At 48.8% G+C, this 48535-nt stretch carries 47 protein-coding genes, 3 tRNA genes, 1 riboswitch and 1 other annotated feature (1 of these 52 running past the window's edge); of the genes, 7 read left to right on the forward strand and 43 right to left on the reverse strand.

Annotated elements, in window-relative coordinates; all coding sequences use genetic code 11:
- The 17 genes from H8Z76_RS12115 to H8Z76_RS12195 all read right to left on the reverse strand — a co-directional run.
- On the reverse strand, window positions 1-889 hold the 5' portion of the coding sequence (locus tag H8Z76_RS12115; protein WP_186982609.1) for a ketopantoate reductase family protein. It extends 71 nt beyond the left edge of the window; the window shows 889 of its 960 coding nt (coding positions 1-889); the start codon lies at window positions 887-889; its stop codon lies beyond the left edge, outside the window.
- A gap of 101 nt (window positions 890-990) precedes the next feature.
- Window positions 991-1064: transfer RNA gene (locus H8Z76_RS12120), tRNA-Met, on the reverse strand.
- Between the two features lie 101 nt (window positions 1065-1165).
- Window positions 1166-1690 carry a spore maturation protein gene (locus H8Z76_RS12125; protein ID WP_022516664.1) on the reverse strand — a complete coding sequence of 175 codons (525 nt, stop codon included), beginning with the start codon at window positions 1688-1690 and terminating at the stop codon, window positions 1166-1168.
- A 105-nt stretch (window positions 1691-1795) separates the two neighbouring features.
- Window positions 1796-2566 carry an inositol monophosphatase family protein gene (locus H8Z76_RS12130; protein ID WP_186982610.1) on the reverse strand — a complete coding sequence of 257 codons (771 nt, stop codon included), beginning with the start codon at window positions 2564-2566 and terminating at the stop codon, window positions 1796-1798.
- A gap of 72 nt (window positions 2567-2638) precedes the next feature.
- Entirely contained in the window at window positions 2639-2938 is a 300-nt protein-coding gene (locus H8Z76_RS12135) for a ComEC/Rec2 family competence protein (RefSeq protein WP_022516662.1), read from the reverse strand.
- A gap of 144 nt (window positions 2939-3082) precedes the next feature.
- Window positions 3083-3277, reverse strand: a complete 195-nt coding sequence (locus H8Z76_RS12140) for a hypothetical protein (protein ID WP_186982612.1) — start codon at window positions 3275-3277, stop codon at window positions 3083-3085.
- 63 nt (window positions 3278-3340) lie between these two features.
- Window positions 3341-4420 carry a cobalt-precorrin 5A hydrolase gene (locus H8Z76_RS12145; RefSeq protein WP_186982613.1) on the reverse strand — a complete coding sequence of 360 codons (1080 nt, stop codon included), beginning with the start codon at window positions 4418-4420 and terminating at the stop codon, window positions 3341-3343.
- Complete coding sequence (gene cobM / locus H8Z76_RS12150) at window positions 4417-5175, reverse strand: precorrin-4 C(11)-methyltransferase (RefSeq protein ID WP_186982614.1); 759 nt, start codon at window positions 5173-5175, stop codon at window positions 4417-4419. Before cobM ends, H8Z76_RS12145 begins: the two co-directional genes overlap by 4 nt.
- 1 nt (window position 5176) lies before the next feature.
- Entirely contained in the window at window positions 5177-6343 is a 1167-nt protein-coding gene (gene cbiD / locus H8Z76_RS12155) for a cobalt-precorrin-5B (C(1))-methyltransferase CbiD (RefSeq protein WP_186982616.1), read from the reverse strand.
- A gap of 27 nt (window positions 6344-6370) precedes the next feature.
- Window positions 6371-7342, reverse strand: a complete 972-nt coding sequence (locus tag H8Z76_RS12160) for a U32 family peptidase (RefSeq protein ID WP_186982618.1) — start codon at window positions 7340-7342, stop codon at window positions 6371-6373.
- Between the two features lie 36 nt (window positions 7343-7378).
- Window positions 7379-8758, reverse strand: coding sequence for a hypothetical protein (locus tag H8Z76_RS12165; protein ID WP_186982620.1), 1380 nt, complete (start codon window positions 8756-8758; stop codon window positions 7379-7381).
- 18 nt (window positions 8759-8776) lie between these two features.
- On the reverse strand, window positions 8777-9748 hold the full coding sequence (locus H8Z76_RS12170; RefSeq protein WP_147619180.1) for an alpha/beta hydrolase: 972 nt from the start codon (window positions 9746-9748) through the stop codon (window positions 8777-8779).
- 83 nt (window positions 9749-9831) lie between these two features.
- Window positions 9832-11244 carry a sensor histidine kinase gene (locus H8Z76_RS12175; protein WP_186982621.1) on the reverse strand — a complete coding sequence of 471 codons (1413 nt, stop codon included), beginning with the start codon at window positions 11242-11244 and terminating at the stop codon, window positions 9832-9834.
- Window positions 11217-11876, reverse strand: a complete 660-nt coding sequence (locus tag H8Z76_RS12180; protein WP_186982624.1) for a response regulator transcription factor — start codon at window positions 11874-11876, stop codon at window positions 11217-11219. Before H8Z76_RS12180 ends, H8Z76_RS12175 begins: the two co-directional genes overlap by 28 nt.
- On the reverse strand, window positions 11869-12627 hold the full coding sequence (locus H8Z76_RS12185; protein ID WP_186982625.1) for a lantibiotic immunity ABC transporter MutG family permease subunit: 759 nt from the start codon (window positions 12625-12627) through the stop codon (window positions 11869-11871). Before H8Z76_RS12185 ends, H8Z76_RS12180 begins: the two co-directional genes overlap by 8 nt.
- Window positions 12624-13391 (reverse strand): lantibiotic immunity ABC transporter MutE/EpiE family permease subunit, encoded by a 768-nt coding sequence (locus tag H8Z76_RS12190; RefSeq protein ID WP_186982626.1) that lies wholly within the window; start codon window positions 13389-13391, stop codon window positions 12624-12626. The genes H8Z76_RS12185 and H8Z76_RS12190 overlap by 4 nt, the downstream gene beginning before the upstream one ends.
- Window positions 13388-14089 (reverse strand): lantibiotic protection ABC transporter ATP-binding protein, encoded by a 702-nt coding sequence (locus tag H8Z76_RS12195; RefSeq protein ID WP_022516652.1) that lies wholly within the window; start codon window positions 14087-14089, stop codon window positions 13388-13390. The genes H8Z76_RS12190 and H8Z76_RS12195 overlap by 4 nt, the downstream gene beginning before the upstream one ends.
- Before the next feature lie 176 nt (window positions 14090-14265).
- Here H8Z76_RS12195 and H8Z76_RS12200 point away from each other — a divergent pair, with 176 nt between their 5' ends.
- The 3 genes from H8Z76_RS12200 to H8Z76_RS12210 all read left to right on the forward strand — a co-directional run bounded on the left by H8Z76_RS12200 (window position 14266) and on the right by H8Z76_RS12210 (window position 18433).
- Window positions 14266-15603 (forward strand): carbohydrate ABC transporter substrate-binding protein, encoded by a 1338-nt coding sequence (locus tag H8Z76_RS12200; protein WP_147619186.1) that lies wholly within the window; start codon window positions 14266-14268, stop codon window positions 15601-15603.
- Window positions 15604-15626: 23 nt separating this feature from the next.
- Entirely contained in the window at window positions 15627-17357 is a 1731-nt protein-coding gene (locus H8Z76_RS12205) for a methyl-accepting chemotaxis protein (protein ID WP_022516650.1), read from the forward strand.
- 92 nt (window positions 17358-17449) lie between these two features.
- Window positions 17450-18433, forward strand: a complete 984-nt coding sequence (locus H8Z76_RS12210; protein ID WP_186982628.1) for a Gfo/Idh/MocA family protein — start codon at window positions 17450-17452, stop codon at window positions 18431-18433.
- Between the two features lie 2 nt (window positions 18434-18435).
- On the opposite strand, the gene H8Z76_RS12215 is transcribed toward H8Z76_RS12210, so the two are convergent.
- The 14 genes from H8Z76_RS12215 to H8Z76_RS12280 all read right to left on the reverse strand — a co-directional run bounded on the left by H8Z76_RS12215 (window position 18436) and on the right by H8Z76_RS12280 (window position 31342).
- Window positions 18436-19071, reverse strand: a complete 636-nt coding sequence (locus H8Z76_RS12215) for a precorrin-8X methylmutase (protein ID WP_186982629.1) — start codon at window positions 19069-19071, stop codon at window positions 18436-18438.
- A gap of 1 nt (window position 19072) precedes the next feature.
- Window positions 19073-20128 (reverse strand): pyridoxal phosphate-dependent aminotransferase, encoded by a 1056-nt coding sequence (locus H8Z76_RS12220; RefSeq protein ID WP_186982631.1) that lies wholly within the window; start codon window positions 20126-20128, stop codon window positions 19073-19075.
- A 78-nt stretch (window positions 20129-20206) separates the two neighbouring features.
- Complete coding sequence (gene cbiB / locus H8Z76_RS12225; protein ID WP_207723139.1) at window positions 20207-21184, reverse strand: adenosylcobinamide-phosphate synthase CbiB; 978 nt, start codon at window positions 21182-21184, stop codon at window positions 20207-20209.
- Window positions 21181-21822: a histidine phosphatase family protein gene (locus H8Z76_RS12230; protein WP_147619189.1), complete on the reverse strand. Its 642-nt coding sequence runs from the start codon at window positions 21820-21822 to the stop codon at window positions 21181-21183. The genes cbiB and H8Z76_RS12230 overlap by 4 nt, the downstream gene beginning before the upstream one ends.
- Window positions 21795-22196 carry a bifunctional adenosylcobinamide kinase/adenosylcobinamide-phosphate guanylyltransferase gene (locus H8Z76_RS12235; protein WP_186982632.1) on the reverse strand — a complete coding sequence of 134 codons (402 nt, stop codon included), beginning with the start codon at window positions 22194-22196 and terminating at the stop codon, window positions 21795-21797. Before H8Z76_RS12235 ends, H8Z76_RS12230 begins: the two co-directional genes overlap by 28 nt.
- Before the next feature lies 1 nt (window position 22197).
- Entirely contained in the window at window positions 22198-22959 is a 762-nt protein-coding gene (locus H8Z76_RS12240) for an adenosylcobinamide-GDP ribazoletransferase (protein ID WP_186982633.1), read from the reverse strand.
- On the reverse strand, window positions 22947-23501 hold the full coding sequence (locus H8Z76_RS12245) for a bifunctional adenosylcobinamide kinase/adenosylcobinamide-phosphate guanylyltransferase (RefSeq protein ID WP_186982634.1): 555 nt from the start codon (window positions 23499-23501) through the stop codon (window positions 22947-22949). The genes H8Z76_RS12240 and H8Z76_RS12245 overlap by 13 nt, the downstream gene beginning before the upstream one ends.
- An 11-nt stretch (window positions 23502-23512) precedes the next feature.
- Window positions 23513-24571, reverse strand: coding sequence for a nicotinate-nucleotide--dimethylbenzimidazole phosphoribosyltransferase (gene cobT / locus H8Z76_RS12250; RefSeq protein WP_186982635.1), 1059 nt, complete (start codon window positions 24569-24571; stop codon window positions 23513-23515).
- Window positions 24568-26055, reverse strand: a complete 1488-nt coding sequence (locus tag H8Z76_RS12255; RefSeq protein ID WP_186982636.1) for a cobyric acid synthase — start codon at window positions 26053-26055, stop codon at window positions 24568-24570. Before H8Z76_RS12255 ends, cobT begins: the two co-directional genes overlap by 4 nt.
- Window positions 26043-27161: an ABC transporter ATP-binding protein gene (locus H8Z76_RS12260; RefSeq protein WP_186982637.1), complete on the reverse strand. Its 1119-nt coding sequence runs from the start codon at window positions 27159-27161 to the stop codon at window positions 26043-26045. The genes H8Z76_RS12255 and H8Z76_RS12260 overlap by 13 nt, the downstream gene beginning before the upstream one ends.
- Before the next feature lie 5 nt (window positions 27162-27166).
- Window positions 27167-28207 carry a FecCD family ABC transporter permease gene (locus H8Z76_RS12265; protein ID WP_186982639.1) on the reverse strand — a complete coding sequence of 347 codons (1041 nt, stop codon included), beginning with the start codon at window positions 28205-28207 and terminating at the stop codon, window positions 27167-27169.
- Window positions 28173-29330: an ABC transporter substrate-binding protein gene (locus H8Z76_RS12270; RefSeq protein WP_456300149.1), complete on the reverse strand. Its 1158-nt coding sequence runs from the start codon at window positions 29328-29330 to the stop codon at window positions 28173-28175. The genes H8Z76_RS12265 and H8Z76_RS12270 overlap by 35 nt, the downstream gene beginning before the upstream one ends.
- Before the next feature lies 1 nt (window position 29331).
- Window positions 29332-30342 carry a hypothetical protein gene (locus H8Z76_RS12275; RefSeq protein ID WP_147619197.1) on the reverse strand — a complete coding sequence of 337 codons (1011 nt, stop codon included), beginning with the start codon at window positions 30340-30342 and terminating at the stop codon, window positions 29332-29334.
- 13 nt (window positions 30343-30355) lie between these two features.
- A complete protein-coding gene (locus H8Z76_RS12280) occupies window positions 30356-31342 on the reverse strand; it encodes a sirohydrochlorin cobaltochelatase (RefSeq protein WP_022514324.1) in 987 nt (328 codons plus the stop codon).
- A gap of 183 nt (window positions 31343-31525) precedes the next feature.
- Window positions 31526-31719: riboswitch (cobalamin riboswitch) on the reverse strand.
- 201 nt (window positions 31720-31920) lie between these two features.
- On the opposite strand from H8Z76_RS12280, the gene H8Z76_RS12285 reads away from it, so the two are divergent.
- Together H8Z76_RS12285 and H8Z76_RS12290 are read left to right on the forward strand one after the other, a co-directional pair.
- Window positions 31921-33318 (forward strand): putative DNA modification/repair radical SAM protein, encoded by a 1398-nt coding sequence (locus tag H8Z76_RS12285; protein WP_186982640.1) that lies wholly within the window; start codon window positions 31921-31923, stop codon window positions 33316-33318.
- 11 nt (window positions 33319-33329) lie between these two features.
- Complete coding sequence (locus tag H8Z76_RS12290; RefSeq protein ID WP_186982642.1) at window positions 33330-34145, forward strand: TIGR03915 family putative DNA repair protein; 816 nt, start codon at window positions 33330-33332, stop codon at window positions 34143-34145.
- 27 nt (window positions 34146-34172) lie between these two features.
- On the opposite strand, the gene H8Z76_RS12295 is transcribed toward H8Z76_RS12290, so the two are convergent.
- From H8Z76_RS12295 to H8Z76_RS12315, 5 genes are all read right to left on the reverse strand, one after another.
- Window positions 34173-34958 (reverse strand): TatD family hydrolase, encoded by a 786-nt coding sequence (locus H8Z76_RS12295; RefSeq protein ID WP_207723140.1) that lies wholly within the window; start codon window positions 34956-34958, stop codon window positions 34173-34175.
- A complete protein-coding gene (metG, locus tag H8Z76_RS12300; protein WP_022514329.1) occupies window positions 34951-36912 on the reverse strand; it encodes a methionine--tRNA ligase in 1962 nt (653 codons plus the stop codon). Before metG ends, H8Z76_RS12295 begins: the two co-directional genes overlap by 8 nt.
- Window positions 36913-36979: 67 nt before the next feature.
- Window positions 36980-37235 (reverse strand) — a binding site (T-box leader).
- Between the two features lie 50 nt (window positions 37236-37285).
- Window positions 37286-37651 (reverse strand): zinc ribbon domain-containing protein, encoded by a 366-nt coding sequence (locus H8Z76_RS12305; protein WP_022514330.1) that lies wholly within the window; start codon window positions 37649-37651, stop codon window positions 37286-37288.
- 71 nt (window positions 37652-37722) lie between these two features.
- Entirely contained in the window at window positions 37723-38697 is a 975-nt protein-coding gene (locus H8Z76_RS12310) for a calcium/sodium antiporter (RefSeq protein ID WP_022514331.1), read from the reverse strand.
- Between the two features lie 62 nt (window positions 38698-38759).
- Window positions 38760-39341, reverse strand: a complete 582-nt coding sequence (locus tag H8Z76_RS12315; RefSeq protein WP_022514332.1) for a manganese efflux pump MntP — start codon at window positions 39339-39341, stop codon at window positions 38760-38762.
- A 697-nt stretch (window positions 39342-40038) separates the two neighbouring features.
- Between H8Z76_RS12315 and tyrS the strand changes: the two genes are divergently transcribed.
- Entirely contained in the window at window positions 40039-41262 is a 1224-nt protein-coding gene (gene tyrS, locus H8Z76_RS12320) for a tyrosine--tRNA ligase (protein WP_186982644.1), read from the forward strand.
- 91 nt (window positions 41263-41353) lie between these two features.
- Here the strand turns inward: tyrS and H8Z76_RS12325 are convergent, their stop codons facing one another.
- Both H8Z76_RS12325 and H8Z76_RS12330 read right to left on the reverse strand, forming a co-directional pair.
- Window positions 41354-43723, reverse strand: a complete 2370-nt coding sequence (locus H8Z76_RS12325; protein WP_186982645.1) for an ABC transporter permease — start codon at window positions 43721-43723, stop codon at window positions 41354-41356.
- Window positions 43724-43736: 13 nt separating this feature from the next.
- The gene (locus tag H8Z76_RS12330; RefSeq protein ID WP_186982646.1) at window positions 43737-44498 is read right to left on the reverse strand and encodes an ABC transporter ATP-binding protein; all 762 of its coding nucleotides are present in this window, start codon (window positions 44496-44498) and stop codon (window positions 43737-43739) included.
- A gap of 112 nt (window positions 44499-44610) precedes the next feature.
- Here H8Z76_RS12330 and H8Z76_RS12335 point away from each other — a divergent pair, with 112 nt between their 5' ends.
- Complete coding sequence (locus tag H8Z76_RS12335; RefSeq protein WP_243240548.1) at window positions 44611-45132, forward strand: DUF6512 family protein; 522 nt, start codon at window positions 44611-44613, stop codon at window positions 45130-45132.
- Window positions 45133-45143: 11 nt separating this feature from the next.
- On the opposite strand, the gene H8Z76_RS12340 is transcribed toward H8Z76_RS12335, so the two are convergent.
- The 5 genes from H8Z76_RS12340 to H8Z76_RS12360 form a co-directional block, all read right to left on the reverse strand.
- Window positions 45144-46310, reverse strand: coding sequence for a HAMP domain-containing sensor histidine kinase (locus H8Z76_RS12340; protein WP_022514336.1), 1167 nt, complete (start codon window positions 46308-46310; stop codon window positions 45144-45146).
- Window positions 46311-46342: 32 nt separating this feature from the next.
- Window positions 46343-47032: a response regulator transcription factor gene (locus H8Z76_RS12345; protein ID WP_022514337.1), complete on the reverse strand. Its 690-nt coding sequence runs from the start codon at window positions 47030-47032 to the stop codon at window positions 46343-46345.
- A 42-nt stretch (window positions 47033-47074) separates the two neighbouring features.
- Window positions 47075-48172, reverse strand: a complete 1098-nt coding sequence (locus H8Z76_RS12350) for a hypothetical protein (protein WP_186982647.1) — start codon at window positions 48170-48172, stop codon at window positions 47075-47077.
- Between the two features lie 121 nt (window positions 48173-48293).
- Window positions 48294-48364 (reverse strand) — tRNA-Cys (locus H8Z76_RS12355).
- 53 nt (window positions 48365-48417) lie between these two features.
- Window positions 48418-48489: transfer RNA gene (locus H8Z76_RS12360), tRNA-Glu, on the reverse strand.
- Window positions 48490-48535: the final 46 nt, after the last annotated feature.

Genomic DNA, 48535 nt, shown 5'->3' on the forward strand with positions numbered 1-48535 from the left:
CTTTTATCATATGGTAGGTGTACTCGTTATACGGCGTCGGTATCCCCAGTTCTTTTCCCATTTTTATCAATGCGCCTGAAAACATGTCGATTTCCGTATGCCGCCCCGCATCAATATCCTGAAGTGTCGAGTAGCGTGCCGATGGCGGAACCGCGCTTCCGTGTACGGATGACCCGGCTGCCTTATTCATATCAATTCCCTTTGCCACCGCAACCGCTTCTAACTCCTGTCTTAAGCCGTCACTGATTGCCTTCATATGTACGCTGTCCTGATAACAGCCTACGCCCGCGCCTAAGATCGCCTGTGGCAGATTGTTGCAGACATTGAGCCGGAATTTGCTCCATATCTCTTCCCTTATGTGCTCCGTGTGACGGAAATGAATCCCGGTATCCGCAAAAAGCTCTTCCACCGCACGCACGCGGTCACTGTCATAGGGCGCACTTAGTTCGCCGAAAACGATCCCTATCGTAGTATCCGGGTCAAAGCAGTAACCCTCACCCTCTTTGTGGGACGCCACTTTGATCAGCGAATACAGCATATGGGAGCTGCCTGCCTTTTCCGCGATCAGTTCCTCGCTGTCCACTCCGTTCATAAGACTCATGATGACCGTATTCTCCCCTGTGACTTCCCGTATGCTCTCCAATGCCCCCGGCAGCGCTCCGTATTTTAACGCGACAACAAGCAGATCCACGCCATGCGCTTCCTTTGGTGTCCAAACTTGCGGACGATAAGTAACACCGTTGATCCTGCATCCGTTCTGTTTCAGGCGTCCGGCGCGCTCTCCTTCCGCGACAACGCCTAACTTTAGATCGTTTTTCTCGGAAAGTCCCCAGATCACATAGGAACCAACCGCACCGGCTCCCAAAACCGCAACTGATCTTATCTTCATTTCTTTTCCTCCTGCTATGTTTTCATTCAATTTCTTTTCCCGTCACCATTACAAAAAAAACACCGCCGCAGACTCCAATGGTTCTGTAACGATGCTTTTAGTTGCGGGGACAGGATTTGAACCTGTGACCTTCGGGTTATGAGCCCGACGAGCTTCCAGACTGCTCCACCCCGCGTCAACATTGCTTATTATAGCCCTTATGAAAGAGAATGTCAAATTTCTTTCGCTTTCTATATAGGATATGCAGTAAAAAACCGCTTTATGACAACTTTTTTTCTAAAATTTTCCCGCAAGCCACACGGATGCCGCGATGCCGACTCCTGTTGCGAGCAGTGCTCCCGCAAGCGTATACCGGGTCTTCTTTATTTTTGCTGTCATAAAATATAATGACATCGTATAAAAAACATTTTCCGTTGCGCTCATCATTAAAGACGCCGCCCTGCCCAGATAAGAATCCGCTCCATACTCCTTGTAAATGTCGATCGTGAGTCCGTTTGCCGCCGAGGAGGAAAACATTTTTACCAGTGCAAGCGGCAGTAACTCGGACGGGAAATGGATCAGGTCTGTAAAAACAGAAAGCTGCTCTGCCAGAAAGTCCAAAAAACCGGATGCGCGCAGGATACCGACCGCAACCATGAGCCCGATCAGTGTCGGCAGGATACCGATCACCGTCTTAAATCCCTCCGCCGCCCCCTTGATGAACTGGTCATAAATGTTCTGATGATTCAAAAGCCCCATTCCCACGATATAAAAAGTAAGCAGTGGGATGATCGCGTCCGACAAAAAAAGCAGCAGCTTCATAGAAATTCACTCCTGATCCCTGTCATTTGTTACATTCTATTCCACTGCCGCCGCTTCTTATGCATGACTTATGCCGAAATCCTCCACTGACATGCGTGCAGCCATCTATTCGTTTATGATCGCGCGGATTTCTTCTCCGAGGTGTCCGTTATCCGCGACAATGTTATTGATCGTGCTGGTTAGCCGGATCGGATTTCCCTCGTAATCGGTCACATCCCCGCCCGCTTCTCTGATGAGGAGCAGCCCTGCCGCGTAATCCCATATTTTTAAATTCCGCTCAAAATACGCCTCTGTGCTGCCTTCTGCCACATGCGCGAGGTCAAACGCCGCCGAACCGCTTCTTCTGATATCCTCACACTGTAAAAAGATCTTTTGAAACACGGCAAAATTGTCTGCGGCATATTCATGATAATACGGACTGGTTCCGACAGCGATCAGGCTGTGGGAAAGCTCCTTCACGGGGCTTACATGGATCGGCACGCCGTTCTTATACGCGCCTTTTCCCGCCTCAGCACAGTAAAGCTCCTCCGTGTACGGATGATAGATGATCCCGAGTACGATCTCACCTTCGCTTGCAAGCGCCACCGACACCACGCTCTGGCGGTAGTGATGGATCAGATTGGTCGTTCCGTCAACCGGATCTACGATCCACATCCTGCCTGATACCTGCTCGCCCGCATAGCTCTCTTCCCCGAGAAATCCGATATCCGGATACATTTTTTTTAATTCCTCCGCCAGAAATTTCTGCACACCGTCATCGACCTGTGTCGCGTAATCCGCCAGTCCCTTGACACGGATATTTCCCACCGCCTCCCTGTCCCGGAAAAACGGTTTTGTCCGCTTTACGACTTCTATAATCTTTTCTGTTTCAACCATATCCCTTTCCTTCTCACTTTTCTTTTTTACGACAGAGACGCGATGCATTCCGCTTAAGATCCGCAGTCATCTCTACAGATAGCGCACCGACATGCTCCCATCCGGCGCGACCGCAAAAGCCACCCCCGCATGCGGCATGAGCCCGTCTGTGTACGGCGGCACATCCGGGACATCGGTAAAATACGTTTTTGTCCCGTACGCATGAAGCATCGAAAGGACTCCCGGTGCCGCACTCTCATAGCGTCTGTCGCTGGATGCACTGATTATAGCATACTTCGGCGCAACTGCGCCAAGAAGTTCCTCATCCAGTGCGTTTGCCTGCCCGTGATGCCCCACCTTGAACGTCTCTGCACGGAGCGCTTCCCTGCGCATCTGATATCCCGTAACCTGCGTATCGGCCGGCGCATCCCAAAACGGAAGCGCTTTCTCGCCAGGATATATGCCGTTGCAAGTCCAAACGATAGCGACAGCACAAGCGCCGCGACCGCGTTGATCAGACTGTTTTTTAACGCCGTGTCAAATCCCTTTTCCACGAAAAGCTGTCTGTAATGTGAAAATGTCACGTTTTTTATCGGAAATACCATTCCGCTCTGGATATCCTCCGTCGGGCTGATGGATGTTTTTACCAGCCAGCAGATGGGAAACAGCGTGATAAAAAGCACTGCCGCAAGAATGATTCCCTTTAAGAGAAAGAAACCTCTCTTTTTCCATTTTACCAGATTCTTTCTTTTTCCCGACATGAAGGTAAAAAAAAGCCGGTCAGAAGTTCTTCTTCTAACCGACTGCTGCCCGTATTTTTGCAACCGCAAGCGTGATCCCGTCCCGCGCCTGCTTTTTCAATATCAGTTCTCCTCCGCCGTAGGATTCACAGCCCGCGAGTGCCGACCGCTCACAGACATTATCCACACCGACTGTCTTTTTTACAAAATCCGAGGACGCAAACGCACCGGATATCTGTTTCAAAACCTCTGCGGAAAACGTGTGATAGGGAACTGCCTGATGCGCTGCCCATCCCACGATACCCGCTTCCTCCTTTTTCCGGTCAATGGAAAAAATCCCGGCAACATCTTCTTCCGTAATGCCAAGCGCATCCAGTTTTTCCCGGATAAATGCCGCAATCTCGTTCTCCGTCTTTCCCCTTTTGCAGCCGATCCCAAGTACATATTCCTTTGGCTTTAGCGGAAGTACCGCGTAGGCAAGCGCCTCTTTTTCTGTGGATATCACAAGGTCTGTCTGTCCATCCGGTGGATAAGTCTCCTGCGCGAACTCCTCCGGCAGTTCTTTAAGCAGCCCCCGAAACTTTGGTGCCACAGAGACTGTGACCGTCTCCTCCTCTAAGACTTTTTCCGAGATTTTCGCGATCCCCCGGCGGTCCAAAATTACAAGCGCATGATCCCGCGCAAATACATCCACCGCAAATTTTCCATTCACATCCGTTGCCGTTGTGATCACCGCAGTCGCAGAAAGCCGTGACGCGAGACGCTCCGCGATCTCATTTGCGCCTCCGACATGCCCGGATAAGATCGGGATCACATACTGTCCGCACTCATCCACGACAAGCACCGGACTGTCCTTTAATTTGTCGCGCACTGCGCCCGCGATCGCGCGCACCGCGATTCCACACGCCCCGACAAAGATCAGCACGTTTTTTTGTTCAAACTGCTCACCTGCCCACTCCGCCAGCGGTTTTTTTAGGGAACAGATCCCATGTGCATCCAGATATTCTCTTTCGGTCTCTCCCGCTTTTTTCTGACCGGTATAAAGCCGGATCTCGTCATCCGCACTTAGCACATCCCGGATTTTTTCCGACAGCGCACGCCCTTTTTTTGTAAAGCTGATGACCGCCGTCCTCATGATCTCTTCCTCCGAAATTCCGTCTCAAAATCCGGGTCATACAGCTTTGAGCGCTCATAGCTCCGATGCGCGACCGCCTCTCCGACGAGGACGAGCGCAGTCTTTGTGATATTGTGTACACGCGCGGTCTCTTCCAGTTCTGCCAGCGTACAAAGGTATGCTTCCTCCTCCGGCCAGGTCGCCTTGTATACAAGAGCCGCAGGCGTATCCGCCGGATAGCCGCCGGTGACAAGCCGCTCTGTGAGCTCCCCGAGTCTTCCGGTGCTCAGATAGATCGCCATGGATGCTCCATGTGCAGCAAAGCTCTCGATGCTCTCTCTCTCCGGAACCGGCGTTTTTCCCGCCATCCGCGTGATGATAAGCGACTGCGAGATCCCCGGAAGCGTGTATTCCAGATTTAAGGACGCCGCCGCGCCAAAGCACGCGCTGACGCCCGGACAGCTCTCATAGGAAATCCCCTTTTCATCGAGGATGTCCATCTGCTCCCGCACCGCTCCGTAAATACTCGGTTCCCCTGTGTGCAGACGCACGGTCATCTTCTGTTCCTGTTCCGCCCGCTCCATCACGGCAATGACTTCCTCCAACGTCATGGTCGCGCTGTTAAAAATTTCACAATCCTTCTTCGCATAAGAAAGAAGTTCTGGATTGACCAGCGAACCTGCATAAATGATGACGTCCGCCTGTTCCAGATAGCGCCTGCCGCGCACCGTGATGAGATCCGGCGCACCGGTTCCCGCTCCCACAAAATAAACCATATCAGCCTTCTCCTTTCATGATCGCCAATCCCTGCTGTTTGATCGAAACAAGCAGTTCATGCGCATGCTCACTCGCCGCAAGCTCTCCAAATTCATTGGAATATAAAATACATTCGATCTCCATTTTCCCGGCGGCGCGCTTATTTAAGTAAAAACAGATCTTTTCCATGACACGGCGCATGACTGCTTCCAGTTTTTCCGCATCTTTCAGAAAAGCGAGTGCTTCCTCCGTCGTCACACAGCCCAGGATCTTCCTTGCCAGATCTGCCTGCACATCTTCCATAAGCGCCGCAGCCGCGAGCAGCTCCATCCGGCAGTCCGCCTCCCTCGAATGGGTATTCATGATCCCGCCCGAGACTTTGATGAGTTTGCCGATATGACCGGTCATGAGCATGTGCGTAAATCCGTACTCCACCGCCATGTCGATCGTCTGTCCGATGAAATTGCTGCACTTGACACTGCGGTCAAGATCGTAATCATACGTCCGTTTCATAAAATCCAACCCGTAGTTTCCCGGCGAAACCGCGACTAACTGCTCTCCAAGCGCCCGGTGCTGCCTTAGTTCCACGCGGATCGTATCAAGCAGTGCCTGTGCGCTCATCGGTTCCACAATGCCGCTTGTTCCAAGGATGGAAATGCCTCCAACGATCCCCAGTCTCGGATTGAACGTGCTTTTTGCAAGCTCCTCGCCACCCGGCACTGAGATCTCCACCGCAAGCGCTCCATGGAAATCCAATGCCACACAAACCTCACACACCTCTTTTTCGATCATCTCTCTCGGCACATGGTTGATCGCCGCGTTTCCTATCGGCTGATCCAGCCCGGGACGGGTCACACGGCCAACGCCGCTTCCTCCGTCGATCGTGATCACAGGCTCTTTTTCCCGCACGTGCTCACTTTGATCCTCCGCGTTTATACCGTCCTGAAACGAGACTGCCGCATAGATGAGTGCCCCGGTCGTGACATCCGGGTCATCCCCGCCATCCTTTTGCACGGCGCACGAGACTTTCGTCTCCCCACGCACCGGATCACAGATCTTCGCGTGATAGAGGATGCCTTTCGGCGTTTCGATCGTGATCTCTTTTTTCTCTTTTCCCGTTAAAAGCATATATGCTGCTGCCTTTGCCGCCGCAGCCGCACAGCTTCCCGTTGTGAATCCGTAACGCATCGGTTCCCCGCTTCCTTCCATCCGTATCTATAAATAATAACAGTTTTTCATACATCCGCCCCGGAAAAGTTCGGTCCGTACCCGCTTTTGATACTGCGCTGCCTGCCCGGTTTCCATGCTTTCGACTTCCGCAAGGATCCGAAGCGCCCGCCTCGCCTGCATAATGTCCCGCTTTGCATACTCCGCATAATTGCCGCGTCCCACGATCTTTAAATGCGTGACCCCCGCTTTTTTTAAGTCATATAACGCGCACAAGCCGCAGCCGGTCGCCCCGGTCACATAGCCGTCCGGTTCCGTTTCCACGCACAACCCGGGCATTTCTTCCGCTGCCGCCAGACTGCTTTTCTTTCGCCCATCCACGTTTCCAAGTTCATACGGCACATGGCACAGATGCGCAAACTCATCACAGTGAAAGGAATTGCAGTACGCGCCGGTAAAATGGCACATCTCGTTTAAGAAAAACGCCTCATATTCCGGGATCTCTCCCCTGCATTTTACAATGCACGCCCGCATCTGCGCAATACTGTTCTTCCGGTGAAAGATCACGCGGCGAATATCAAATTCTGCGATCTGTGCTAAAAACAGGGAATTGATCTCGGCGCATTCCCCGCTCAGATGGATGTTGCAGGAGATTTTCTGTTCCCGCAGGTATAGGATCAACGCCGGATCCGCAATGATAAACGTGTCAAATCCGATCTGCATACACGCGTCGATAAGTTCTGCGATCTCCTTATACTGCTCGCCTGTGTAATACAGGGAATTCAGGGCAAGTTTCACCGGCACACCGTAACAGTCCACCATCTTTTTTAATATTTTCAGTTCCTCGAACGCGCCGATCTGAACGTTGTAATTCATGACTTCGCGCCGGTTTAACGGCTGCATGGTTCCGTATTTTTTACTCCAGGTAAATGGAACATAGCCGCAGAAAAATTCATCTGCGCCCGCCTCGGCAAACGGAATATATTCATCTAAAGAGCCAAGCCCGGATACGATCTTCACAACCTTCCATCTCCTTCGTTTTTACGTCTGATATTCTTACATCAAATTTAGCACAATGCGGTCCGCTCCGTGCGCAATATAAGAAAAAAGCAGCGTATTTTCCGTCAGTATCTGTGTGTCATACGAAAACAGCGAATTATATCTTCCGACCATATGCAGATGATCGGGATAGGAAAACACATAGTCCCCGCAATAACGCGGACAGACCTCCGTCTCCCGCTGTCTGCCCCGGCTCCCTTCTCTGCACCTCGCGTAAAGCGGACAGTACTGGGACGTATTGGTCTGATAAAACGGAAAGTGGATACTGTTTTTCCCTTCCGGTAATTGTATACAGTATCCACAAGATTCCTGTTCAAAGCGCGTGATCCCATATGTTTTCCTCAGATATGCCCGGTAAAATGAACTGTTTAGCGCATTGTCCGCCGGCGGCTCATTCACACCGGAAACCCCGATCTTGTAACGCACGCGCGGATCTTTTCTCCGTTTGTTTAAAAGGACTCCAAACACCGGCTCAAACCAGGTTCCCCCCTCGCAGATCAGCGAGAGCATTCCCCAGTCGCCCGCCACGATCTCGATCCGGGTCTGCGCCCGGTCACACCATGCCGCGATCTGATCCAAAAGCTTTCTTGTATCCGCGATCCGTTCTTCCCGCAGATAGGAAAACACCAGCGTGATCTTTAAATGTTCCCGCTTCGCCTTATCGAAAAGCTCTTTTAATTTCTCCCAGTCCGGAAGCAGATGCGGACAGAACTGATTGCCAATGTAAAGGCGCCCCGGCAGATACTGCGCAAGCGGATGACGGGAAAGTCCATGCTCTTTCCAGTAATTTTCGTAGAATACCTCTGCCGCTTCCTTTCGATATCGCTCATACAGCTCCGGACGATCCAGCTCTACCGCCAGTTCTGCCTGATGCTCCCGCAGTGCAAAAAGAAGCCCGGACGCCTTAACCGCCTCCGTGTCGATGTCACCAAACCACGCCGCGCGCTGTTTCTCGAAATCCGTCGTGATCACATCATCCAGCTTCGCCGGGTATCCGGTATAATCCTCCGAAAGCGCCGCATCATCGCCCGCAAGTTTCTTTTGGATATAATGGTCGTATGCCACATAGAGCTTTTGCACCGCTTTTTTGTAGCTTTCCTCCGCGATCTGTACTTCATACTCGAAATAGAACTGCCGCGCCGGATCCGCCCCCCGCTTGGACAAAATTTCTGTCACCGCCGGATGTTCCAGCACGATCCCGTCATACTGCCCCGCTCTGTCATCATAAAAATAAACTTCCAGCCGGGAAACGGTTCCGATCCGGTCCGCCGTCCGAAACACCGCCCTGTCTTCTTCCAGTTCCAGGATCCGCACTTCCAGACGCTGTCCGAAATCCTCTGTTATATAACCTGAAATCAGCGCAAACGGAAACATCATTGTTATCGGATTTCCTCCTTACATGTACTGCCCGAGAAATGAAAAAACACTTTCCCAGTAAGCGTCTCCCAACACATACATCGCCTCGCCGTGTCCAGCCCCTTCCGCCGTCAGGCTCGTTTTGTTATCCCCCGGCTTTGCCTGATACAGGGTATCCATCATCTCATAGGGAATGAAATCATCCGCCGTTCCGTGGATGAACATCATCGGTTTTTCACAGGATGCAACCTGTTTTAACGCAGATGCCTCCTTGAACGAATACCTGGCTTTCACGGAAGAAAGCGCGCTTGCGCTATAAAGAACCGGAAATTCCGGAAGCCCGAACCGGAGCTTTAACTCATTGGAAAAGATATCCCATACACTCGTGTAACCGCAGTCCTCAACAAATGCGCACACCTGATCCGGTGTATCTTCCCCGGAAGTCATCATCGTGGTCGCCGCCCCCATGGAAACTCCGTAGAGTACGATCTTTGCCGATGTATCCTGTCCGGTGACCCAGTCCACCCAGTCAAGTACATCCTTTCTGTCAAGCCAGCCCATACCGACATAATCGCCCTCGCTGTCCCCACAGGCGCGCAGATCCGGCGAAAGCACCTGATACCCCGCATCATAAAAATGCTGCGCCGCCGCAACACCCGCGCGGTGATCACTGCGATAACCATGCAGTGTGATCACCCACAGATGGCTGTCCGTATTCTCATAATATACTCCGTTTAATGCCAGTCCGTCATCCGATGTGATCCCCACCGTTTCTCCCGGATGCTCCGCTAAAAATTCCTCGTTTTTTGTCTGCTGTAATGCCCGGTTGTCCGCGATCGTCTTTTCAACGCCTTCTCCCGGTGTCTCCACATCCAGTGACACTTCCCTGTCGCCGCCGTCTCCACTCCGTCCGATCGCGTAGTTGACTAAGTAATTGCTGATAAATAAATCTGCCGCCAGTAAAATAACGACCACCGCGATCAGCAGTTTCGGTAAAATCTTTTTTCTCATAACGTTCCTCCCATTTGTAGTTTTATTTCAATAACTACCATCATACCATTTTTGCTGCCGGGAAATCAACTTTTTCGGGGCGCTTATTTTTCCCTCAAATACACTTCCACGACCGCTCCGCCCGCTTCATTCCGGTATTCCAGATACCCGCCCTGCGCCGCCGCAAATTTCCTTACGATGGCAAGTCCAAGCCCCTGATGCGTGCTGTCGTGGCGGCTTTCATCTCCACTGTAAAATTCCTGATCCGCGTAAATCAGATCCCGCTTTGAAAAACCTCTTCCGAAATTATGGACCGAAATTTTTAAAAATTGTTCCCCCTCTCTGCAATTTTCCGCAACCGAAAGGCGGATCCCTTTTTCCGTATCGCCATACGCAAACGCATTGCTCAGTATATTTTCAAACGCACGGATCAAAAGCTGCCGGTCACAGATCACCCCGCCTTTTGTTTTTTCACCGGAAAACAAGACAAAACTGCCCTGCGCCGCCGCCGTCTGCCTTGCAATATCAAAAAGCAGTTCCTTTACTTCCTCCCCCGAAAACCGTTCCTGCTGCTCGGGGAGACTGCCGCCGTCCAGTACCTGCCGCATGGCTGCAAGATAGTCCTCGATCTGCTGCACATTGGAAAGAATGTATGCCGTGCTCTCCCCTGCCTCATCCGGCAGTGTTTCCTCCGCCAGAAGCTCCGCATGCCCGCGGATCACGGTGAGCGGTGTTTTGATGTCGTGCGCCAGTGCCGCCATCTGCTCTTTTTTCTGCTGCTCCAGCTTCCACTGCTGCTCCAGCGACTCTTTTAACGCCCGCTTCATTTTTTCAAACGAGTCCATAACGGTATTGATCTCTCTGATATCCGATGCCTCGATCTCGAAATCCAGTTCCTGATCTGCGATTTTTTTCGTGACACGCTCCAGCTTCTTCAATCTTTTTTTCAGTACTTTCGCAAATGTCCGCGACACAAGCACTGCATTGGCAAGAAGCAGCAGCACAAACAAAAAAAGGACAACAACGATCAAAATTCCCTCCGCATTCGGCAGATGATCGTTTAACTTTTCATTGGCGAACTGCAAATGGAGCGCGTATTTTACAATGCAGACCTCCCCGCTCTCCCGCCGGATATACTGATAATAGAAAGTTCCGCCCGCCGATGACCGCTCCTCCTCGTAATGCTTCCACGCCGGCTCTTTTTCCTCATCCGCAAAATTTCCATACAGATACCATCCATCCGCATCATACACGCCGTAGCTGCACCGGTTCGGGATAAGATCGGAGGTTACCACGTCTGCCTCCGCGATTGCGTCCCGTCTCTCATCGATCTGCTCCTCCGCATAATTTGCCGGAAGGAACAGACTGCTCAAGGGAAACAGGCAGATGACACCGATCAGAATCACAAAAATGAGCAGGATATTCACACAGAAGATCACCGTATATCTGGTAAAAAGCCCCGCAAGCGTGACCTCTCTCTTTTTTCGTTTTATTTCCATCTGTACCCGATCCCCCATACCGTCTCCACCGGAGAAACCTCAGATTTCTGAAATTTTGCCCGGATATTTTTAATGTGCTCGGTGATCGCGGAACTGTCCGCCTCCCCGTCATATCCGAACACATGCTCATAGATCTGCTCTTTGGAAAACACCTGTCCCCGGTTTAACGCCAGATACTCACAGATTGCGTACTCGCTCTTCGTAAGAAAGATCCGCTGTCCTTTGCAGAAAATCTGCTTTGCCTGCAAAGAAATCTCCACCTCACCGATCGTGACAAGATGCTTTTTTTCCCGCAGTTCCCGCCGAAGATGCGCCGCCACGCGCGCCCGCAGCTCCCCGATGCCAAACGGTTTTATGATATAGTCATCCCCGCCGACGCCAAGTCCGATCATCAGATCCTTTTCCTCGGATTTCGCCGTCACAAACAGGATCGGACAGTCCACCTTATCCCGGATCTTCTCACAGAGCGTAAAGCCGTCGATCCCCGGCATCATCACATCCAACAGGATAAGCTGGTACCAATTTAAGTGATCCATCTCTAACTTTTCCGGATCTTCGACGGTCGTCACATCGTATCCTTCTTTTTGCAGCGTCCGCTCGATCAGACGCAAAATTCCTCTGTCGTCATCGATTACAAGTATTCTAGTCATCACAGTGCCTTCCCTCATAAAAATGAAACCATACCATGATTATGACACAAACGGCAGCCCCAATCAATCCACCCGTGACTGCGCTCTGCCACAGCTGCGCCTTTGTATAAACATCCGCTTCCGGGTAAAGTGCCACTGTAACATACGTCATGCTTCCCCTTGCGCTGAAAGCCGCCGGGACAAACTGCCAGATGCCATCCCCCAGTCCGGTTAAAAACAACGCCGAGACCAGACTTTCCGTCACTGCCGCTCCCATGGAGACTGCCCTTGAAAATCTTAAGTTCAAAAAAAGATGCTCCGCATACAGCGGAATGCTGCCTGCCCAGAGAAGGAGCGCCGAGACCGCATAGACCACCGGAGGAATCTCCGTATTTTTTAAGAAAGACCATTCCCCCGCCGCCAAAATGCCGACAGCACCAAACACTGCGAAAAAAGCGAGTATCAAAAGCGCCATCCACTTTGCCAGAAACGCATACGCGCGCCGCGTCGTCGTTCCAAGAAACGTCTGAAAGTGTCCGACTTCCTCCACCGCGACACTTTTGGCGCACAAAATACTGATGACCACCGGAAACGCGATGCCGACTGCTTCAAAAAATCCCGAAACCTGCAATATCACACTCCAGTTTGATGACGCGTAATAGCATAAAAAGGCCACCGCCGGCAAAACCGCCCCTGCGATATGCATGGAATAACATCCACTATGCCGCATCTTTAAAAGTTCCGCTTTCCACGCTCTTCCTGTCTCTCTCATGCCTTTTCCACCTGCCTTTTGAACCACCTGCGGCTCCCCGCCCGGAGAAGAAATAACCAGAGCACCGATGCCGCCATCCCCAAAAGCACGGCGCGCGGCTCCATAAGTTCCGGCTTCCACGTCATCTGCCCCTCTTTTGCGATCAGTCCGTTTGGCAGGATCTCTAACAGTACGCACATCAGACGCGCCGTGATCCCCTGCGGCAAAAGAAAAAAAGCAGCGTCAAGCGACAGGCTGCCCGCAAGCACCATATACACTGCAAGGTGAAGCAAAAACATCAGAAATCCCCCGAACTTCTGGGACATCCATAAGCAAAACGGGATCTGCCAGAGCGAGGTAAGCCAGATCACGCCTGCCGCCACAATCTGCATCCGGACTGCCGGCATCCCCACCATGGTATAGGAAAACATCTCCGTCAGACAAAAGTTTCCTGCCACAGCCCCGGCAAGCAAAATTCCATTTGCGATCGCAGTCATGCCTGCCGCTGTAAGGATTTTGGCATCCCACACCTTTTCAATATCCACCGGAAGCGCAAAGATCGTGCGGTTTTGCTGTTTTTTATCCTTGCCCCCGACCACCGCGCAGATAATTGCGGTCATGCCGGGAAACATCATCATATACCACCAGTTAAAGCTGTCTACGGCAAAATAATTTCCGGTAAGAAACGCTGCCAGAAGACAGGTCATAAGCGGCATTGCCACGACAAGAAAAGGCAGAAACGTATGCCGGTATTTGAGCTTTTCCGCTAAAAAATATTGTTTCATCGCACACGCCCCCTCTCTGCAATGTCCAAAAACAGCTTTTCCAGATCCGCGCCCTGATCCACTCTGCCCTCATATTCCAGTCTGCCATGCGATAAGATCCCGATATGATCCGCCATCTGCCGGATCTCACTTAAAATATGGCTCGAAACAAGAACCGTCATTCCCTGCCCCGGGAAACTTTTTATGAGTTCCCTTAAGTCCCGGATCCCGACCGGATCAAGCCCGTTGGTCGGTTCATCCAGGATCAGAAGCTTCGGATTTCCCAGCAGTGCGGTGGCGATCCCAAGCCGCTGTTTCATGCCAAGCGAAAATGCTCCCGCCTTCTTTTTCCCGGTCTGCGTAAGATCCACGGTTTGTAACACTTTTTCGATACGGCTTTCCGGCACGCCAAGCATCAGCGCGCGCACTTTGAGATTCTCCCGGGCTGTCAGATTTTCATAGATCGGCGGTGTCTCAATCAGCGAGCCGATCTTTCCCAGATCTTTTCTGCTCCACACATGTCCGTCAAAATACAGGCTGCCCGCAGTCGGTGTCAAAATCCCCGTCATGGTTTTTAACAACGTGGATTTTCCCGCGCCGTTTGCTCCGAGCAGGCCATATACCGAGTTTTCCGGAATCGCTAACGTCACCCGGTCCAGGGCTTTCTGCTTCCCGAACTGTTTGGAAAGCTGCTTTGTTCTTAAAATCGCTTTACTCATAAATTCCTCCCTGTTTCTTTTTGTGCTTACAGGATACCGGATATTTCTAAGGAATTTATAAGGAAAATATCATTAATCTGATATTAAAAAAGAAAATCTGATATATATTTTTTTACCAGTATGATAAAAAGAGAGCAGATATTGACACAGATGTTTATTTTAAGGGAGGAATTTCTATGAATCGAAGAAAAATCAGCAAATCTGTCTGGCTCCTTTTATGTACAACTTCTCTGTACGGATGTGGCAGTTCTACTGTAGAAACAAACTACACATCCAATGAAGGACAGGTTGTAAACATATATTGCTGGAATGATGAATTTAAAAGCATATACGAAAGCTACGCAGCAGATATTGCTGAATCACATGGCGTAGAAGTTAATTTTTTCATAATATCAGATGACGACAATGCTTATCAGATCAACTTGGATGAAGCGCTTGCAAACCAGGAGAAGGTCATTGATGATGATCGTGTGGATCTTTTTCTCATCGAGGCGGATTATGCTGGGAAATATGTAAAATCTTCTTATACACTTGATGTAAAAAAAGACATCGGTCTGACAGATGACGATCTGAAAAACCAGTACTCTTATACCAAAGCAATTGTAAATGATGATGGTGTGCAAAAAGGAGTTACCTGGCAGGCAACTCCCGGTCTCTTTGCTTACCGCCGCTCCGTCGCAAAACAGGTTCTTGGCACTGATGATCCCGATCAGGTACAGCAAAAACTTTCAACCTGGGATGGTTTTGATGCCGTTGCTGACCAGATGCACAATGCTGGTTATTATATGTTATCCGGCTATGACGATTCCTATCGTCCTTTTTCCAACAATATGCAGACTCCATGGGTTGTCAATAATCAGATTCAGATCGACCCAAGCATTCAAAACTGGATCACACAGACAAAAAAATATTCCGAAAATAATTACTGCAATCACACTACTCTGTGGAGTCCTCAATGGAATCAGGATCAGGGGCCTGATGGAAATGTATTCGGTTTCTTTTATTCTACATGGGGCATCAATTTCACCCTGATGAGTAACTCTCTTGCCAACTCAAACGATCCTGCTCAGGTCGGAAACGGAATCTATGGTGATTATGCAGTCTGTGAAGGACCCGAGCCCTATTACTGGGGCGGAACCTGGATGTGCGCCGCAGATGGAACCGATAACCTTCCATTTATCAAAGACTTGATGTATCGTCTAACCTGTGATGAAAAGACCATGAAACAAATCACACTTGATACCCAGGACTACACCAATAATGAAGCAGCAATGGATGAAATCGCCCAAAGTGATTATTCTTCTGATTTTCTTGGCGGTCAGAATCACATTGCCCTGTTTGCTGAAGCTGCAAAAAAAATAGATATGAGCAATATTTCCGATTATGATAAAGACTGCAATGAAGTTATTCAGGAATCCCTTCATCCTTATTTTGACGGTGAAATTTCTCTCGATGAAGCGATCAATAATTTCTACAGTAAAATAGAATCTCTTCATCCAGAACTTTCCTATTAATCTGCTTTGAAAAGAGGTACACTATGAAAATTTTAAAAAATATGAGTATAAAATTAAAGGTTATGCTGCCGATCGCAATCCTTGGGATTGCCGTACTGTTAGCTGGTATTTCCAGTCTTATAAATTCCAAACGTTTACTAAATGCAGGCGTTGTTATTTCGAATGATTGTTCCCAAAGTATCGAATTGCTCATGGATATGTCTGCCGATCTTGAATCCATGGGAAAAAATATGTATGCGCATTGCGATGCGGATAACTCCACAAGCAAAAACAATTTTAAAAACACCATTGATTCTAAAATGGAAGACATGCAGGGCTATTTTGATGAATACAAAAAGCAGCCAATGACAGACCGTGAAAAAGAATATTTCGGTGCTATGACAGATAAATTTTCAAAATATAAGGACGGAATGGATCAGGTACTTGATGCGAGTTCCAAGGGAGACAATCCCGGTGCTATGACAACAATTAATGTAATTCAGAAACCCGCCGAAGATTATCTTTCCAAAAAAATAGAAAGTCTGATCTCCATGCGTAAAGATGCTATGAACTCTGCGCTCCTGGATCAGCAAAAAACTTATCTTTTCGCCAGAAATTCTGCCATTATTCTGGTTGCTGTTTCTGTTGTTATGATTTTAATTGCAACCTGGATCTGCCTGAAAGGCATTGTTGCTCCAATGCAGTACATCAGCCGCTCCCTGCAGCAAATTGTTGACAGCATTGAAAATAATGAAGGCGATCTGTCCGTCAGACTTTCCATTTCTGGAAATGATGAAATCGGAAGCGTTGGAAAAAACGTAAACGCGTTTATCCTCACACTCCAAAATATTATGAAACATATATCCGAAAGCTCCGTGGAGATGAACCGCATTGTTTCTGATGTAGATGAAAAGATTCGTTGTTCAGAGCAGAATTCAGGTGATATTTCTGTTGCAATGGAAGAACTTTCTGCCTCCATGATCTCTGTATCCGAAACCGTATCCGGTATTTCCAGCGATATGAAAGATATTGAAGACCGCGCTAAGGAACTTTCCGAAAAATCCGAGCATCTGTTAGCTTACTCCGATACTATGGATCAAAATGCGACTACTCTCAAGCAAAGCACCATTTTAAACAAGGAAAATACAAGTAAAGTTGTCACTGACATTATTGAAAAGCTTAAAGACGCTATTGAAAACAGCAAGCAGGTCGAACGTGTCAACGAATTAACCAACGATATTCTTGGTATTGCGGATCAGACTAACCTTCTGGCATTAAACGCATCTATCGAAGCTGCCAGAGCCGGTCAGGTTGGCCGCGGATTTGCCGTAGTTGCCTCAGAGATCGGTCATCTGTCGGAATCCAGCCGCAATGCCGCTGTCAATATCCAGTCGATCAATCAGACGATTGTCGGAACTGTAACCGAACTGATCCAGAATGCCAATGATCTTGTCGCGTATATTCAGCAGAATATTCTTCCTGACTACGACAAATTTGTGGACGCTGGAACCCAGTACAATGATGATGCCGTTTACATCAATGGTATTGTTGAAAACTTTAATAATATGTCCTTAGAACTGCGGCAATGTACCGAACATACCATGAACTATATTGACAATATCATTGCCTCTGTAACAGAAGGATCCAAAGGCATAAATGTAGCTGCTGATAACACCGCAAATCTTTCTGACGAAATAACTAATATCTCCGAACAGATTAAACAAAACAAGATTGTGGCGGATACCCTCAGTTCCGAGGCCAAACGATTTGTATGATACTTTGGAAATGCGCTAAAATCATATAGAAATGTTCACAGATTTTTGATACTATCTTTATAACAAAGATATGGAAAGGAATGATACCGGGGATGCACGAAAATTTAAACTGGGCAGTACTTGGCACAGGCGTCATCGCAAACGAGATGGCACAGGCACTGCAGAAAATGGGGAAATCTTTATACGCGGTTGGAAACCGTACACACGAAAAAGCCGTCACTTTTGCGGAAAAATACGGTGTTTCAAAGGTGTATGACAAAATTGATGACATGTTTTATGATGATGCGGTTGACATCATCTATATCGCCAGCCCGCACAACACGCACTACGCGTTTATGGAGCAGGCGCTTTTGCACGGAAAACACCTTCTGGTAGAAAAGTCGATCACGTTAAACAGCAGGGAGCTTGACAAAATGATCGCGCTCGCAAACGAAAAACACCTACTCCTTGCCGAAGCCATGACCATCTGGCATATGCCGCTTTATCAAAAACTCTGGGAGATCGTAAAGAGTGGGGAACTTGGAAAAGTTCAGATCATAACCATGAATTTCGGAAGTTTTAAAGAATATGACATGAAAAACCGCTTTTTTAATATGGATCTCGCCGGCGGCGCCATGTTAGACATCGGCGTATACGCGCTCTCGATCGTGAGAAGCTTTATGGATGAGACGCCGGACGATATCGTAAGCCAGTGGAAAGCCTCGCCGACCGGTTCGGACGAGCAGGCGACTATTCTGTTAAAAAACGGCTCTGGCCAGATGGCGACTGTCGCCCTCTCCATGCACTCCAAACAGCCCAAGCGCGCGATGATCAGCTGCGAACAGGGCTATATTGAGATCATGGAATATCCAAGAGCCGACAAGGCTGTTATCGTAGACGCAAACACCGGCAATGTGCGAGAGATCGCCTGCGGAGACACCGCAAACGCACTGTATTACGAGATGCTTGACATGGAAAACGCGGTAAAAACCGGCGACGCTTCCTCCATGCACCTCGCGTATTCCAAAGATGTCATGGACATCATGACCAGACTGCGGAAAAGCTGGAACATGAAATATCCGGGCGAAACGTGGTAAATCTATCGCCCAAGCTCATACAACAGGGCGTTACAGATCGCGGCAGCTACATTGCTGCCGCCTTTTCTTCCCCTGTTTATGATATAAGGCACATCTGTTTTTAAGATCAGTTCTTTCGCCGCTTCCACATTGACAAATCCAACCGGAACTCCAATGATAAACGCCGGGCGAAACTCCCCGCCTGTTATCATCTCATAGAGCCGGATCAGCGCTGTCGGCGCATTACCGACCGCAAAGATCACAGGCTTATTTAACTGCGCCGCAAATTCCATGCTGACGGTCGCGCGGGTGACGCCCCGTTCCTTTGCCAGTGCCGCAACTTTTTCATCTGCCATAAAACAGTGCACCTCCCCGCCGTGGCGCGCAAGCGCGCGTTTGTTGATCCCGGCAAGCGCCATATTGGTATCCGTCACAATATCCGCGCCCTGCAGGATCAGTTTTTTCGCCGTCTCGATCGCATCCGGCGCATAGACCATGGTTTTTACATAATCAAAATCCGCAGTTGTATGGATCACACGCTTGGTCACCGGCTTTTGTTCCTCCGGGATCACCAGTCCGTGCTCCTTTAATTCTTCCTCGATGATGGCAAAACTTCTCGCCTCGATCTCTCCCGGCTTTACATATTCAATCCCTTCCATGTCATGCACCTTCCCTTTCCTTTTTGTCCGCGCAGATCCCGGCAAGCGCACGAAGCAGCCTGTCATTTTCGCCGCGCGTCTTCACCGCGATCCGGTAATATCCCGTTTTCAGTCCCCGGAAATTACTGCAGTCTCGGATCAGTATCCCCTGCTTTAACAGCTCCTCATACAGCGGAAGTTCACTGTACAGTAATAAAAAATTTGCCTCTCCCGGAAAAACTCTGATCCCAAGTTTTTCTAACTGTGTCACGAGATAACTCCGCTCCTCCTTTAAAAACGTAACCGTTTTTCTGCGGTAATCCTCTTCGCCCACCGCAGCAGCACCTGCCCGCTGCGCAAAGACCGAAAGGTTCCACTCCGGCAGCTGGTCTTTGATCCGCTCTTTTACCGCTTTATTTTCACAGACCAGATAGCCGAGCCGCACGCCAGGGATCGCAAAGATCTTGGTGAACGCCCGCACTACGATGAGATTTTCAAATTCGCCCGTCCGCTTAAAAAAAGTCCGCACTTCCCATCCGTCCGTAAATTCAATAAAGCACTCATCCAAAACCACCGTGATCCCGTTGTCCCTGCAAAAAGCAATGATCTTTTCCAGAAGCTCCGGATTTACTCTGCTTCCGGTCGGATTATTCGGATTTGCCAGAAACAAAAGATCCACGCCGTCCGCCAGTTCTCTAAAAATCGCATCGTCCGGTGAAAAACCGTTTTCTTCGCTCATATGGTAATAGCGCACTTCCGCCCCAGATGCCGCAGCCGCCTTCTCATATCCCAGAAATGACGGCACCGGGATCAGTATTTTCTCCGGTTTGAGTGCATGCATGAGCGCCACAAACAGTTCCGACGCACCGTTGCCGCACACGATATGCTCTGTGGATACCCCCGTCATCCGGCCGATCGCCTGCAACAGCGCCTCCGCCTCCATGTCCGGGTAGTGCATACACTCCGATACCGCCTGCGTGAGTGCCTCCCGCACACGCTCCGGTATGCCAAGCGGATTGATGTTGACCGAGAAATCCAGTTTCACCGGATTGCGGTAAATGTCTCCTCCATGCTTCATGTTTTCGCTCCTTCCCATCCTGTCTTCCTAACCCAAATAAGCCGATGCAAACGACAGGCAATTACCTAATTCCCTGCCTTACCAACAGCCTGCAACAACAGCGTAGGCCACGATAAGCAGCATCAGTAAGAGCGCCTCGCAGAGAAATGCCGTCACATACAAAAGCCGGTTTGCCCGTCTTATATCCGAAATCTCCACCGGTCTTACGTCATCCCCGATATAGGGCTTTTTCACGATCTTTCCGAAGTAGCTTGCGTCACCCGCCAGCCGCACGCCCAGCGCTCCTGCGCAGACCGCCTCCGTGTGCGCGGAATTCGGGCTTGCGTGTTTCCTCCGGTCACGCCGGTAAACAGACAAAGCGCGTGTTCCGTCAAAGTCTCTGCCCGCCAGATATGCCGCCGCGATCATAAGATACGCGCTGATACGCGCCGGGAGATAATTTACCACATCATCGAGCTTTGCCGCAGTGCGCCCGAACAGCAGATAACGGTCATTCTTATAACCGATCATGGAATCCATCGTGTTGACCGCCTTATATAAAAAGCCGAGAAACGGTCCGCCGACCGCTAACGCGATCATCGGCGCGATCACCCCGTCCGAGGTGTTTTCCGCTACGGTCTCAACTGCCGCCTTTGTGACTCCCGCTTCATCGAGACATGCGGTGTCCCGCCCGACGATCATGGAAACCGCCCGCCTTGCGTCTTCTATTGTCCCGGTCTGTAAGGCATCATACACTTTCATGCTCTCGACCTTTAGCGAGCGAATCGCAAGAATCTGATAGGTCATAATACTTTCGACCACACAGCCCGCCACCGGCTGTATCCTGTATACAAAATACAGAATGCCACCGGACACCACGCCGGTGATGAGAAGTACAAGCACGACCAGGACGCTGCCCCGCGCGCGCAGATTTTTCGTTTCATCGTATAACTTTTTTTCCAAAAATGAAATGAGCCGCCCGATCAGCCGGATCGGATGCGGCAGCCAGTGCGGATCCCCAAACAGAAGATCCAGCACAAAACCCGCCAGAAACGCGATTCCATGATACACTATCATAATTTTCTTATCTCCATACCGTTTTTTCGGAGAAATTTAAGATCATCCACCGGCTCTGCCGGAAGATGAAACCGGCACACATAGCCTTCCCCGTTTTTTACCTGAAAATCAAAATAGGCGCCCTCTGAAAACGAACTGCAAAGCGCCATGATCGTGCCGCCGTGTACGACTGCTGCCACCCGGATCTCCGTGGCACTTTCCATGGTATTTTCCGCACGCAGGTACGAGAGCGCCCTCGCAAATCCAAGGCTTGTCCGCCGAAGGAACGCTTCCCTGCTCTCCCCGCCCGGAAATGGCAGCGTCCCGCCGCTGTCGATCCACGCCTGATAGTCTGGATCTCCGTTTAGTTCCCTGTAATTCTTTCCCTCGAATCTGCCAAAATCCATCTCTGTCCACTCCGGGATCTGCACCTGTGCCCTGCCCGGGAAAAGGATCTCCGCCGTCTGCCTGCACCGGAGCATCGGACTGACCAAAAGAAGTTCTGCCGGAATTTCTTTCTTTTTTAAAAGAAGTTCTGCCCGCCCTTCTTCCGAGAGCGCCTCATCCGTCTTTCCCAGATACCGGTGTTCTCTGTTTGCCGGTGTTGCTCCATGCCGGAGCAGAGAAAGCGTTACTTTAATCTCTGTCCGATTCCGCATATGACACGCTCCACCCTTTCTGATTCTGCCGCAATGGAGATTAAGATCCTGCCAAGCCTGTCGCGGTATTCCCGCTCAGCCCGCTTCATCGGCACAATGCCGTTTCCGACTTCATCCGCAACAATCACGCAGTCCGGGTGTGCCTTAAGCCATGCCGCCGCGACCGCCTCCGCGTCTTTTCCAGCCAGAAGGAGCCGCCGGATCCACAGATGAAAATGCAAAAACAGCACGCGCTCCGGCTGCGCGGTCAGATCCGCGTCTTCAAATCCAAGCCCTGTCGTTTCACCGTCAATGACCACCAGAGATTCCCCTTTATATTTCCTTTTTACATAGTCTGTCTTTCCCTGCGCGTAACCGCCCACATAAAGCTCCATCCTAACATCTCCCTCCAACTGCTGCCGCGACCGCGACTGCCGCCTCACAGATCATCACAAAATAACCCGCGGTATCTCCGGTGATCCCGCCAAGTTCATGATAACTCCGGTAACGATAATAAAGGAAACTTCCTGCCGCCGCGATCAGCACAAGCACTCCTGTCTTTCCACACCAGAAAATGAGAAGCACCGCACAGAGTATCAGCTGCAGATAGAGCGAAACCCGCACCGCCCGCTTTGCCGCGCTGTCCGCAAAGGTATAAAGAAGCCCGTTATTTTTTGCGGATCGAAACGTGACCACACCGATCCCGCTAAGACAGCGGGAGATCACATAACCAAAGCCAAGCGCAAGCAGGGCACGTCCATCCTTTATCTCCGAAAATGCCGCAAGGTAGATCAGATAATAAAGCACCAGCATGAGCACCGAAAACGCTCCGATATGGGAATCCTTTAAGATCTCTAATTTTTCTTCCCGCTCTTTATAGGAATGAAACGCATCCATCGTGTCCATAAATCCATCCGCGTGAAACCCTCCGGTGACGAGCAGCGGAAGCGCCGTTCCGATACAGGTAAACGCAAGATTTCCAATGGAAAGCCACTTACAGATGTAACTCCAGAGTAGCAAAAGCGCTCCGGTCACCACCCCGATCCATGGAAAAAAACAGAGGACATACTTCATATCGTCCTCCTCCCATGCAAACTGCGGCACCGGAATCTTGGAGTACAGCGAAAATGAAATACAGAGTGATTTTAAAATCCGCATGGCTCTTTTCTCCCTTCCTTTAAACTGACCGGAAGCCCGACCACGACCTCGGCCGCCTCATCCGCTTCCCTGAGCAGACACTGATTGATCTCGCCGAGCGTTCTTATATATGCAAGCGTATCCGCATCATAGGGCACGCCATCCTCAAACACGTTATTGGTCACGATGACAAGCCGGGATGCCGCCTCCCGCAGCGCGCGCATTTCCGACAGGATCTTTTCTTTCACCTGTCCGCCGGGCACTATGCCATCCGCGCGAAACATCTCGTTTGCCACAAGGTTGGACATACATTCCAGCAATACCGCGCTGCCGGGCCTGATCTGCTCCACCGCCTTTTTGATATCACGCGGCTGCTCGATCGTTAAAAATCCCTTTCCCTGCCTTGCCGCTTTGTGCTTCATTTTTCTCTTTTCGCCTTCCTCGTCAAAAATCTGCATGGTCGCAAGGTAATACTTTTCGGTAACGCCTGTAAAGCGCTCCATAAGCTGCTCCGCATACGCAGACTTTCCACTGCCGCTTCCGCCGATGATCAGATAAACCATAGTTTCCTCACTTAAAAACGGACATACTGTTCGACTGAAATGTCCGAAAATGTTGTTCTGGTTTCGTACAATGTCATTGCCATATCAAGTAACGCAAACATCATGACTGCGCCGGTTCCTTCCCCGAGCGCCAGCGACGCGTCGATGACCGGGACAAGCGCAAGCTCCTCAAGCATCCGTGCCGCCGCCGGTTCTTTGCTCTTATGCGACGGGATCATATAAGCGCGGGTTCCCGGAACCAACCGCTCCGCCACAAGTGCTGCCACCGTGCTGATAACGCCGTCCAGAACCACCGGGATCTGATAAAGCGCGCCGCCGATAAACACGCCGGCAAGCCCCGCAATGTCCAGTCCGCCCACCGTGGACAGAATGCGAAAGGTCTCATCTTTTCCAAAGTCATATTTTTGTAACGCTTCCGCTATGACCTGTCGTTTCCTTAAAAGCCCCGCATCACTTAACCCCGCGCCTCTGCCGGTGATCTCCTCCACTGCACAGCCGGAGAGCGCCGCCGCCACCGCACTGCTTGTCGTGGTATTTCCGATCCCCATTTCTCCGGTTGCGAGCAGGGAATATCCCTCCGCTTTGAAGCGACGCACAAGCTCCATTCCGACCTCGATCGCCGCTAACGTCTCCGCCTCTGTCATCGCCGGTTCCATTAAGAAATCCCTTGTTCCGGATCTTATCTTTTGATCCAGCACGCCATCGATCTTTTCCGTACTATTGATCCCGATATCCACCGGAAACACGTCCGCCCCGATGCTTTTTGCCATCTTTCCGACCGAGGATGCCTGCTTTCCCATGGATGCCGCGACTGCCGCCGTGACTTCCTGCCCCGACTGGCTCACGCCCTCTGCCACAATGCCGTTATCCGCGCACATGACGATCACCGCCTTTTTTGTGAGGTCAAAATCCGCTGTGCCAAGTGCCGCGCCGAGCTTTGCGGTCAGTGCTTCAAATGCTCCAAGCCCGTCGAGCGGCTTCGCGACCGCGTCCCAGTTTGCCTGTACCTGTTTTTTTATCTCCTCCGATGGACATCTGATCTCCAACTGCTGAAGTTCTTCCTTTGTCATGGTGTCTCCGTTATCCTCGCTTCCCGCAAAATCGAATAAATATGATCCATATCCAGATATTCCCGCAGAGTATCTGCCAGTTTATTATACTGCGTTTCCTTAAAGGCTGCATAGTCCATCATTTCACCGGTGTCGCACGAAATCCCTTTCTGCTCTGCCAGCGCCGCGATGACTTCTCCCGCAATTCCGTTTTCGTCAAAGATCCCGTGCAGATAGGAACCGTACACATTCCCTTTGGAAAGTACGACCGGAAGCTTATTCTCCGAAGCTTCCCCGCATCCTTTCGTGTCTCCCATATGGATCTCATAGCCCCATGCCTTTTTCCCGGAAAGCCCGGAAAGCACGCCTGAGATCTCTGGCAGTACCACTTCTTCCTGCGTGCGTGTCTTTTCCTTTTTTAATACCGTCCGGGTCGGCAAAAGCTCCATGCCGCGCATTTTTCCGCCTTCTTCCACGCCGTAGGGATCTTCGATACACTCCCCTAACATCTGGTAGCCGCCGCAAATTCCAAAGATCACGGTCGTCGCCGCCTTCTTTTTGATTGCCGCTTCCAGTCCGTTTTCGCGCATCCACTTTAAATCCCCCATCGTGTTTTTACTGCCCGGAAGCAGGATCAGATCCGGATCTGACAGCTCTGCCGTGCCGGTCACATACCGCACCGATACATCCGGGTTCTGCTCAAACACATCAAAATCCGTAAAATTTGAAATGCGTGGAAAATGAATGACCGCAAGATCGATCGCTCCTTTTCTTTTTTTCGCGAAACGGTCGGTCAGACTGTCTTCATCTTCCAGTGACAGGTGCATATATGGCACCACGCCCGCCACCGGCACATGACCTTTTTCCTCAAGCATCCGGATCCCCGGATCCAAAATACTCTTATCGCCCCGGAATTTATTGATGATAAGCCCGCATACCCGGTCTCTTTCCCTCTCCTCCAGCAAGAGGAGCGTGCCGAGCAGCTGCGCGAATACGCCGCCCCGGTCGATATCTCCCGCCAGAAGCACCGGCGCATCGACCAGTTCCGCCATTCCCATGTTTACGATATCATTTTCTTTCAGATTGATCTCCGCAGGACTTCCCGCCCCCTCGATCACGATGATATCCGCCTGTTCGGACAGCTTTAAAAACGCCTTTTTAATCTCGGGAACCAGCTTTTTTTTGTAGGCAAAATATTCTTTTGCCGGCATATTTCCAAGCACCTCGCCGTTTACGATCACCTGTGAGCCGACATCCGTCGTCGGCTTTAAAAGAATCGGATTCATACACACGGACGGCTCGATTCCTGCCGCTTCCGCCTGCATGACCTGTGCGCGTCCCATCTCAAGTCCTTCCTTTGTGATAAAGGAGTTGAGTGCCATGTTCTGCGACTTAAACGGCGCGGTGCGATAGCCATCCTGCGCAAAGATCCGGCAGAGTCCGGCGCAGAGCAGACTTTTTCCAACCCCGGACATCGTTCCCTGTATCATGATCACTTTTGCCATGGCAATTCTCCCTCCACTGATTTTCCAAGACTTTTTGCATACAAGAAGAGCTCCCGGTCTGCCTGATTGAACGCGCCAAAATCAGGAAACAGACATAGCACCCGCCCGCACTGATCGATCTCACGCTTTGCTGCCGCAAGCGTCTCTGCGGTGACTGTTTCAAACGCTTCCTCCGCGATCACCTTTGCCGCCAGTGCGCACGCCACCGGGTAATCGATGTCATTTTTCCACAGGATTCCCGTGGAAAACGGTATTTTTCCCCGCTGAAGCCTGCGATAGACAGGCGCGCCGTTTCCGCCGCCCGCGATCACAAAAACTTCCGGCTTTCCGGTCACACGGGGAAGCTCCGCTCTGCCGGACGCTTCATCAAATGTGCCTTCCGTAATATCATAAAGCTCACTCATATACCCCGGCGTGAATACCTCCTCCGGCGTTCCAAACCGCCCGGCATATGCGCCTTTGACACACAGCACACGGTCGGAGACCCGCTCGGCGAGATCCAGCTCATGCAGTGACATGATGACTGTCCGCTTCTTCGTCTTTGCCATCTCCTGCAAGATCGATAAAAATTCCAGTTTATAACGGATATCGAGATAAGACGTCGGTTCGTCGAGTACTAAAATCTCCGGCTCCTGCGCGATCGCACGCGCCAGCATCACACGCTGTCTCTCTCCGTCGCTAACCGAATGAAAATCCTTTTTTGCAAGCGCCGTGGTTCTTGTAAGCTCCATCGCCTCCCGCACAACGGCATGATCTTTCTCGGAAAGCACACCAAGACGCCCGGTATAAGGGTAACGTCCGGTCTCTACGACATCCTCACAGGTCATAAGCTCGGTGCGCACCTGCTCGGTCAGAACAACAGACATCTTCTTTGCCAGTTCTGCCGCCTCCATCCGCTCAATGCTCTCTCCGTCCAAAAGCACGGTTCCGGCGATCAAAGAAAGCTGCCCGATGATACTTTTTAATATGGTAGATTTCCCCGCGCCGTTTGGCCCGATCAGTGTTAAGATCTCACCTTTTTTTACATTCAGTGTGATATCTTTTATCAGTGGCTTTCCTTCGTATCCAACCGTCATCTGACTGGCAGAAAAATAGTAAGTTTCCATGCTGTTTATCTTACCTCCCTTTTCTGGCGTATCATCACAAAGATCACGACCGGCGCGCCAAATACCGCTGTCACGGTGCTGATGGAAAGCTCAGTCGGCGCAAACAGCGTACGCGCGATCAGGTCACAGAACAGACAGCAGATGCCGCCACCCAAAAAGCACGCCGGGATCATAAGGATCGGTTTTGCCGTCCGAAACAGATTTTTAATGAGCTGCGGAACCGCGATCCCGACAAAGGACACCGGACCTGCAAACGCGGTCACACACGCGGACAAAATACTGGAGAGCAGTACCAGAAGCACGCGGAACAGCCGGATGTTGACTCCCATATTTTTCGCATAGGATTCCCCGAGCTGATAAGCGCCCATCGGCTTGGACAAAAAAAACGTCACTGCGCCTGTCAGAAGAACGACCACCGACATGACCCGGATATTTCCCCAGGAAATACCGGAAAAACTGCCCATTGACCAGTTGTGGAGATTTACAATATCGGAATCATCCGCGAATGTCACGACAAAATCCGTGACAGCCGAGCAGATATAGCCGATCATGACACCACTCACCACAAGCATTGACATCTGCCGCAGTTTTTTTGAGATCAGAAGTACAAATCCCATGGAGATCATCGCTCCCGCGAACGCCGCAAGGATCAGCGCAAACGAACTGATCTTTAACGCATTTCCGAGGAAAAATACCATGACGAGCGCGACTACGAGCTTCGCGCCGGAAGAAATGCCGAGCACGAACGGCCCCGCAAGCGGGTTGTGAAAAAACGTCTGAAGCAGATACCCGGAGAGCGCAAGCGCGCCGCCCAAAATGACCGCCGCAAGTGCCCGCGGAAACCGGATCTGCAAAATGATGTTTTTCACCGTCTCACCTGCTTCTTTCCCGCCAAGGATGGAAGCCACCTCGGACAGCGGGATATTCACACTACCGATACAGATATTACATGCCACAAGAATGAGAAGCAGCAAAATAAGATCTGCGTACAAAACCGCATATGCCTTTTTTTTACTGCAGCCGGAATAAAAACGTATAGGTTTCATCGGCATTCTCCTCTCCTTCTAACATCGTGTGGATATCACCGGTCATCGTGCCAAGCTCCATGGATCTCTGATAGAGATTCTGCGTTGTGCAAAAGACATTTCCGTCCTTTACCGCCTTGAAATCGGACAGAAGATCACTCTTTGCGAGAAGCGCGTCCAATGATTTTACCTCGCCCTCGATCGTACTGTTGTAGATCAGATAGTCCGCGTCCTTCGCGCGCGCGTAAAATTCTTCCATCTGCATATTGACTGACGAGGATGCATCGGTATCGGCTCCGAGGTCAGAAAAAATATAGTTTCCGCCCGCAAGTTCGATCATTTTGGGGACATAGTCACCTGATTTCCGGACGTTGACACTGCCATTTGACGTGATATAGAAAAACGCTACGGTCTTTCCGGTATTTTCTCCGTCAGATGCCGCCGCCACGGCGTCTTTTTGCTCCGCGAACACCTGCTCCGCCACATCTTCCTTTCCCTCGAGCGCGCCATATAATTTCACCCACTCCGTCCTCCCGAGCGGATGTGTCTCATAGCTGGAGTGATCGACCAGTACCGGAATCCCGAATTTTTCCAGATTTTCCTTGATCTCTGGGGAATGGTAGATCATCGTTGACTGGATCGACAGATTGCATCCGGTGTCTAAGATCTGCTCATAGTCCGGTGCGCTGTATTTTCCCGCATAAAGGATACTTCCATTATCCATTGCCTGCCTTGCCTCGTCAATATACCATCCGTCTTTTTTTGTCCCGGAAAGGCTGATCGCATCGAGCGCATCGAGCGACCGGAACATGTCCATCGTTGCAGATGCCACAAGATAAATGTGATCGACCGGCTGTTTTAACACCACGATATCGGAATCGAGATCATCCGGCGCCTCTTCCTTTTGCGGCACAACCAAAAAACGGCTGCCATCTGATATTGTAATCAGCGCCAAGCCGTCATTATAGTAATCCACTGCAAACTCTTTCGCGTAATCAAGCTGCATTCTGTGATCGTAAGTAAGAGATGCGCTGATGTTTTCATCCACAGCAAGGCTTCCGGCATCCTCCTTTTGTCCGCAGGATGTCAGAAGCACTGCTGCCATTATGAAAATCAAAAAAAGTATCTGCTTTTTTCGTATCATCTTACTTCTTCTTTCTTTTCCAGATCATATAGCCAATACCGGTTCCCGCAAGGAAACAGACTGCAAAGATCCCGACGATATACGGAATGGAAACTCCGTCTTTTTTTGCGGAATCCTCATCAAACGTCAGCGTGTAGGTGATCTCATGCGGCTCACTCATCGCCGTTGTATCCGCAATGACCGTCATTTCCTCATTCCATGCCGTGACCGGGATCTCAAATGTGGAATTTCCGTCTTTATTTACCGGATCATAGGTCGTATCCCCAACGATCATATAATCGTAATTCGGGCTGCTCCACTCGATCGTCGCGGTTGCGGTATGATCTTTCACTGTAACCTTCGCCGGAGATGTAATGGACGCTCTGCCGCTTCCTCCGGAAAGTACAACGTCTACCTGGTAAGTGCCATCCGAAAGAGATGTCTCCTCCGGTTCGCTCTCCGTTGCTGCCTCTGCAGCCGGTGTCAGATCCACGAGAAGCGCGTCCGCCGGGAGACTTTCCGCGTCAAATACCAGCGTACGGTCATACCATTTCTCCTTGCGCTTACTGAATGCGGCACAGTCGATCTTCTGATTCAACGCCTCGACCGGAACCGTGTAGGTATATGCGCCATCCGCATCCTCCACATATCCGATATATGCCGACGCATCCGCTGCCACCGCTTCCTCTCCGGTTCCCATAAATAACTGCAGGTAACCGGTTCCGCCTAATGTGAGCACTGCGCTCATACTGCCGTCTTGCACGGTAAGCTCTGCCTTTACGATACGAAACATGGAGGAGGAGGATTCCACATTGATCTCATAAGTGCCATCCTTTACCTCACTTCCGGTAACCGGTACCATAGTATCGCTGCCGACTTCCTCGACGCCTGCCATCTCTTCCGACGTCGCGACCATTCCTTCCGTGCCCGCTTCTGTATTTATTTCTTCTGCAAAAACAGCTTTCGGGGAGACGCAAAATGCGCTGCTCCCCAAAATCACTGCTGCAAAAAATATAGCTATTTTCTGCTTCAAACCTCATTACTCCTTATTCTGCAAGACTGTCGATCGCTGCCTGTGTATGTGATACATAGATGTTCTGGATCGCTTCATCCTGTCCAAGTCCCTCGATGATGCAGTTTACTTCGTAACCTGCTGCTTCAAACTGGGATTTCCAGGAATCATCCTCATCGCCTGCCATATCATTGTTTGCGTGATCACCTGCTACTACCATGAGCGGCTTTAATACCACTTTTTTGTATTTTCCAGCTTCATTGATCTGGTTGATCAGATCCTCTACGGACGGAGTCGCTTCTACGGTTCCGATGTAGTAATTTTCAAATCCGTCTGCGGTAAGTACTTCCTGCAGTTTTGCGTAATCTGCGTTGGAATCTGCTTCTGTTCCATGACCCATAAAGCAGATCGCAGTCTCACCATCATCATAGGAAGCGGTTTCTGCTGTGATTGCCTGTGCCACTGCTTCGTAATCCGCATCGCTGGATAAAAGCGGATCTGCAAGTACAACCTGGTCAAATTTATCCTTGTAACCTTCAAGCGCGTCATTTAAATCTGTATATTCAAATCCGCTCATCAGATGGGTCGGCTGAACAACCAGTGTCTTTACGCCGTCTGCTACTGCGCGGTCAAGCGCTTCTTCTACGTTATCGATCTCCAGTCCGTCACGTTCCTTTAATTTGTCGATGATGATCTGGCTGGTAAATGCTCTGCGCACTTCATATTCCGGGAATGCTGCTGTAACTGCATTTTCGATCGCACCGATCGTAATGTCTCTGCTGTCGTTATAGCTTGTTCCGAAACTTACTACTAAAATCACTTTATCACCTGCGTTTTCTGTGTTCTGCTCGGTAGAAGCTTCTGCTACTGCTTCCTCTGTGCTCTTTTCTTCGGTTGCCTGTACGCTTTCCTTTGCGTCTGTTGTCGTAGCAGCGGTATCATCTGCCTTGCTGCCGCATCCTGCGAGCAGAAACGCTCCGGTCAGGGCTGCTGTGAGTAACACTGCGATTTTCTTTTTCATAATGATTTCCTCCAAATTTTTATTATGAACGGTATACAAAATCAAAGCCCTGCCATAAATGCTCTTTTTCCGGCTGTTTCTCCATAAGAAAAAACGCCCATTTACAAACAAAATGTAAATGGACTGCAGATTCAAAAGATCTTCTCTGTCGTACAACCAATTACTCGTGGCCTGGAACCCTGTCCCTGTACACCACAGCAGGCAGGTCTCCTGGCTCATAGATCCACACACAATGCCTGTCTTCCCGGTCTCCCAGTGACGTCTGCGGCATGCGCTCCCTAAATACAGTGACGAGTTCGTACAGGATTCACACCTGTTTCCCTTTTCACCAGATCAAAACATCCGTTTTATCTGACACCTGCTGTTTTTGTTCAATTAGTTCGTAATATAGCACATCCACAGGAAAAAAGCAATGTTTATTCCAGATTTTGTCTCGAACGTATTTTCGATTTTCTCTTGCATTTTGGTTCGCATCATGCTATGATGCTTTTAGAACATTTGTTCTTTTCTATAAATGAAACCTGATGATAATACCGTGTTCCGATTGATCCTGACGAACACAGAGAAGGAGACCTGACATGCAGATTCCAAAACAAATGACCGTCATGGAAAAATTACAGATCTTATCCGACGCCGCCAAATATGACGTTGCGTGTACTTCGAGCGGCGTAGACCGGAAGGGAAACGGTCACGGCATGGGAAACTGCATTGCGCCCGGCATCTGTCATACATTTTCGGGGGACGGAAGATGCGTTTCCCTGTTAAAGATCCTTTTTACCAACGAATGTATCTTCAACTGTTCCTATTGCCAGAACAACTGCATGAATGACATTCCGCGCGCCTCGTTCACTCCGGATGAAGTCAGTTCCCTTACCATGGAATTTTACCGGCGCAATTATATCGAAGGACTTTTTTTAAGTTCCGGTATTCTGGTGAGCCCGAACTACACGATGGAGCTGATCTATCAGACGCTCTACCAGCTCCGCATAAAGCATCACTTTAACGGATATATCCATGTAAAGGCGATTCCTGGTGCCGACCCCGCCCTGATCGAGCGCACCGGCTTTCTTGCTGACCGCATGAGCATCAATCTGGAGCTTCCGACCTCAGACTCCCTGCATACGCTTGCCCCGTGCAAATCCAGACGCACGATCTTAACACCCATGCGTCAGATCCAGAACGGCATCCGAAACGACAGGCTGCTTCTTTCCGACGGTGCTTCTTCTACTGACGCTTCCTCTGCCGGATCTGTCTTTCCTCCGGCAGTTTCCGGTAATCCGCACATGGATCTGTCCGCTCCGTCCTCCCGCTTTGTTCCGGCTGGTCAGAGCACCCAGATGATCATCGGCGCCACCCCGGAAAATGACTATCAGATCATGAGCGTGGCGGAAGGGCTTTATCAGAAGTTTGATTTAAAACGTGTCTTTTATTCTGCCTTTGTAAATGTCACCGAGGATTCGAGTCTCCCGGTTCTGCCCGGCGGCCCGCCGCTTCTGCGGGAACACCGCCTGTATCAGGCGGACTGGCTGCTGCGCTACTATCACTTTTCGGTAAACGAACTGCTCTCGGAGGACAACCCGAACTTCAATATTTATCTTGATCCGAAATGTGACTGGGCACTGCGCCATCTGGAGTATTTCCCGGTGGAGATCAATCGCGCAGATTATAAGACCCTGCTCCGTGTTCCGGGCATCGGTGCCAAATCCGCCAAACGCATCCTCCAGGCAAGACGCTCTGCCAGACTGGACTTCCCGGATTTAAAGAAGATGGGCGTTGTCTTAAAACGCGCGCTTTACTTTATCACCTGCTCCGGCAAAATGATGTACCGCACCAAATTAGAAGAAAACTACATCTGCGAAAACCTGCTGCGGGATAAGACACAGATCCCGCGTGAGATCCGCGAGAGCGGTTATAAACAGATTTCTTTATTTGATGTCGGTATGACAGAACCACCGCAGCTTTGTTCTGCGAAATGAGGTATTTCCCAATGTATGTATTTGTATGTCATGATGACCCGGACAGTATTTTTACTGCCATATATGATGCCTGGGCAAGCCGCCTGGGACATAAAAACATCCGCATTCTCGCGAAAGAACCGGAAAATTATGAACTCTTCTGTGAATATATCCATGTAACCACAGATGCCGAAAAGAGCCGGAAAGTTGCCGATACCATACGGCGCCGGCTTGGAGCTGCCGCCTCCCCGGTCCTGTTTCAGGCGATCATGGCAGACGAGAGCGGCATTGCCGGATCCGGACGCAGGTCGTCGTCCTCATCTTTTTCCATTACAAAGGCGGACGCGCTCTACCGCACGCTGCTGCTCGCCTTCTCCATGGAGTATCCGGATCGCGTCCTCGAGTGTCTCGGCAATCCCTACGTTCTCTATCTGTTTGAACTTTCAAGAAGTGTACAAAACGAAGCGCACCACCTGCTCGGCTTTCTGCGCTTTAAAGAACTGCGCTCCGGCATCCTGTTTTCCGAGATCCACCCGAAAAATGATGTCCTCCCAATCCTGGGGGAACACTTTTGTGACCGGCTGCCGCAGGAAAATTTTATGATCTATGACGGAACACGGAAACTGGCACTGATCCACCGCGCCGGGGCTTTCGATTTTCTGATTGCCAATGCTTCCGCACTGGATCAGAACCTGATCCAAAACTACTCCGATTCCGAGCTCGAATACCAGAAGCTCTGGTGCGGTTTCTTTGAAAGCATTACAATCGAAGCCCGCAAAAATCCGTCACTTCAGAATCAGAACATTCCGAAACGTTTCCAAAAAGATACGGTGGAATTTCAAAACTGAAACTCCACCGTATCCGGTATCTCTGTTTTACTTTACCCGCGCAAACAGCTTTTTCGCATTTGCGTTCGTTGTCTGTAATACTTCTTCTGTTGAAATACTTTTAATTTCCGCGATTTTTTCTACAACATACGGAATAAAAAGCGAACTGTTCCGCTCGCCCCGGTGCGGTTCCGGCGCCATATACGGACAATCCGTTTCAAGCAGGATCCGCTCCAGCGGAATCTCTTCGACCACTGCCCGAAGCTTCTTCGCGTTCTTAAACGTCAGCACTCCGCCTACGCCGATATCATAGCCCATCTTCAGAAATTCACGCGCCATCTCTACCGAATAGGAGTAACAATGGATCACGCCCGGCATTTCACGCATCGGCGTTTCCTTTAAGATCTGCATGGTATCCTCTGCGGCATCCCTGGAGTGGATGATGACCGGAAGATCCTTCTCTTTTGCCAGTTCCAGCTGGCGTTTGAACCAGTAACGCTGATTCTCCTGCACCTGCGGCTCTTTATCCCAGTAATAGTCCAGTCCGATCTCCCCGACTGCCACCGCCTTTTTGTGCTCCGCAGCCTGCTCGATCGCCTTAAAATTTTCCTCGTTTAACTCTGTCACATCACTCGGATGCACCCCGACCGCCGCATAAATAAAGTCATACTGCTCCGCGAGGGCAATGCTCTTTTCCGTCGTCTCAAGACTGGAACCGACATTGATCACATATTCAATGTCATGTTCCGGCAGGGATGCAATAAATGCCTCCCTGTCCGCATCAAATTTTGCATCCTCATAATGCGCATGTGTCTCAAATATCTTACTATGCAATTTCCGCTCCTGACGGCATTGGTTTCTCAGAGGTCATAAGAGACAGATTTCCGTCCGCATCTTCTGCGCACAGCAGCATTCCTTCTGAAAGAACTCCTGCCAGTTTTGCCGGTTTTAAGTTTACAAGTACCATGACCTTTTTACCCACCATTTCTTCCGGGGTATAGTACTTATGGATGCCGGAAACGATCTGCTTTACGCTGCTTCCGACCTTTACCTTGGAGCAGAGCAGTTTTTTGGACTTCGGAACTGCCTCACACGCGATCACTTCTCCGATCTGGAACTGCAGTTTTTCAAAATCTTCAAAGGTGATCTCCGGTTTTGCCTCGATGTCGATTCCGCCTTCTTCGCCTGCGGCTGCTTCACTTTCCTCTTTCTTCGGATGAAGCTCTTCCACTTTCTTCATAACTTCTTCGATATCCAGACGCGCAAAGAGGATCTCCGGTGTCTCAGTCACTTGGGTTCCGCTTACATAATGACCGAAGGTACCCAGCTCATCAAACGGAATCTCCTTGGTATTTAACTGTGCGAAGATCTTTTCCGCTGTATCCGGCATAAAGCTCTTTAAGAGCGTTGCTCCCATGGTGATGCCCTCTACCAGGTTGTATAATACCGTCTCAAGACGCGGCTTGGTCGCATCATCCTTTGCAAGGATCCACGGCGTTGTCTCATCGATATATTTGTTGCAGCGCTTAAAAAGATTGAAGATTTCCGTGATCGCATCCGCTACACGAAGATCCGCCATCTTCTTCTCTACCTTTCCAACGGTCTCTGTCGCTACTTTCTTTAAGTCATCATCTACTGCTTCGCTCACCTTGGTATCCGTTACCACACCGCCAAAATACTTGTTGCTCATGGAGATGGTACGGTTTACAAGGTTTCCGAGCGTGTTCGCAAGATCAGAGTTAATTCTCTCTACTAAAAGATCCCAGGTGATCACACCGTCATTGTCAAATGGCATCTCATGCAGTACAAAATAGCGCACCGCGTCTACACCAAAGAAATCTACCAGTTCATCCGCATACAGGACATTTCCTTTTGATTTACTCATCTTGCCGTCTCCAAGCAACAGCCACGGATGTCCGAATACCTGCTTTGGCAGTGGCAGATCGAGTGCCATCAGAAAGATCGGCCAGTAGATCGTATGGAAACGGATAATGTCCTTTCCGATCAGATGAAGATCCGCCGGCCAGTTTTTATTAAACAGCTCCGAGGAATTGCCATCCGCGTCATATCCGATCTTGGTGATATAGTTTGTCAGCGCATCCAGCCATACATAAACGACATGCTTCGGATCAAAATCTACCGGGATTCCCCATTTAAAGGAAGTTCTGGATACACAAAGATCCTGAAGTCCCGGAAGCAGGAAATTGTTCATCATCTCATTTTTTCTGGAAACCGGCTGGATAAATTCCGGATGTGTATTGATGTGCTCGATCAGGCGATCCGCATACTTGCTCATTTTAAAGAAATATGCCTCCTCCTTTGCCGGCTTTACTTCACGGCCGCAATCCGGGCACTTTCCGTCCACTAACTGTGACTCTGTCCAGAAAGATTCACACGGTGTACAGTAAAGTCCCTCATAGGATCCCTTGTAAATGTCACCTTTATCGTAGAGCTTCTTAAAGATCTTCTGAACCTGTTTCTTGTGATCCGCGTCGGTAGTACGGATAAAATTATCATAGGAAGCATTCATCAGATCCCAGATCTTCTTTACCTCCGCAGATACCTGATCCACATATTCCTGCGGTGAGATTCCGGCTTCCTCTGCCTTTAACTCGATCTTCTGGCCATGCTCATCGGTTCCTGTCTGGAAATAGACATCATAGCCTTCCTGTCTTTTGTAACGCGCGATCGCATCTGCAAGCACGATCTCATAAGTATTCCCGATGTGCGGTTTGCCGGATGCGTATGCGATTGCAGTTGTCATATAAAATTTTCCTTTGTCTGCCATCTTTTTATCTCCTCTTTTTCTTATTGCTATATATAAAAAAACCGCCCTCACTTCCGGATCTTCCGGAAATGAAGACGGGATCAACCGTGTTACCACTTCACTTTACTCCTACCTCGCGGTAAAAGCCTCATCAGGTACAGCATCTGTTAAAAACGATGCGATACTCTCCGCTGTAACAGGCGGTCCTGTCAGAACTTATCCATCACGGTTCAGCCCTGCCACTCCAAAGCCATCTTCTATCTGCCTGCCTATACCCCGCTCTCAGCAATCCGGGACTCTCTGTCATATTTTTGCAGATATACTCTCTTTTTCAACGTGTTTACATTCGCTTTATTAAAACTATCACAGTCTTTTTCACTTGTCAACTTTTTACTCAGTCTTCAAAAAAGTCGTCCAGCTTTGTTCCGCAGCTTGCGCAGAAGCTTGCGTCCTCTGCAACTTCCGCTCCGCAGTTCGGACATTTCTTTGCTCCCTTTAAGTTCATAAGCTGTGTTTTCATATCTGATATCGCGCTTAAAGCCTCTTCAATGACGTTGCACTCTTCATAATCCAGAATGTCGTCATCCTTATGCGCTTCATAATATTTCTTTCCGATCAGCGCATACTGTTTCTCCACAAAGTCTTCCTTTGCGCGGATATCCATCTTTAATTTTGCCACACTTGAAAGTTCTTTTGCCTTCTCTGTTACATCTTTTCCGGCGCTCACGATCGTATCACCGATTTTTTCAAAAATTTCCATCAGGCATCTCTCCTTTACCAATTTTTTATATTATAGTCTCTTTTTCCCGGATTTTCAATCATTTTGCATGCCTAACGCTTGCAGATATATACCATATAAACCGCATAGACCAAAAGCATTACAATGCCTTCCCCGCGCGTGAGTTTCTTTTTGCTCTGCGCAAAGAACCATACTTCCAGGCTCATGAAAATGAGCAGTATGATATCTATGATATTTTCCCGGATAAACTGGATCGGGCTTATCGCAGCCGCGATTCCGAGTACAAACAGGATGTTAAAGATATTCGATCCGATCACATTTCCGAGTGCCATATCCACTTCGTTTTTGCGTGCCGCAACAATAGAAGTCACAAGTTCCGGCAAAGATGTTCCGAGTGCCACGATCGTAAGACCGATCAGCGTCTGGCTCAGGCCAAATTCTGCCGCAATCACGGATGCGCCGTTTACGACCGCGTCTCCGCCGAGTGCAATACCGATCGCTCCCACAACAATAAATACGATGCATTTCCATACCGGAAGGATCTCTACCTCATCCGCGATCTCCTGATCTTCCTGTTCCGCCGCCGTAATATCTCCGTCCCGTCTTGCCTTTAACGCGGATTTTACCATGATCACCAAAAATACCGCAAAGACCACGAGTAAAATGATTCCGTCCACTCTGCCAAGCGTCATTCCAAAATATCCGAGCACAAGTAACAGTCCCGCTACGATGATTGAAAACGGAAGGTCACGCTTTAACGTGTCTCTCTGTACTGCAAGCGGTGTAAAAAGCGCGCATACCCCACAGACGACCATCAGATTAAAAATATTTGAACCTACGGCATTGCTGACTGCCAGCGAATTGTTATTCGTAATCGATGCCGTCACACTGACTGCACACTCCGGCAGACTGGTTCCCATTGCAACGACCGTCATACCGATGATGATCGATGGTACCCGCAGACGCTTCGCCACACTTGCGCTTCCGTCTACGAAAAAGTCTGCCCCTTTGATCAAAAAAATAAAACCAACGATCAGTGTGATAATTGCCACGATCAATTCTCTCATTCCATTTCTCCTTTTCTCTTATTGGTTTTTGTGGATCTTCCCACAAACCGGTAAAATATTATTTACAATGCAAGGATACCCAGATGCTCCAGTAAAATCTTAAGTCCGAGCAGCACAAGGATCAGTCCGCCGACAAACTCCGCTCTGTTTTTGTACTTGCTTCCGAAGAAATTGCCGATATAAACGCCGCCGACCGAGATCACAAATGTCGTACATCCAATGATCGAGATCGCTTCCACGATCGGAGTTCCGAGAAACGCAAAGGTAATTCCTACAGCCAGCGCATCGATACTTGTCGCTACCGCAAGCACAAACATCTCTTTTATATTTAACGGCACATCCTCTTTTTTTACAACCCCATCTTCTTCTTTTTTTAGGGATTCTACCATCATTTTTCCACCGATAAATCCAAGCAGCACAAAAGCCACCCAGTGATCGATGCTCTTGATGTAATGTTCAAACTGTCTGCCGAGCACCCAACCGATAAAAGGCATCAGTGCCTGAAATCCTCCAAAGAACAGTCCGATCGTCACGGTCTGCTTCTTGTTTACCTTGACCATGCCAAGACCCTTACAGACGGACACCGCGAACGCGTCCATCGACAATCCGATTCCCATTAAAAACAATTCAATAAATAATGCCATTTGATTCACCCTCATTTCGTTTTTCTCCCCGAGTTTACGCAGCTTTGTCCATTTTCATAATATGTGTAAAAAAAAGCCCATGTATGCCCTTTTTTTCAGGCACACATGAGTCTCATTCTTTAAGATTTGCCAGGTCCGTCGGACCAGTCTGTTGACAAACCACGCTTTTTTAACTGCTTGCGCGAACTACTCCCTCAAGGAAATCTTTCGTTTTTAGAAATTTCCTCTAATATACCGAACTAATGATAAAATGTCAATCCTAATTGATAAAAAGCTGGCAGTTGTACTAAAATAAATACATAATCTTCCATAAAACTTAGAAAACATTTTTCTGTTGACAAACTTCCTTTTCCATGTTTATAATGGCGTTAGTTTCAAATTAAAAAAGGCAGTGACAGGAACAAGTAGATTTAAGTGAAACAGACAGAAAGCAGCCGGTGGATGAGAGGCGCGTGGGAAGCTTATTTTGAATACCTCCTCAAGCCTTGCACCGAAATCCGCTTATGGATCACATTTCATAGACGTACAGTAGGCTGCAACGTTTTGCACCCGTTATCGTGCAAAAGTATTGATTGATACTTGCTGAGACAGGAAGCGTGAGTTTCCTGTAAACTAAGGTGGTAACACGAGCAGATACCTCGTCCTTTGATGGGACGGGGTTTTTTTATTCAATTTTTTATGAAAAAGGAGAGCAAAAATGACAGTATATGACGAATTAGTTGCCCGCGGTCTGATCGCCCAGGTAACCGATGAAAAAGAGATCAAAGAACTCGTAAACAACGGAAAAGCCGTTTTCTACATCGGCTTCGACCCGACCGCAGACAGCCTGCATGTCGGACACTTTATGGCACTCTGCCTGATGAAACGTCTCCAGATGGCAGGCAACAAACCGATCGCTTTGATTGGCGGCGGTACCGCAATGATCGGTGATCCGTCCGGACGTACCGACATGCGCCAGATGATGACCAAAGAGACGATCGACCACAACGTAGAATGCTTCAAAAAGCAGATGAGCCGTTTCATTGATTTCTCCGATGACAAAGCGCTTTTGGTAAACAATGCGGACTGGCTCTTAGATCTGAACTATGTCGATGTACTGCGCGATATCGGACCGCATTTCTCCGTAAACCGCATGCTCACCGCAGAGTGCTACAAACAGCGTATGGAACGCGGTCTGAGCTTCCTGGAATTTAACTACATGATCATGCAGAGTTTCGACTTCTACACCCTGTTCCAGAAATATGGCTGTAACATGGAATTCGGCGGGGATGACCAGTGGAGCAACATGCTCGGCGGTACCGAACTGATCCGCCGTAAGCTTGGAAAAGACGCTTACGCCATGACGATCAACCTCTTATTAAATTCCGAAGGAAAAAAGATGGGCAAAACCCAGTCCGGCGCTGTATGGCTTGATCCGAACAAGACATCTCCGTTTGAATTTTACCAGTACTGGAGAAATGTCTCCGACGCTGACGTTTTAAAATGCCTGCGCATGCTCACTTTCCTGCCGTTAGAACAGATCGATGAGATGGACAAATGGGAAGGCAGCCAGTTAAATCAGGCAAAAGAGATCCTTGCATTCGAGCTGACCAAGCTGGTACATGGCGAAGAAGAAGCGAAAAAAGCCGAGGAAGGTGCGAAAGCTCTGTTTGCCGGCGGTGGAAATACCGACAATATGCCGACTACCGTTCTTGCCGCGGACGATTTCCGTGAAGATACGATCGATATCTTAACGCTTCTCGTAAAATCCGGGTTAAGCGCTTCCAGAAACGAAGCACGCCGTGCCGTAGAACAGGGCGGTGTCTCCTTAGACGGCGAAAAAGTAACCGATATCAAAGCTGCTTTTGAAAAAACCACTTTTTCCGGTGATGGCGTCGTAGTAAAACGTGGAAAGAAAAACTTCCGCAAGATCACTTTATAATAAAAATTCATGTAACATTTGTTACAATAACAGAAAGACCGACCCAGGCGTCAGAATTCCTTTTCCGGCGACCTGCGGTCGGTTTATTTTTTTACTCTGTAATTAAGATCCTCGGCTCCACTTTTTTGATCTGTCCGGACAGAAGAAACGCAACGATCATAAAGATCAACGTTACGATAGCTGCCGGCCGGATCATTGCCACCGGATCAAGCTTTGAGGAGAATGCCGCAATCCCGCAGCGCTGCAGAAATACTCCAACGATCGGATCCGTAAACAGCGCACTGGAAATGATCCCGCCTATCCCTCCGATAGCGGAGACGATGCCAAAACGCAGTGCAAACATGATACGAAGTCTGTGTGAGGTAAAACCAAGAGACTTATAAATGCCCAGATCATTTTTCTCCTGATACAGGATCCGGCTTCCGGTCATGGCGATCACCACAAATATGAACAGAACCGAAATGACATACATCAGCTTTCGAAAGGCCTGCAGCGCCGATACGATACCGTCAAGCCCCGACCAGGAATCCGGATTATCTATCTGAATCCGGTCTCCATATGTTTCCTTCAATTCCCGGATCATCGACTTCGCTTTATCCGGATCTTTTAACACATAGTAGGTATAATACCGGTTTTCCTCCGTCAGCCCGAACTTTTCCGCCCCTTCTTTGCTGATCCCGAAATTTGCTCCCATATCATTGGCACACTGGTACACGCCGCTTATGATAAATTCCTCTGTTTTTCCATCATAATCGACCTCCACAACATCTCCAATATCTTTTCCAATTTCCTTTGCTACCGTTTCCGTAACTAATATTTCATCTCCGTATTTGCATATCCGTCCACGCAGCAGATGATAAAGCTCCGGTTTTTCATTCACATTCATCAGGTAATCGATCTGATCCACCGAAGCATTCTTCATGACATACAAAAAAGAATCTTTGATTCCGGCCTTCTTTTGCATCCAGTCCTCGATCTCTTTTTTCAGCTCCTGCTCATCCGACCCATCATCCGTATACTTTATTCCGATATCATAAGATACTGTATTAAATTCCTGCATGAGACCATCCCCATCCGGTCCGATCCACGCTCCGAGCCTTGCAGTCAGCGACAGGAAAAATACGAGCAGAGCCGTCACGATTCCGGCACTGATATACTGTTTTTTGCCGGAAAGCATCTGGCGGAACGCGAGATGAAAAGAAAGCCCCCGCTTATAGATCCCCGTTGTCATTCTGCTCTTAAAATGTACATCCTGTATTCCTCCGCGGATCGCGCGAATTGGCGTAATTTTGCCTACTTTTGCTGTTTTTGTAAAAATAACAACGAAAAGCAGCAATAAGATCACTCCGAGTGATGCTGCGCATATCCCTGCCGGCAGTGTTGCCGGGATCATCAGCCCGGTTGCCGGTATGATCAGACGATCGATATACCGCACCACCGGATACGTAGCCGGTATTCCGTATGCCATTCCAAGTACGATGGAGAAAAGATACTGATACATTTTTACCCGGCGCAGATCTTTGTTTGTAAAACCGATCGCCTTTAAAACACCCATGTTGGTATAATCCTGCTCGATTCCGGTCGTGATACTGTGGCTCAATACCACAACCGCCACAACGACGAGTACCGTCACAAATACGAGGAAGAAACCGACAAAAATATTTTGTGCAATCAGCATAAATCCTTCTATGGTCGTTTTGGAATAAGATCTATAGGTGTAGTTTTTCAGATCCGTATTCTCATTGAGTTCCTTTATAAATTCTTTTGTCTTCTGTCCGCTGTCTTTTTTTTGAAAAATATGCAGCATTTCCGCATCCGCAACGGTAGACGCGTCCCCTGCCATAAGCGCATTCTGTTCGAGTTCTTCCATTGAAGCCTTATTGATCAGCATGGTTTTCACCCCCATCATGGAACTTCCCGCAAACGGGTCTTCAAAAAATCCCCTAATCGTAAAACGCATTTGCTTTTCCTCACCGGCGATCTGGATCTCTACCGAATCTCCGATGTCTACTCCATACATCGTGATAAACGATGGGGATACATACATTTCTCCGTCTTTTGGCTCTTTCGGATTTTTCTGTATCCCGGTAAGATCTTCCTTATAAATATAATAATCATAATTTTCCGGTTCGTAGACTGCAAGCATTCCGTTATTCTGCGTTTGTTTTTTTCCAACCTTATACAATACCTGTTTGATCTTCTGCCGCTCCGTTTTCTCTGTACCGCGAAGTTCCTCAATCTGATCGATCAGCTCCTCTACGCCCGGCTGCTCGATGATCCAGCTTGTCACATCACCGTAACCGACACGGTCTAACTGTTCGCTTTCATATACCCTGCTGTTCTGCCCGACCGCAAGTACTGCACAGAGTGCCATCGTAATGATAAAAACAAGGATCAGCATACCAAAAAAAACGCCTTTTTGCTTTTTGATATTCTTTTTTAACAATAATATATACTTCATTCTGACTCACCCCCTACCATGACATGGAGGAGAGCCATGCGTCTACCTGCTTTTCCCTGTTTTTCGCGTCTTTACTCTCATAAGGCGGCATTTCCATTTCGCCGCTTATCTTTCCATCCTCCAGATAGAGAAAACGGTCTGCATGGATTGCGGCGCGGATATCGTGTGTTACCATCAAAATGCTCTGTCCCTGCCGGTTCAGCTCCGTCAAAAGATCCAGCACATCTTCGGTATTGCGCTTGTTTAATGCCCCGGTCGGCTCATCCGCAAAAATGATCTCAGGCTCATTCATCATCGCGCGGGCGATCGCTGCACGCTGTGCCTCTCCGCCGGACACCTGGGAAGGCAGACGATCTTTTGCATGCTCTACATGTGTCTGTGTAAGCAGCGCAAGCGCGCGTTCCCGCACTTCCTTCGTGCTCTTCTTCTGCCCCAGATAGCCGACCACAGCAGCATTTTCCAGAAGTGTCAAATTACTAATCAGATGCATCTGCTGAAAAATAAAACCGAATTCCCTTGCTCGGATATCTGCCATCTGTTTTTCCGCGTAGGAGTTAAGCTCCTTATCTTTATAATAGATTTTGCCGTTCGTTGCTGTATCCATTCCGCTCAACGTATACAAAAGTGTCGATTTTCCGGCTCCCGAAGATCCCATGATGACCGTAAAATCTCCCTTGTAAATCTCTAAATTTATCATATCGAGTACATGATTCTGTCCACCATTGTTCGCAAAACTTTTGCACAGATCAACAGCCTTTAAAATTTGTGTTTTCATTTTTTGTCCTTTCTGTTATATCGATTGACTATGTTATAACAAAAAAGTTTTTAAGAAGTCTTTAAGAGATTTCTTTTTTGCATATTTTTCTTTTTCTGTCATAAGATATACTATGAAAAATATGAATTTTTTAAAATCTAATATGATCCTCGGAACTGTTTTTGTTCTGATCACCGGCACGATCTCTCATTTCATTTATGACTGGTCTGGTCAAAACTACATACTCGGACTGATTTTTCCGACAAACGAATCCACCTGGGAACACATGAAGCTGGTCTTTTTTCCCATGCTTCTCTGCGCGTTTTTTCTGAACCGCCGGCTTATGGCAGATTATCCCTGTATCACCAGCGCTCTGCTTGCTGGCATTTTACTCGGGACTTTTCTGATCCCGGTTCTTTTTTACAGCTATTCCGGTATTCTGGGAAATCATTTTCTCTGGCTTGATATTGCTGTTTTTGCGCTCAGTGTGATCCTCGCTTTTGGGGCTTCTTACCGCCTCACTTTATCCTGCCGGGCAAAAAATTACGGAAATCTGTTCGGGCTGCTTGTCTTTGTTGTCCTGCTTTGCTTTCTCTTTTTCACCTATCATGCACCGGCTCTCGGTCTTTTTACGGATCCGACAAAACAGTTTTAACAAAACCTGCTTTAGCGGATTTTTTCTCCCGGCACATCCGCAAGCTCAAATGTTACGACTGCGTCAAGTCCGTCGGCATGGTTCCTTAACTTCAATTCTCCATCCATCCGTTTTAAAATATAAGTGACGATATAAAGACCAAGTCCGGAGCCCGGTGCATCTCCGGTATTTTTCCCGCGATAAAATTTTTCACAGATAAAAGGCATATCCTGCGGCAGGATCCCTTTTCCATGATCACGCACATGGATCTCATACTTTCCGTCCCGGATCTGCGCGCTCACTTCGATCTTTGTCCCCGGCGCGTATTTTCTTGCATTGTTCAGTAAGTTTTCAATCACCTGCGCAAGCCGCTTTTCATCCAGACAAAGCTCTGCCCTCGGAAACGGCGTATCCAAAACGACCTCTTCATACGCAAAATCCCTACAGATTTCTTCCAAAACCGTATCCATCTGGATCTGCCGCTTTTCTATTTCTAGATGTTCCAGTTCCGAAAGCGAGTGCAGCACCAGATCGTTGGTCAGCCCTGTTACCTCATCACACTTTTTTAGGATCACCGATGCATACTGCTGTCTCTTCTCATAACCGGATTCCAGATTCGCCTCAAGCGCCTCGGCATAGGCACGGATTGATGCGATCGGTGTTTTAATATCGTGCGAAAGTGTCGCAATGATCGTCTTATTTTCCTGTATCGCATATTCCTCACGTTTTCTTGCCCGGATCAGTTCCTCGCGCATATGATCGAACGCCCAGGTAAATGCCCCGAAGAAGTTTGTTCTTTCATAGTCCAGCGAAACGTCAAGATTTCCTTTTGCCAGTTCCCCCGCATACTGCTCCAGTTTTTGAAATGGCGCAAGCATCTTTCTATATAAATAGAAAAAAATAAACAGCATATAGAAAAGGACGATCACCCCACAGGTAACCGTCACCTGAATCGTATATGATCTTTTTCCTTCCGGCGTATCTTCCTTCAATGTTTCACGAAGCGCCTCAATCTCTGCCTGCGCCGGATTACTGCCATCCTCATTTTTTGTGAGCTGTTCCACCTCATTTAAGAGAACAAGCTTCTCTCCCCGGTCTGCCACGATCTCTTTTCTCTGCATAAATAAGAGATAACCAGCACAGATCAAAAGCCAGACCGCCGTTATTACAAACACACTTCGCAAAAGTTGTTTTTTCAATGGTATCCTCCTCATTTTGTCTGCTTCCCGCTTTACTTTTCTTCCGCACACAGACAATATCCCACGCCCCAGACCGTCTTTATCCATTTTGGTTCTGCGGCATTGTCCTCTAATTTTTCCCTAAGCCAGCGGATATGTACCGCGACCGTGGCAATTTCCGCCTCCGAAAAAGCGCCCCACACTTCATGGAGCAATTCTTCTTTCTTTACCACCTGATTTTTATGTCTGCAAAGATAAGCCAGCACATCAAATTCTTTCAATGCCAGCTTTACTTCTTTTCCACCACGTTCTACTTTTCGCATACCGATATCCACACGGACCGATCCAAACTCGTAGATACTTTCCCGTTCCTCTGTTCCGTAAGTACGCCGCATCAGCGCATTGACGCGCGCGATCAGTTCTTTTAACGAATACGGCTTTGCCAGATAGTCATCTCCGCCCATCTCAAGTCCTGTGATCTTATCATCTTCACTTGTCCGTGCGCTGGCAAATATGACCGGAACCTTTGATACGCTTCTTAACTCCTTTAACACCTCAAATCCCGTTCCGTCCGGCAGATTAATGTCCAGTATCATTAACGAAAATTGTTCCTTCTTTAAAATTTCAAATGTTTCTTCGCAGCTTTCCACAATCTTTACTTCGTATCCATATGTTTTCAACATATCCCGGATAATTTCCGCAAGATCCCGGTCATCATCTACCAGCAAAATCTTTTTCTCCATACCTGCTCCCGCTTTATGCTTCTACCTCAGACTACTCTCAGATTACTGTTCGGAGTCATAACTTGTATCACGAACATAAGTCGTTCCATTGTAAATGATCTTATCTTTATCCACATATTCCATGGTAATTTCCCCGTTTTGTGGATTTCTTCTCGCAAAAATCACCTTATTGTTGTTATATGCAACGATCGACTCGTAATTAAAGGCATCCCCCTTGTTTTGTGAAAGAAAAAGACTATTTCCCTTTCCATCCAGACTGTCTCCATATGCATACAGATATAAGATATCCGCGTCTTCTTTCGATGCATCTTCTCCCTGCGCCACATATACGCCGGTAAATTTAGAAGAGATCTCGTTATAATCGATCGTTACGTTATCGGTCAAAAGACTGGCAGAAAGTTTTTCCGGTTCTCCGGTAGGCGCCTCAAAATCTAATATCTTCCATTCTCCCTGATTTAACGCAAATGAAACCGTATATATGGCACTCATATTCCTCTGAAGCGAATCCGTGCCGGTTGCCTCTGCCTCCGGTATATCCGCCCACTGATCTACCGCCACCCGCAGATTCATTCGAATAATATCTGCGGTATTCTTTTCATAATGAAATACATCACTCTTAAAATTATGTCCCTGGTCCGAAACCGAAACGATATAGTGAAGTTCCCCTTTTTCGTAAGATTTGTCTGCACCGGAAATAATCCCTGCGTTTAACATATCTTCCACCAATGTATTTACCCCGTCTCTGGACACCGCTCCGCTTACATCCGCAAAACTTCCCGGCACCTCTTTTATCACATCCTCCGAGGAGCCTTCCTTTCCATCAACGATCAGATCCTGCGCCGCCTGCTCGATCACCGGCTGCACCAATGCACAAAGCTCTTCTACCGTAACATAATTTCCGGTCTCACTTTTCATTGCCGCATTCGCTTCTGTTTTGTTTTCCACAGCGGTAAGCTCTGCTTCCGAATTATCCACAACCTCCATCTGTTGTTCTGTGGATGACTCCGTCTTTGAGCTTCCATTTACGGTATCTGTGCCGGTTCCCTGCTCTCCTTCTAAAACCGATGACTTTCCTCCACATCCCAAAACTGTTGTGAGTAAAAGCATCCCCATACATATGCTGACTATTCTTTTCTTCATTTTTCATCCTCCCTTTATTTCCATTATCGTTATTTATCATTCTTTTCTACTTTTATTATAATAGATATTTCAAATAATATATATAGAAAAAAAGAGACTTAAAAAATTAAGTCTCTTTTCGAGGCGACTAACGGATTTGAACCGATGATCAGGGAGTTGCAGTCCCACGCCTTACCACTTGGCTAAGTCGCCATACTTTATTATATTCTATCAAAACAGGAATTATACGTCAAGTAAATCCTGGATGACTCCGACGGGAATCGAACCCGTGTTACCGCCGTGAAAGGGCGATGTCTTAACCGCTTGACCACGGAGCCGTTCTCTCTTGTTTGCTTCTTTCCTCTTTTCGGAAAAAAAAAGCTC

The organism is Roseburia yibonii (assembly GCF_014297335.1).
GTDB lineage: Bacteria > Bacillota > Clostridia > Lachnospirales > Lachnospiraceae > Roseburia_D > Roseburia_D yibonii.

What these genes read in the sequence shown, in the direction of transcription:
- H8Z76_RS12125 (WP_022516664.1), bottom strand. Translation starts at nt 1,690, where the DNA reads ATGAAGCTGCTGCTTTTTTTGTCGGACGCGATCATCCCACTGCTTACT.
- H8Z76_RS12130 (WP_186982610.1), bottom strand. Translation starts at nt 2,566, where the DNA reads ATGGTTGAAACAGAAAAGATTATAGAAGTCGTAAAGCGGACAAAACCG.
- H8Z76_RS12135 (WP_022516662.1), bottom strand. Translation starts at nt 2,938, where the DNA reads ATGCGCAGGGAAGCGCTCCGTGCAGAGACGTTCAAGGTGGGGCATCAC.
- H8Z76_RS12140 (WP_186982612.1), bottom strand. Translation starts at nt 3,277, where the DNA reads ATGGAAAAAGAGAGGTTTCTTTCTCTTAAAGGGAATCATTCTTGCGGC.
- H8Z76_RS12145 (WP_186982613.1), bottom strand. Translation starts at nt 4,420, where the DNA reads ATGAGGACGGCGGTCATCAGCTTTACAAAAAAAGGGCGTGCGCTGTCG.
- cobM (WP_186982614.1), bottom strand. Translation starts at nt 5,175, where the DNA reads ATGGTTTATTTTGTGGGAGCGGGAACCGGTGCGCCGGATCTCATCACG.
- cbiD (WP_186982616.1), bottom strand. Translation starts at nt 6,343, where the DNA reads ATGCGTTACGGATTCACAACGGGAAGCTGTGCGGCTGCGGCGGCAAAG.
- H8Z76_RS12165 (WP_186982620.1), bottom strand. Translation starts at nt 8,758, where the DNA reads ATGATGTTTCCGTTTGCGCTGATTTCAGGTTATATAACAGAGGATTTC.
- H8Z76_RS12170 (WP_147619180.1), bottom strand. Translation starts at nt 9,748, where the DNA reads ATGAGAAAAAAGATTTTACCGAAACTGCTGATCGCGGTGGTCGTTATT.
- H8Z76_RS12175 (WP_186982621.1), bottom strand. Translation starts at nt 11,244, where the DNA reads ATGGGGGATCGGGTACAGATGGAAATAAAACGAAAAAAGAGAGAGGTC.
- H8Z76_RS12180 (WP_186982624.1), bottom strand. Translation starts at nt 11,876, where the DNA reads ATGACTAGAATACTTGTAATCGATGACGACAGAGGAATTTTGCGTCTG.
- H8Z76_RS12185 (WP_186982625.1), bottom strand. Translation starts at nt 12,627, where the DNA reads ATGAGAGAGACAGGAAGAGCGTGGAAAGCGGAACTTTTAAAGATGCGG.
- H8Z76_RS12190 (WP_186982626.1), bottom strand. Translation starts at nt 13,391, where the DNA reads ATGAAACAATATTTTTTAGCGGAAAAGCTCAAATACCGGCATACGTTT.
- H8Z76_RS12195 (WP_022516652.1), bottom strand. Translation starts at nt 14,089, where the DNA reads ATGAGTAAAGCGATTTTAAGAACAAAGCAGCTTTCCAAACAGTTCGGG.
- H8Z76_RS12200 (WP_147619186.1), top strand. Translation starts at nt 14,266, where the DNA reads ATGAATCGAAGAAAAATCAGCAAATCTGTCTGGCTCCTTTTATGTACA.
- H8Z76_RS12205 (WP_022516650.1), top strand. Translation starts at nt 15,627, where the DNA reads ATGAAAATTTTAAAAAATATGAGTATAAAATTAAAGGTTATGCTGCCG.
- H8Z76_RS12210 (WP_186982628.1), top strand. Translation starts at nt 17,450, where the DNA reads ATGCACGAAAATTTAAACTGGGCAGTACTTGGCACAGGCGTCATCGCA.
- H8Z76_RS12215 (WP_186982629.1), bottom strand. Translation starts at nt 19,071, where the DNA reads ATGGAAGGGATTGAATATGTAAAGCCGGGAGAGATCGAGGCGAGAAGT.
- H8Z76_RS12220 (WP_186982631.1), bottom strand. Translation starts at nt 20,128, where the DNA reads ATGAAGCATGGAGGAGACATTTACCGCAATCCGGTGAAACTGGATTTC.
- cbiB (WP_207723139.1), bottom strand. Translation starts at nt 21,184, where the DNA reads ATGATAGTGTATCATGGAATCGCGTTTCTGGCGGGTTTTGTGCTGGAT.
- H8Z76_RS12230 (WP_147619189.1), bottom strand. Translation starts at nt 21,822, where the DNA reads ATGCGGAATCGGACAGAGATTAAAGTAACGCTTTCTCTGCTCCGGCAT.
- H8Z76_RS12235 (WP_186982632.1), bottom strand. Translation starts at nt 22,196, where the DNA reads ATGGAGCTTTATGTGGGCGGTTACGCGCAGGGAAAGACAGACTATGTA.
- H8Z76_RS12240 (WP_186982633.1), bottom strand. Translation starts at nt 22,959, where the DNA reads ATGCGGATTTTAAAATCACTCTGTATTTCATTTTCGCTGTACTCCAAG.
- H8Z76_RS12245 (WP_186982634.1), bottom strand. Translation starts at nt 23,501, where the DNA reads ATGGTTTATCTGATCATCGGCGGAAGCGGCAGTGGAAAGTCTGCGTAT.
- cobT (WP_186982635.1), bottom strand. Translation starts at nt 24,571, where the DNA reads ATGACAAAGGAAGAACTTCAGCAGTTGGAGATCAGATGTCCATCGGAG.
- H8Z76_RS12255 (WP_186982636.1), bottom strand. Translation starts at nt 26,055, where the DNA reads ATGGCAAAAGTGATCATGATACAGGGAACGATGTCCGGGGTTGGAAAA.
- H8Z76_RS12260 (WP_186982637.1), bottom strand. Translation starts at nt 27,161, where the DNA reads ATGGAAACTTACTATTTTTCTGCCAGTCAGATGACGGTTGGATACGAA.
- H8Z76_RS12265 (WP_186982639.1), bottom strand. Translation starts at nt 28,207, where the DNA reads ATGAAACCTATACGTTTTTATTCCGGCTGCAGTAAAAAAAAGGCATAT.
- H8Z76_RS12270 (WP_456300149.1), bottom strand. Translation starts at nt 29,330, where the DNA reads ATGATACGAAAAAAGCAGATACTTTTTTTGATTTTCATAATGGCAGCA.
- H8Z76_RS12280 (WP_022514324.1), bottom strand. Translation starts at nt 31,342, where the DNA reads ATGAAAAAGAAAATCGCAGTGTTACTCACAGCAGCCCTGACCGGAGCG.
- H8Z76_RS12285 (WP_186982640.1), top strand. Translation starts at nt 31,921, where the DNA reads ATGCAGATTCCAAAACAAATGACCGTCATGGAAAAATTACAGATCTTA.
- H8Z76_RS12290 (WP_186982642.1), top strand. Translation starts at nt 33,330, where the DNA reads ATGTATGTATTTGTATGTCATGATGACCCGGACAGTATTTTTACTGCC.
- metG (WP_022514329.1), bottom strand. Translation starts at nt 36,912, where the DNA reads ATGGCAGACAAAGGAAAATTTTATATGACAACTGCAATCGCATACGCA.
- H8Z76_RS12305 (WP_022514330.1), bottom strand. Translation starts at nt 37,651, where the DNA reads ATGGAAATTTTTGAAAAAATCGGTGATACGATCGTGAGCGCCGGAAAA.
- H8Z76_RS12310 (WP_022514331.1), bottom strand. Translation starts at nt 38,697, where the DNA reads ATGAGAGAATTGATCGTGGCAATTATCACACTGATCGTTGGTTTTATT.
- H8Z76_RS12315 (WP_022514332.1), bottom strand. Translation starts at nt 39,341, where the DNA reads ATGGCATTATTTATTGAATTGTTTTTAATGGGAATCGGATTGTCGATG.
- tyrS (WP_186982644.1), top strand. Translation starts at nt 40,039, where the DNA reads ATGACAGTATATGACGAATTAGTTGCCCGCGGTCTGATCGCCCAGGTA.
- H8Z76_RS12325 (WP_186982645.1), bottom strand. Translation starts at nt 43,723, where the DNA reads ATGAAGTATATATTATTGTTAAAAAAGAATATCAAAAAGCAAAAAGGC.
- H8Z76_RS12330 (WP_186982646.1), bottom strand. Translation starts at nt 44,498, where the DNA reads ATGAAAACACAAATTTTAAAGGCTGTTGATCTGTGCAAAAGTTTTGCG.
- H8Z76_RS12335 (WP_243240548.1), top strand. Translation starts at nt 44,611, where the DNA reads ATGAAAAATATGAATTTTTTAAAATCTAATATGATCCTCGGAACTGTT.
- H8Z76_RS12345 (WP_022514337.1), bottom strand. Translation starts at nt 47,032, where the DNA reads ATGGAGAAAAAGATTTTGCTGGTAGATGATGACCGGGATCTTGCGGAA.
- H8Z76_RS12350 (WP_186982647.1), bottom strand. Translation starts at nt 48,172, where the DNA reads ATGAAGAAAAGAATAGTCAGCATATGTATGGGGATGCTTTTACTCACA.